The 57,671-nt window shown below is 65.1% G+C and carries 45 protein-coding genes (1 of these 45 running past the window's edge); 18 read left to right on the top strand and 27 right to left on the bottom strand.

The features are described from left to right. Positions 1-1,230, top strand: the 3' portion of a protein-coding gene (locus IAG41_RS13635) for a spinster family MFS transporter (protein WP_187729215.1). 339 nt of this gene lie to the left of the window's left edge; the window shows 1,230 of its 1,569 coding nt (coding positions 340-1,569); its start codon lies beyond the left edge, outside the window; it ends in the stop codon at positions 1,228-1,230. Position 1,231: 1 nt separating this feature from the next. Here the strand turns inward: IAG41_RS13635 and IAG41_RS13630 are convergent, their stop codons facing one another. From IAG41_RS13630 to IAG41_RS13620, 3 genes are read right to left on the bottom strand one after another with little or no spacing between them, the layout of a single operon-like run. Next, complete coding sequence (locus IAG41_RS13630) at positions 1,232-1,768, bottom strand: superoxide dismutase family protein (RefSeq protein WP_187729214.1); 537 nt, start codon at positions 1,766-1,768, stop codon at positions 1,232-1,234. Positions 1,769-1,791: 23 nt separating this feature from the next. Further along, the gene (locus IAG41_RS13625; protein WP_187729213.1) at positions 1,792-2,883 is read right to left on the bottom strand and encodes a hypothetical protein; all 1,092 of its coding nucleotides are present in this window, start codon (positions 2,881-2,883) and stop codon (positions 1,792-1,794) included. A 2-nt stretch (positions 2,884-2,885) separates the two neighbouring features. Further along, positions 2,886-3,203 (bottom strand): 2Fe-2S iron-sulfur cluster-binding protein, encoded by a 318-nt coding sequence (locus IAG41_RS13620; RefSeq protein ID WP_187729212.1) that lies wholly within the window; start codon positions 3,201-3,203, stop codon positions 2,886-2,888. 63 nt (positions 3,204-3,266) lie between these two features. On the opposite strand from IAG41_RS13620, the gene IAG41_RS13615 reads away from it, so the two are divergent. Both IAG41_RS13615 and IAG41_RS13610 read left to right on the top strand, forming a co-directional pair. Continuing rightward, positions 3,267-3,890, top strand: coding sequence for a DNA-3-methyladenine glycosylase family protein (locus IAG41_RS13615; protein WP_187729211.1), 624 nt, complete (start codon positions 3,267-3,269; stop codon positions 3,888-3,890). A gap of 26 nt (positions 3,891-3,916) precedes the next feature. Continuing rightward, positions 3,917-4,285, top strand: coding sequence for a pentapeptide repeat-containing protein (locus IAG41_RS13610; protein ID WP_187729210.1), 369 nt, complete (start codon positions 3,917-3,919; stop codon positions 4,283-4,285). A 28-nt stretch (positions 4,286-4,313) separates the two neighbouring features. Here the strand turns inward: IAG41_RS13610 and IAG41_RS13605 are convergent, their stop codons facing one another. Continuing rightward, positions 4,314-5,207, bottom strand: a complete 894-nt coding sequence (locus tag IAG41_RS13605) for an ROK family protein (protein ID WP_187729209.1) — start codon at positions 5,205-5,207, stop codon at positions 4,314-4,316. A 197-nt stretch (positions 5,208-5,404) separates the two neighbouring features. Continuing rightward, entirely contained in the window at positions 5,405-6,493 is a 1,089-nt protein-coding gene (locus IAG41_RS13600; RefSeq protein ID WP_222950707.1) for an alpha/beta hydrolase fold domain-containing protein, read from the bottom strand. 433 nt (positions 6,494-6,926) lie between these two features. Between IAG41_RS13600 and IAG41_RS13595 the strand changes: the two genes are divergently transcribed. Then, on the top strand, positions 6,927-7,517 hold the full coding sequence (locus tag IAG41_RS13595; protein ID WP_187729208.1) for a TetR/AcrR family transcriptional regulator: 591 nt from the start codon (positions 6,927-6,929) through the stop codon (positions 7,515-7,517). A gap of 144 nt (positions 7,518-7,661) precedes the next feature. Here IAG41_RS13595 and IAG41_RS13590 read toward each other — a convergent pair whose 3' ends face one another. Further along, positions 7,662-10,856: a TonB-dependent receptor gene (locus IAG41_RS13590; RefSeq protein WP_187729207.1), complete on the bottom strand. Its 3,195-nt coding sequence runs from the start codon at positions 10,854-10,856 to the stop codon at positions 7,662-7,664. A gap of 348 nt (positions 10,857-11,204) precedes the next feature. Between IAG41_RS13590 and IAG41_RS13585 the strand changes: the two genes are divergently transcribed. Continuing rightward, on the top strand, positions 11,205-12,236 hold the full coding sequence (locus IAG41_RS13585; RefSeq protein WP_187729206.1) for an aldo/keto reductase: 1,032 nt from the start codon (positions 11,205-11,207) through the stop codon (positions 12,234-12,236). Between the two features lie 180 nt (positions 12,237-12,416). Here IAG41_RS13585 and IAG41_RS13580 read toward each other — a convergent pair whose 3' ends face one another. The 13 genes from IAG41_RS13580 to IAG41_RS13520 all read right to left on the bottom strand — a co-directional run bounded on the left by IAG41_RS13580 (position 12,417) and on the right by IAG41_RS13520 (position 28,399). Further along, on the bottom strand, positions 12,417-13,652 hold the full coding sequence (locus IAG41_RS13580) for a cytochrome P450 (RefSeq protein WP_187729205.1): 1,236 nt from the start codon (positions 13,650-13,652) through the stop codon (positions 12,417-12,419). Then, positions 13,649-15,226 carry a Dyp-type peroxidase gene (locus tag IAG41_RS13575; RefSeq protein ID WP_187729204.1) on the bottom strand — a complete coding sequence of 526 codons (1,578 nt, stop codon included), beginning with the start codon at positions 15,224-15,226 and terminating at the stop codon, positions 13,649-13,651. The genes IAG41_RS13580 and IAG41_RS13575 overlap by 4 nt, the downstream gene beginning before the upstream one ends. Continuing rightward, a complete protein-coding gene (locus tag IAG41_RS13570) occupies positions 15,208-16,833 on the bottom strand; it encodes a hypothetical protein (protein WP_187729203.1) in 1,626 nt (541 codons plus the stop codon). The genes IAG41_RS13575 and IAG41_RS13570 overlap by 19 nt, the downstream gene beginning before the upstream one ends. A 125-nt stretch (positions 16,834-16,958) precedes the next feature. Further along, a complete protein-coding gene (locus IAG41_RS13565) occupies positions 16,959-18,440 on the bottom strand; it encodes a tryptophan halogenase family protein (RefSeq protein ID WP_187729202.1) in 1,482 nt (493 codons plus the stop codon). Between the two features lie 9 nt (positions 18,441-18,449). Further along, the gene (locus IAG41_RS13560) at positions 18,450-19,490 is read right to left on the bottom strand and encodes a cupin-like domain-containing protein (protein WP_187729201.1); all 1,041 of its coding nucleotides are present in this window, start codon (positions 19,488-19,490) and stop codon (positions 18,450-18,452) included. After that, entirely contained in the window at positions 19,487-20,212 is a 726-nt protein-coding gene (locus tag IAG41_RS13555) for a SapC family protein (protein WP_187729200.1), read from the bottom strand. Before IAG41_RS13555 ends, IAG41_RS13560 begins: the two co-directional genes overlap by 4 nt. A gap of 159 nt (positions 20,213-20,371) precedes the next feature. Beyond that, positions 20,372-23,527 carry a TonB-dependent receptor gene (locus IAG41_RS13550; protein ID WP_187729199.1) on the bottom strand — a complete coding sequence of 1,052 codons (3,156 nt, stop codon included), beginning with the start codon at positions 23,525-23,527 and terminating at the stop codon, positions 20,372-20,374. Between the two features lie 284 nt (positions 23,528-23,811). Further along, positions 23,812-24,123, bottom strand: coding sequence for a hypothetical protein (locus tag IAG41_RS13545; RefSeq protein WP_187729198.1), 312 nt, complete (start codon positions 24,121-24,123; stop codon positions 23,812-23,814). Between the two features lie 12 nt (positions 24,124-24,135). After that, positions 24,136-24,948: an alpha/beta hydrolase gene (locus IAG41_RS13540; RefSeq protein ID WP_187729197.1), complete on the bottom strand. Its 813-nt coding sequence runs from the start codon at positions 24,946-24,948 to the stop codon at positions 24,136-24,138. A gap of 81 nt (positions 24,949-25,029) precedes the next feature. Continuing rightward, the gene (locus IAG41_RS13535) at positions 25,030-26,613 is read right to left on the bottom strand and encodes an ATP-binding protein (protein WP_187729196.1); all 1,584 of its coding nucleotides are present in this window, start codon (positions 26,611-26,613) and stop codon (positions 25,030-25,032) included. Between the two features lie 24 nt (positions 26,614-26,637). After that, on the bottom strand, positions 26,638-26,997 hold the full coding sequence (locus tag IAG41_RS13530) for a response regulator transcription factor (RefSeq protein ID WP_316251156.1): 360 nt from the start codon (positions 26,995-26,997) through the stop codon (positions 26,638-26,640). 102 nt (positions 26,998-27,099) lie between these two features. Beyond that, on the bottom strand, positions 27,100-27,717 hold the full coding sequence (locus tag IAG41_RS13525; RefSeq protein WP_187729194.1) for a response regulator transcription factor: 618 nt from the start codon (positions 27,715-27,717) through the stop codon (positions 27,100-27,102). Positions 27,718-27,793: 76 nt separating this feature from the next. Then, positions 27,794-28,399, bottom strand: coding sequence for an alpha/beta hydrolase (locus IAG41_RS13520; RefSeq protein ID WP_187729193.1), 606 nt, complete (start codon positions 28,397-28,399; stop codon positions 27,794-27,796). Positions 28,400-28,799: 400 nt separating this feature from the next. Here IAG41_RS13520 and IAG41_RS13515 point away from each other — a divergent pair, with 400 nt between their 5' ends. Continuing rightward, a complete protein-coding gene (locus IAG41_RS13515; protein ID WP_187729192.1) occupies positions 28,800-31,280 on the top strand; it encodes a TonB-dependent receptor in 2,481 nt (826 codons plus the stop codon). 69 nt (positions 31,281-31,349) lie between these two features. On the opposite strand, the gene IAG41_RS13510 is transcribed toward IAG41_RS13515, so the two are convergent. From IAG41_RS13510 to IAG41_RS13500, 3 genes are all read right to left on the bottom strand, one after another. Further along, the gene (locus tag IAG41_RS13510; protein ID WP_187729191.1) at positions 31,350-32,690 is read right to left on the bottom strand and encodes an ATP-binding protein; all 1,341 of its coding nucleotides are present in this window, start codon (positions 32,688-32,690) and stop codon (positions 31,350-31,352) included. 1 nt (position 32,691) lies between these two features. Then, entirely contained in the window at positions 32,692-33,369 is a 678-nt protein-coding gene (locus tag IAG41_RS13505; RefSeq protein ID WP_187729190.1) for a response regulator transcription factor, read from the bottom strand. A 167-nt stretch (positions 33,370-33,536) separates the two neighbouring features. Further along, the gene (locus IAG41_RS13500; protein ID WP_187729189.1) at positions 33,537-34,244 is read right to left on the bottom strand and encodes a potassium channel family protein; all 708 of its coding nucleotides are present in this window, start codon (positions 34,242-34,244) and stop codon (positions 33,537-33,539) included. A gap of 80 nt (positions 34,245-34,324) precedes the next feature. Between IAG41_RS13500 and IAG41_RS13495 the strand changes: the two genes are divergently transcribed. Beyond that, a complete protein-coding gene (locus tag IAG41_RS13495; RefSeq protein WP_316251155.1) occupies positions 34,325-35,422 on the top strand; it encodes a cupin-like domain-containing protein in 1,098 nt (365 codons plus the stop codon). Here the strand turns inward: IAG41_RS13495 and IAG41_RS13490 are convergent. The 4 genes from IAG41_RS13490 to IAG41_RS13475 are packed head-to-tail and all read right to left on the bottom strand — an operon-like array spanning position 35,397 to position 41,333. Beyond that, positions 35,397-36,899, bottom strand: coding sequence for a tryptophan halogenase family protein (locus IAG41_RS13490; RefSeq protein WP_187729188.1), 1,503 nt, complete (start codon positions 36,897-36,899; stop codon positions 35,397-35,399). The genes IAG41_RS13495 and IAG41_RS13490 overlap by 26 nt on opposite strands. Then, positions 36,896-38,416, bottom strand: coding sequence for a tryptophan halogenase family protein (locus IAG41_RS13485; protein WP_187729187.1), 1,521 nt, complete (start codon positions 38,414-38,416; stop codon positions 36,896-36,898). Before IAG41_RS13485 ends, IAG41_RS13490 begins: the two co-directional genes overlap by 4 nt. Beyond that, positions 38,413-39,810: a tryptophan 7-halogenase gene (locus IAG41_RS13480; protein WP_187729186.1), complete on the bottom strand. Its 1,398-nt coding sequence runs from the start codon at positions 39,808-39,810 to the stop codon at positions 38,413-38,415. The genes IAG41_RS13485 and IAG41_RS13480 overlap by 4 nt, the downstream gene beginning before the upstream one ends. After that, positions 39,807-41,333: a tryptophan halogenase family protein gene (locus tag IAG41_RS13475; RefSeq protein WP_187729185.1), complete on the bottom strand. Its 1,527-nt coding sequence runs from the start codon at positions 41,331-41,333 to the stop codon at positions 39,807-39,809. Before IAG41_RS13475 ends, IAG41_RS13480 begins: the two co-directional genes overlap by 4 nt. A 215-nt stretch (positions 41,334-41,548) precedes the next feature. Between IAG41_RS13475 and IAG41_RS13470 the strand changes: the two genes are divergently transcribed. From IAG41_RS13470 to IAG41_RS13430, 9 genes are all read left to right on the top strand, one after another. Beyond that, positions 41,549-44,785 carry a TonB-dependent receptor gene (locus IAG41_RS13470; protein ID WP_187729184.1) on the top strand — a complete coding sequence of 1,079 codons (3,237 nt, stop codon included), beginning with the start codon at positions 41,549-41,551 and terminating at the stop codon, positions 44,783-44,785. A gap of 174 nt (positions 44,786-44,959) precedes the next feature. Next, positions 44,960-45,694 (top strand): DUF6445 family protein, encoded by a 735-nt coding sequence (locus tag IAG41_RS13465; RefSeq protein WP_187729183.1) that lies wholly within the window; start codon positions 44,960-44,962, stop codon positions 45,692-45,694. Beyond that, the gene (locus tag IAG41_RS13460; RefSeq protein ID WP_187729182.1) at positions 45,691-47,154 is read left to right on the top strand and encodes a tryptophan 7-halogenase; all 1,464 of its coding nucleotides are present in this window, start codon (positions 45,691-45,693) and stop codon (positions 47,152-47,154) included. Before IAG41_RS13465 ends, IAG41_RS13460 begins: the two co-directional genes overlap by 4 nt. 156 nt (positions 47,155-47,310) lie before the next feature. Next, positions 47,311-48,843 carry a putative bifunctional diguanylate cyclase/phosphodiesterase gene (locus tag IAG41_RS13455; protein ID WP_187729181.1) on the top strand — a complete coding sequence of 511 codons (1,533 nt, stop codon included), beginning with the start codon at positions 47,311-47,313 and terminating at the stop codon, positions 48,841-48,843. Between the two features lie 155 nt (positions 48,844-48,998). After that, positions 48,999-49,577, top strand: a complete 579-nt coding sequence (locus IAG41_RS13450) for a LysM peptidoglycan-binding domain-containing protein (RefSeq protein WP_262408698.1) — start codon at positions 48,999-49,001, stop codon at positions 49,575-49,577. 72 nt (positions 49,578-49,649) lie between these two features. Then, on the top strand, positions 49,650-51,326 hold the full coding sequence (locus tag IAG41_RS13445) for a protein kinase domain-containing protein (protein ID WP_187729179.1): 1,677 nt from the start codon (positions 49,650-49,652) through the stop codon (positions 51,324-51,326). A 12-nt stretch (positions 51,327-51,338) separates the two neighbouring features. Continuing rightward, entirely contained in the window at positions 51,339-52,343 is a 1,005-nt protein-coding gene (locus IAG41_RS13440) for a type VI secretion system-associated FHA domain protein (protein WP_187729178.1), read from the top strand. A 2-nt stretch (positions 52,344-52,345) separates the two neighbouring features. Next, complete coding sequence (locus tag IAG41_RS13435; RefSeq protein ID WP_187729668.1) at positions 52,346-53,134, top strand: PP2C family protein-serine/threonine phosphatase; 789 nt, start codon at positions 52,346-52,348, stop codon at positions 53,132-53,134. A 3-nt stretch (positions 53,135-53,137) separates the two neighbouring features. Next, positions 53,138-53,467 carry a hypothetical protein gene (locus tag IAG41_RS13430; RefSeq protein ID WP_187729177.1) on the top strand — a complete coding sequence of 110 codons (330 nt, stop codon included), beginning with the start codon at positions 53,138-53,140 and terminating at the stop codon, positions 53,465-53,467. Between the two features lie 30 nt (positions 53,468-53,497). Here the strand turns inward: IAG41_RS13430 and IAG41_RS13425 are convergent, their stop codons facing one another. Continuing rightward, on the bottom strand, positions 53,498-54,424 hold the full coding sequence (locus tag IAG41_RS13425) for a Gfo/Idh/MocA family protein (RefSeq protein WP_187729176.1): 927 nt from the start codon (positions 54,422-54,424) through the stop codon (positions 53,498-53,500). Between the two features lie 118 nt (positions 54,425-54,542). On the opposite strand from IAG41_RS13425, the gene IAG41_RS13420 reads away from it, so the two are divergent. Both IAG41_RS13420 and IAG41_RS13415 read left to right on the top strand, forming a co-directional pair. Further along, the gene (locus IAG41_RS13420) at positions 54,543-56,339 is read left to right on the top strand and encodes an IlvD/Edd family dehydratase (protein WP_187729175.1); all 1,797 of its coding nucleotides are present in this window, start codon (positions 54,543-54,545) and stop codon (positions 56,337-56,339) included. A 19-nt stretch (positions 56,340-56,358) separates the two neighbouring features. Continuing rightward, positions 56,359-57,507 (top strand): aldose epimerase family protein, encoded by a 1,149-nt coding sequence (locus IAG41_RS13415; protein WP_187729174.1) that lies wholly within the window; start codon positions 56,359-56,361, stop codon positions 57,505-57,507. Positions 57,508-57,671: the final 164 nt, after the last annotated feature.

Raw genomic sequence — 57,671 nt, 5'->3', positions numbered from 1 at the left:
GCCCGGATCGGCGTCGGCGTGGGCGAGGCGACCGCGAGCCCCGCCGCCTATTCGCTGATCTCGGACTGGTTCCCCAAAAGGCTGCGTGCCACCGCGCTCGCGATCTATTCGTCGGGCATCTATATCGGCGGCGGCTTCTCGATCTTCATCGGCGCGCTGATCGTGCAGAAATGGAACCTTGCCTATCCCGGCGGCGGCCCGCTGGGGCTGGTCGGCTGGCAGGCGGCGTTCATGGCAGTGGGTCTGCCTGGTCTGATCGTCGCGGCGTGGATCTTCACGCTGCGCGAGCCGGTCCGCGGCCATTCCGAAGGCATCGCGACCCCGCCCCATCCCGCGCCGTTCCGCGCCTTTTTCCAGGAACTGCTTACCATCGTTCCGCCCTTCACGCTGATCGGCGCGGCGCAGGGCGGCGCAGCGGTGTTCGCCCGCAACGTCGCGGTGCTGCTGCTGGTCGCCGGCCTCGTCGCCGGGCTGGTCTGGCTGGGCGAGCCGATCCCGCAATGGGTGGCGATCGGCATCGGCGTCTATGCGGTCTATAGCTGGGCGGTGGCGCTCAAGCGCCGCGATCCGCCGACCTATGCGCTGATCGTCGGCAGCCCGGCCTTTCTCTGCGTGGTCGTCGCCTATGGCCTCAATGCCTTCCTTGCGTATTCGGTCGCCGGCTTTGCGCCCAGCTTCGCCCGCCGCGCCTTCGCCATCCCGCCCGAACAACTCAGCGCGATGGGCTTCTGGATCGGTGCTCCGGCGGCGCTGGCGGGATTCCTGGGCATCACCCTCGGCGGCCGCATTGCCGACGCGCTGCGCGAACGGAGCCCGGTCGGCCGCGTCCATGTCATCCTGTTCGGCTGCCTCGCGCCGATTGTGCCGGTTGTCCTCACCTTCACCGCACGCAGCGAAACGATGTTCTACGTCATGCTGCCGCTCGCACAGTTCCTCACCTGCGGCGCGCTCGGCGCGTCGGCGGCGACGACGCAGGACCTGGTACTGCCCCGGATGCGCGGCACCGCCACCGCGGCCTTCTTCATCGGCACGACGCTGCTGGGGCTGGCGATGGGCCCCTATCTGGCCGGACGGATCTCGACGCTCACCGGCGATCTGGCGACCGGCGTGCTGTCGCTGCTGATCACGCTGCCGATCGCGCTCGCCGCGATCCTGGGCGCCTATCGCTGGCTGCCCGAGGCCGAGGCGACGCGCGAGGCGCGCGCCCGGGCGGCAGGAGAGCCGATCTGACCTACATTGCGTGGAAGACGCCGCAGGCGATCCGCCCGCCGCTGTTGCCCGAGGGATCGGTCTTGTAGTCGTCGGCATTGGCGTGGATCACCAGCGCCGCGCCGTCCTCGTCCATAAGCCCCTGGAAGGTACCGCCGGGCAGCGTGAAGATCGTGCGGTCGGCGCGACTCTCGCCGACCTGGAGGTTGGGCATGTCGCCGGCGTGCGGACCCATCGGGTTTTCCTTGCCGTGCTGATGCTGCGTGGGATTCCAGTGCCCGCCTGCGCTGGCGAAATCGGGCGCGTCGCACTTACCGACGGTATGGACATGCGTGCCGTGCGCGCCCTTGGGCAGGCCATGGGCCTCCACCATTACGCGGATCGCGCCGTCGACTTCCTCGGCGATCGCCTTGCCGACATCCTGCCCGTCGGCGGTACGCAGGTCCGCCTGGGCGCGGAAATGGCCGGCCATGTAGCGCGCATTCTTCTCGGGGCTGGTGCAACCGCCGACCAGCAGCACCGCGACAATCGCCGCCGCACCCATTCGCAAACCCGTCATCGCGCCAAACTCCCGTGAATTAACTATGGGGTCGTAATGGCCGGATTGGCGGCCGGTTCCAAGGGGCTTGGGCCAGCAGGTGCCGGACATTCGCCATCCTGCTTGCCGCTAACGCTGCCGACGCCGAGAATGATCTTGGCCCGACGCTCGAAGGTGAGCGCCTGCCACCGCCCGCTGTTGCCGATCGCGGTGCGGCTGCGCAGGAACGTCAGGTGCAGCATCTCATACTGCTCGGGATCGACCAGCCCGGCGTCGATCATGCAGGTCCAGCGCTGGACGTTCCAGGCATAGTCGCGCTTGATACCGTCCTGGTCGATCGTCTCCGACAACGCATTGTACCAGGCGATGATCGCCCGCAGCCGCGGCCAGCGCTCCTCCGCCGGCATCGCCGCCAGCTTGGTGCGCAGCCGGGCGATGTCCTCATCCGCGGGAAGCCCGCCCTGTTGGACGCGGGTGTCGATCGCCCAGCGGACCTTGCGCATCGTCATCGGCCCCGCCGGAAACACACGCTGGAGATCGAGCCGCACTGCATCGAGCAACGCGACATAGAAGTCGGTCTGCACCTGGAGCATCGCGTCGCTCTCGAACAAGGCGGTCAGTTCGGCCTCGATCACCGGACTCAGCTTGCCCGCCGCATCCTCGGCGGCGAGGATCTTGTCGCGGCATTTGGTGCGTACCGGCACCGCCAGGCAATCCTTAGAGAAGAGCAGCTTGCCATAGGTCGGTGCCAGCGCCTTCAGCGCCCGCTTGAACTTGCGCCGGGAGTGGAAGCCGTCGCGCCACGCCTTGAGCACCGGCTGCAAACTCCCGGTGCCGTAGTTCCATTGCGACATTCCGACAGAGATGAGCTGGCTGTCAAAATTGCCCGCGGGCATCGCCCAGCAGCCCATCGTCTCGGGGATCGAGGTCTCGGCCATCCGCGCGAAGATCGCGGCGCGGTCGAGCCCGATCTCGCCCAGCCGTGCCGCTGCCTCAGGATCGATCCGGATGAACTGCGCCTCGCCGCTGCGGCTCGGGCTGTCGCCGACCGGCCGACACTGCGCCATTGCGGCAGCCGGCACGAACGAAACAAGGGCGCCGGCGAGCGCTATCGCCAGCCGCGCCCCCCGCCGCACGCTCAGTCCTCGGCCGCGATCGTCACGCGCAGCCCGTCGAGCGCATCGGTAAACGGGATCTGGCAGGAAAGCCGCGAACGCGCGTCGCGGTCGCTCGAGCTGTCGAGCAGGTCGTTCTCGTCCTCGCTCATCGGCGGGAGTTTGGCAGCAAATTCCGGATCGACATGCACATGGCAGGTGGCGCAACTGCAGCAGCCGCCGCACAATGCGAGCAGCTCGTCGAACCCATTGTCGCGGATCACTTCCATCACGCTCAGGCCCGCATCGCCCGCGACTTCGCGTTCTTCCCCTTCCCTGGTGACGACGATAAGCTTGGGCATGCGGATCTCCTTGTTCGGCGCCGTCCATGCCGCCGATCCACCCCAAGTTCAAGGACAGCGGAAATGGGCCTGAGCGCCGCGCAGCTAAAGGCGTCGATCGACGCGCTGACCAGGATCGAGCCCGCCTTCGGTCGCGCGCTGGAGCGCGCCGGCTATCCCGCGCCGCGCATCCGCGACCGGGGCTATGAGACTTTGCTCCGCACGATCATCGGCCAGCAGGTCAGCGTCGCCGCGGCGCAATCGATCTGGAACAAGCTCGCCGCCGCGCTGGGCGATCTGACCGATCCGGGAACCGTCGCCAGGGCAACCGACGAGACGCTGCGCACCGCCGGGCTGTCGCGGCAGAAGGCGGCCTATGCGCGCAGTCTTGCCGAGGAAGTGACCAGCGGGCGCCTCGATCTCGAGCATCTGCCGCCGGACGACGAGGAAGCGATCGCCGCGCTCACCCATATCAAGGGGATCGGCCGCTGGTCGGCGGAAATCTACCTGCTCTTCGCCGAAGGCCGGCCCGACATCTGGCCCGCGGGCGATCTCGCGGTGCAGATCGAGATCGGGCGGATCATGGGTGACGCCGAGCGCCCGACCGAAAAACGCGTCCGCGAACTCGCCGAAGCCTGGCGCCCGCACCGCGGCGCCGCGGCGATCTTCGCCTGGCACCACTACAAGGTCGACATGGCGGTGATCTGAAGCCGGCGATCGGCTATCCAGCGATCATGTACATCATGGGGAACATCTCTTCGGTCGAGCTGCTGGACCACTATCGCCGCGGCGTCCGCGAAGTCCGCAATCTCGATATCGCGGATGCGGGCGAGACACCGCTCGCGGGCGCGGACCTGCGCGGGATCGTGATCAAGGACTGCTTCGTCGTGGCAGACTTCACCGGCGCCGATCTTCGCGACGCCCGCATCGACGCCAATGTCAAAACCTGCATCTTCGCGAACGCCGATTTGCGGAATGCCGATTTTCGCAACTCGGCGCTCTGCAGCACGACGTTCGTTGGTGCGAAGATGGAGGGCGCGATGTTCGAGGGCGCCTATTATCACGGCATCGATTTCGAAGCGGGCTATTTGCCCGAATGGTGACAGGCAGGCTTCCCCGCCAGACGTGTCGCTAGGCCCCCAGCGCCTCCAGCCCCATTGCGATCGCGCCGAGCGGGCCTGCCATGGTGCCGAGCCCCGGCGGCCCCAGCCGGCGGTCGAGCTCGTCGGCATAGGCGATCAGCGAGCCATAGCCGCCCAGGCTCTCGGCGAGGCGCGTGCGCAGCTTCGGAAACAGATAGTCGCGCGCGGCGATCACGCCGCCGCCGATCGCAATCCGCTCGGGCGCCGCCGTCGCCACCAGATTGTGGAGCAGCCCGCCCAGATCATGGACGAACAAATCCCATTGCGGGCCATCATCAGGCAGCTCCTGCCCCGGATACCCGAAGCGCTCGGCGAGCGCCGGTCCGGAGATCAGCCCCTCGACGCAATCGCCATGAAAGCGGCACCAGCCGGGATAAGTGTCCCCCGCCAGCCGCGGCACGCGCATATGACCCGCCTCGCCATGCGCGACGCCCTGCACTGGGCGCCCGCCCGCGACCAGCCCGACGCCGACGCCGGTGCCGATGGTGATATAGGCGTGCGTCGTCATGCCCTGCGCCGCGCCCCAGCGCCCCTCGGCGATCGCCGCGCCGTTGACGTCGGTCTGGAACGCGAGCGGCCGGGCGAAGCGCGCTTTGAGCCGGTTGACGAGATCGGTGCCGGTCCAGCCGGGCTTAGTGGTCGCGGTGATCGATCCGAAATCGAGCATCGCCGGATTGAGCTCGAGCGGACCGAAGCTGGCGATGCCGATCGCATCGAACTGCCAGCCACCAAGCACCGCCTCGATCGCGGCGAGCGTCGTAACGGGATCGGTGGTGTGGACCGTCTCGCGGGCGCGGACGTCGTCGGGTCCGGTGGCGAGAATCGCGACGCATTTGGTGCCGCCGAGCTCGAGCCCGGCGATCAGCGGAGGAGCGGTTACCATGGTTCCGAGCTAGCGCAGTCGCGCGGGTCGCAAAAGGGCGATTGGATCGGGTACAGGCACAATCCCGGTGCGGCCATATTGGCCGCAAGCTGACCGGCCGCTTTCAGGGGGGAGAAAGACACAAATGCGGTCGCGGCGTGAATTCTACCGTTGCGCAAGGGCCGGCGCCGTGGTCGGCGCCAGCCCCCATATGAGCATCAGCGGGCGAGATGCTCGCGAATGCCTTCACTTGCCTGCCGGATCGCGGCCTCTGTCGAAGGCAGGTTGCGCAGCGCATTGAGCAGCACGAAATCGTGGATAGTGCCATTGAAGCGTATGGCGGCGACACTGACGCCAGCTTCCACGAGCTTGTGGGCATAGGCCTCGCCTTCATCGCGCAGCGGATCATTCTCCGCGGTAATGACGAGTGCAGGCGGTAGGCCCTTCAGTTCCTCAAGGCTGGCGCGCAGGGGCGAGACATAGGGATTGTCGCGCGTCTTGGCGTCGGGCGCATAGCGGTCCCAGCCATATTTCATGAAATCACGGGCGAGGAAGCGATCTTTGCCATAGGTGAGGTATGACTGGCTATCGACGCTGGCGTCGGTCGCCGGGATCAGCAGCACCTGATAGCTGATCTTCGGGCCCTTGCGGTCCTTTGCCATCAGCGTCAGCGCGGCGGTCATGTCGCCGCCGACCGAATTGCCGGCGACCGCGATGCGGGTGCCGTCCGCGCCGAACTCGCCGGCGTGCGCCGCGACCCATTTGAGCCCAGCATAGGATTCCTCCAGCTGCGTCGGGAATTTGGCGGCCGGCAGCGGCGTATATTCGACGAACACGCCGACCTGGCCCGAGCCCACCACCAGATCACGCAGCAGGCGCTTGTGGTTCTCGAAATTGCCGACAATCCACACGCCACCATGGATGAAGAGCAGAACGCCGGGCTTCTCGGCGCTGTGTTCCGGGGTCATGATGTAGAGCCTGACCTGGCGCCCGTCCTGGGTGATGGTCTTCTCCACCGTGCTGACACCCGACATGTCGACCGGCGTCTGGTTCTGGAGGCCGGTCAGGATTTCCTGCGGCTTGGGCTGGGGCAGTTCCCAGAAGGGGCTCGGGTCCTTGTTGATCTGGGTGAGGAACGAACGAACCTGAGGGTCGAGGTTCGGATCGTTGGCGACGTCCTGGGCGAAAGCGGTCTGGGTCATGGTCATTACTCCTGCGAAGAGGGTGGTGAGCTTCAAAAGGCGTGCGGTGGTGCGGCGGGTATTGTGCTGCGTGGGACCGTCGGTCCGGATATTTGCGTTCGTCACTGTTGGTCTCCTTCGTTGCAGTTGGTGTCCGGCATCCCCCGGCCGTTGGGCGCACCTCCCCGACGAGGGCGGCGGGACCGCCCCCAAGGGGTCGATGATTTCATGTGTTCAGGCGGGGCTCGCGCTCCCGATGCGATCAGCTGGTGCCGATGCGCCACTCATGCCGCGTGGACTCCCGCGTGAAGGGCGGCCGTATGTCGGTTGCCTTGGGCATCGTCGTCCTTTCTTCCGTCGTTGATCCGCTTCGTCGAACCGGGCCCGGACCCTTGGCCGGCGCCGCAGTCGCATGCCTCAGCGGCATGTCGACTTAATAGACAGACAGATCTGTCTATGTCAATCGCCCCTGACGCAAATTTTTCGCTTTCATACGAAGGTTGCATATCTGGCGGAGGCGCCTATCTTAGGCAGAACGTTCTGTATGTATGAGGGTATGATGGTAAGCGATCGCCGTGAGCATCTGATCGAGACCGCGCTGCGGCTGTTCTACACGCAGGGTTTCCATGCGACTGGGATCGACAAGATCCTCGCCGAGGCGGGTGTCGCGAAGATGACCCTCTACAAGCACTTCCGGTCCAAGGACGAATTGATCCTGGCGACGCTGCGGCGGCGCGACGAGGTATTCCGGAATTGGCTGATGGGGGCGATGGAGCAGGCTGCAAGCGATCCGCGCGAGCGGATGCTTGCCATGTTCGACGCCCTTCACGACTGGTTTCACGGGCGCGCGCTGAGCGTCCTAGGATTTCATGGCTGCGCCTTCATCAAGGCCGCGGGCGAATTCAATGATCCCGATCATCCGGTCCATCGCGCATGTGCCGAGCACAAGCGGATGATCATCGACTATCTGGCTGGCCTCGCCACCGCGGCGGGTGCCCATGATCCGCAGGCATTGGCCGAGCAACTCGCTCTCTTGAAGGAAGGCGCGATTGTCACGGCGCAAGTTCGGGGAATGACGAACGCCGCGCAGCAGGCCAAGCGCGTCGCGCGGACCATGATCGATGCCGCATATGAGGCCCCCCCGCATTGATATTGTGATGTTTGGCACTCGCTAGCGAGTCGCCAGCAAGCCGCGCTTGCCATCCACCGCAAAAAAGAGCCGCACGAATGCGGCTCAGATTCGGAAGGAAGGAGGCGGCGGCCGGTCCGGGTCCGGCCGCCGGGCTTTGTGGCGTCAGAAGCGTCCGCGCAGACCGAGCATCACCACGCGGCCGGGATTGAACAGCGTGTAGGTCGCATTCTCGTACTGGAAATAGGTCCGCTGGCTGGCCTTGGTCAGGTTTTGAACGTCGACGGTCAGCTCGGGCAGGTGCTTCGCGCCGAACATCTCGTTCAGATCGAAGGACGAGCTGAAATCCCATTGCTGATAGTCATCGCTGAACAAGGCGGCGGCAGTGATGCCGTTCTGGTTGGCACTGGAGATCTGGTTGCCCTGGTTGAACGTCGTCGACATGCGCAGCGAGATGCCGTGATTCTCGTAATAGGCCGAGATGTTGTAGGTCAGCGGCGAGACGCCCGTAGCGACGGCGGGTGCCGCCCCGGATCCGCTCTGGTTGATCAGCGTCATGTTGGCGTTGAAGCCGAAGCCCTTCACCCCGAGATAGCGATCGAGCAGGAAGTCGAGCGGCTGGACCCAGTTGAGCTCCAGGCCGTTCACCTTCAGCGTGCCGCTTGCGTTGACCTGCTGCGTCAGGACCACGGTCGCCGCGTTCGGGCCGCCGCGCGAGTCGATCGCGGCCTGTTGCGTCGGGTTCAGCGTGCTGTAGGTCACGCCATATTGCGCCAGGGCCGAGAAGGGCACGGTGACGTTGCCATTGACCGTGAAGCCGGTGACGGCCTTACGGAACGCGGCGAAGCCGATATAGCCTTCGGCGCCGGTATAATATTCGAAGCCGAGATCGATATTGTCGGAGATGTAAGGCTCGAGCGCCGAGTTGCCGACGGTGCCGACATCCGCCGACGGGCTGCCGAAGGACAGCCCTGGCAGCATGCTGCTCGGATTGGGGCGCGTCATCGTCCGCGAGACGGCAGCGCGGACAACCGCATGGTCACCGATATGGAAGGCCGCGGAGGCCGACGGCAGGAAGTTGGTATAGTCGTTGTCCGTGTAAACGAAGTTCACGACGTTCGGATATAGCCCGCCATCGAGCGGCGTCGGCGCGGGCAGCGGCCCTGCGCCGTCAGGATCGGCCGGCGTGTTGCGTGGGTCCGGCAGGGTCACGCGGCCGCCGATCGTCTGCAGCGTCTTCACCCAGCGCACGCCGGCATTGAGCTGCAGGCGGTTGTCGCCAATCGGAAGGTTGCCATTGACCTCGGCATAGCCGCCGATCGTCCGCTCGCGGACATAGCCGCCGCTGGCGCCGGTGTTGGCACCACCCGCTTCCGGCGCGGTATCGTGGAAGAAGTCGTAGTTCGACGCCGCCTTGAACTTGTTCCAGTCAACGGTGATGAAATTGTCCGGCCCCGGCAGCAACAGGCCCTGCAACGGCGCCCCGGTCGGGACCAGCGAGCCGCCATAGGTGACGGGTCCCGTCTGTCCGGCGGTGTAGTTGGTGCCGTACCCCGGATAAGTCGGGTAGCCCGCGCCGGGTGTAGCGGTGTTCAGGCCGTTGCACGGCGGTTGCGAGTTCGGGCTCGGCAGGAAGACGCTGGGCTTGTCACCGCAAACGGCATTCTGCCACGCTTGGCTGTTGTCGTAACCGCGGATGCTCCGCGACACGTCGTCATAGGCGCCGCCGACCTGCAGGTTGAGCTTCTCCCCGCCCCAAGTCAGATCGCCGCGAACGCCCTTGGTGTAGGTATTGCGTCGCTCGTCCTGGATGTTCACGCGGCCGCCCGGCCAGCCGAAATTGGCCGGGTTGTTCAGATCCACATTGCTGGTGATGCTAGGGAAATCACCGCCGGTATTGTCGTAATTGACGGTCAGCCCCGAATTGGCGAGCGTGATCGGCAACACGGTCGGCGATTCACGATGGAACTGGCTCTTCGTGTAATTGCCGTTCACCGCCAGCTTGAGCTTGTCGGTGATCTGCGCCTCGATCCCGGGATTGACGCCCCAATATTGCAGGCTCTCGAAATAGGGGCGATATTCCAGGAAGAACTGCGCGTTGTAGAATGTGCCTTTGGTGACGGTGCAGCCGCTGGTGCAGTCGCTGCGATCAAAGGTCGCATTGACCGGGATGATCGCGCCGTTGCGGCCAACCCAATTCATATCGATGCGCTGCATGGCGTTGCGCTTCCGCGCGAACATGCCGTCGATATAGGCGTGGATGGTTTCGCCCTTGTACTCGAGGCTGCCGATGAAGTTCAGCCGTTCCTTATAGCCATATTCATCGGTGGTACGGCCCAGGCGGGGAATGATGCCATTGTCGATCTGGGAGATGCTCGCGCCCGGGTTGAGCTGGAGGAGCAGGTCCTGGTTGATGATCGTGCCCGCGGCGACGCCCGGGATATTGGCGTTCGACGGCACCGTTCCGGGGATCGTCCAGTTGCCGCCGCCGGTGGCGTTGCACCCGGTTCCGGCGCGGCATTGGGCCGCCGCGATCTGCGCGGGGGTCGGGGTGTTGCCGGATCCGGCGATGCTCTGCGGCGTGTTCAGATTCGGGTTGGTCCAGCCGACACTCTCGAAGCCGGTGGTGCGGATTTCGTTATGCTGGCCCGCGACACCAAGCAGGACGCCGAAATCGCCCATCGTCGTGCTGGCGAGCAGCGAGCCGCGATAGCCGTATTTGTCGGAATTGGTGTTCTTGAGGACCTGGCCCGAATAGACGATGTGCGTCCCCGGATTGTCGAACGCGCGCGCGCTGCGCATGTTCACCGTACCGGCGGCGCCGCCCTCGAGCCGATCGGCGTTCGGACTCTTCTGCACTTCCAGCTTGGTGAAAAGCTCGGTCGGGAAGAGATCGAGATCGACTTCGCGATTGGTGCTCTGCTGGCCGTCGCCGCCGGTAGAGGCGACGGCGATCGGTGCATTGTTGAGCAGCACCCTGGTGAAATTGGTGCCCAGACCGCGAATGGTGACCTGCAGACCTTCGCCGGTGATGTCGCGGCTGATCGTGACGCCGGGGATGCGGTTGAACGATTCCGCGATATTGGTGTCGGGGAACTTGCCGATGTCCTCCGCGAAAATCGAGTCGGTGAAGCCGGTGGCTTCCCGCTTGGCGTTGGTCGAGCTCTGGAGCGACGCGCGATAGCCGGAGACGACGATATCCTGGTCGCTGGTCACCTGACCGTCATCGGCTGCGGGGGCCTGCGCGGTCGTATCGGGCGTGGTTTGCGCGAGCGCCGGCCAAGCCGTGCCGCCAAGCAGGACCGCGCCGAGCATCATGGCGCGCCGCGTGGTAATCGAACGTGCAATTCGAGCGTGCATTGTCCCCTCCTCCAAAGCCTCTAACGGGCCGTACGCTCCACCGCTGATTGCGATGTTAGCGGTCACAAGGGCTATGCCCGAGGCTCGAATCTGTCAACTCATACATTTGCGCACGTATAGTTCTGCGTCCGCTCAAACACTTACCGCTTTGCAGCAAAGTGAAGGGACGCCTGGGACAACTTGTCTGATTACTAATGACAACGTTGGCGTGCCGGACGAATCACCTTCTAGCACCGTCGGAATCGGAACTTTCCTGTTATCGCTATCAGCTCGAATTTTCCTTCGAAACGCCATTGCCGATGCGGTGCCGTAACCACATTTGCGGCGCTCCATCCCCGGAGGTTCCCCATGCGCTTCAACAAGCTCGGCCGCAGCGGCCTGATCGTTTCCGAACTCTGCCTCGGCACCATGACCTTTGGCGGCCAAGAGGGCATGTGGGGCCGGATCGGTCAGCTCCAGCAGGACGAGGCCGATGCACTGGTAAAAGCCGGGCTCGATGCCGGGATCAACTTCATCGACACCGCCAATGTCTATGCCGAGGGACGCTCCGAGACGATCCTGGGCCAGGCACTGAAGAATCTGGGCGTGCGCCGCGAGGAAGTGGTGATCGCCACCAAGGTGCTTGGGCGGATGCATGACGGTCCCAACGGCGCGGGTGCATCGCGCGGGCACATCCTGGATCAGGTCAAGGCTAGCCTCGACCGGCTCCAGCTTGACCATATCGACCTCTACCAAATCCATGGCTTCGACGAGACCACGCCGATCGAGGAGACGCTCTCCGCGCTCGACAACCTCGTGCGGCGCGGCGTGGTCCGCTATATCGGCCTGTCCAACTGGGCAGCCTGGCAAGTGGCGAAGGCGGTCGGCATCGCCGCCGCGCGCGACTATGCGCAGATCGCGTCGCTCCAGGCCTATTACACGATCGCCGGGCGCGATCTGGAGCGCGACGTTATCCCCATGCTCCAGTCCGAAGGCGTGGGGCTGATGGTGTGGAGCCCGCTCGCCGGCGGCTTCCTATCGGGCAAGTACACGCGCGAAGGCGAGGGCGAAGGCCGCCGCGCCGGCTTCGACTTCCCGCCGGTCGACAAGGCGCGCGGCTATGACGTGGTCGACGTGCTGCGCGAATTGTCCCCCGCCAAGGGCAAGTCGGTGGCGCAGCTCGCGCTTGGCTGGCTGCTGCACCAGCCGGCGGTCTCCAGCGTGATCCTGGGCGCCAAGCGCGCCGACCAGCTCGCCGACAATCTGGGTGCGGTCGATGTGGCGTTCACGCCCGACGAGCTCGCGCGGCTCGACGCGGTGAGCAAGCTGCCGCCCGAATATCCCGGCTGGATGATCGAGCGCCAAGGCGGCTATCGCGGGGCGCCGAGCCCTCGGCGGTGAGACGGCACATTCCTTCCATAAGGTGCGTCACCCCGGCCGAAGTGCCGGGGTTCATCCATCCGCACGCGAGCCCCTCAAAGCTCAAGCGGCTCTCCCAGCCGCACAGTGAACCCCGGCACTTCGGCCGGGGTGACGGATGAAAAAATGATCGTCACGCATTGGCCGCGATGACGAAAGGGATCAGCCCCACTCCACCGTCAGCGATTCCGCGAACGGGCCGTTCTTGGTCAAGCGTCCCGCCTTGCCCGGTGCACGGCGGAGATTGGGGCGCTGGAGCAGCGGCTTGAGCATCAGGTGCAGGGTCGCCTGGTTGATATGGATGCCAAAACACTGGTGGAGGCCATAGCCGAAATGGAGATAGTCCGACGCCGGCCGTGTCGGATCGAAGCGTCGGGGGTTCGTCACTCGGCGCGGGTCCATCATCGCCGAGGCAAAGGCGGCGAGCACGGTGTCGCCTTTGGATATCTTCGCCTCGTGATCGGTACCCCGCGCGATCACCGCGTCGGTCAGCGCCACCCGCGGCAGCCCGGGCGCGAGCGGATCGAAGCGCATCGCCTCCAGCACATGGGCGGCGAGCAGCGCATCGTCCCCCGCCCGCGCCGCGGTCTGCGCGCCGAGCAAAGCGTCAGGGCGACGCAGCAACTGCTCCATCGCCTGCGGCACGACCATCGGCGGCTGGGGCGGTCCGCCGACGATGAACCCCATCAGCGCGGTGCGGATCTGGTCGTCGCTGAACCCGCTCGTCCCCGCCTTCTGCTCGGCGAGGCAGCGCGAGAGAATGTCGTCCTTGCCCGGTGCGGTGCGGCGCTTGTCGATCTGGCCCTGGATATGCGCGCGGAGCGCGGGGGCGATCTCCTCGACCTCGGCCAGCAGCGCCGGATCATTACCTTGATCCGCGAACTGGAACTCGAACAGCCGCGTGCCCCAGACGCGCAGATCGCCGTTGCTCGGCTCGGGCACGCCGAAATAATCGCCGAGCACCGAGAAGGTCACGCGGCGCACCAGCGTATCGACCACGTCGATCCGATTGGGCGCGGCGCGGACGATGTCCTCGGCCATCATCTCGACCTGCTGCGCCAGCAGCGGCAGGTCCTCGCGCCGCACGACCTTGCGCATCGCCGCGGTATCGTCGCGATATTGTTGGGTATCGCCCATGCCCAGGAAGAAGGGCTGGCCACCCATGATCACGTCGAGCTTGGGCTCATAGACCACGCCAAAATCATGGTCGCTGGCGAACACTTCGCGCACATCGTCGTAGCGCGAGGTGAGCACCATGCCCTTCATCTTGACCACCGGCTTCCACCGGCGGAAAAAGGCGAAGGCATAGGGCATCGCCCCAAACACCATGCGCTGGAGGAAGCCCTTCAGCCCCTTGGGCGCGGGCCGCAGCACGTTGCGGGAGTCGAGTACGCTCATAGGCCCGCCAGATATCGGATCGCCGGCATGCTCGGCAGGAAGAAATACTCACCGCCCGCCATCTGGACGAACGTGTCGACCTGGATGATCCGGCGGAGCGGCTGCTCGTGGATCGTCATCATTCCGGCCGGGCCCAGCAACGGATCGGCCTCGTCATACAGCGTCGCGAAGTTGCGGTTGAGCATCCAGGTCTGCTGGACGAACTCGAACTGACGCGTGACATCGGTGTTGAGTGCAATGAACAGCAGCCCGCGATCGGTGCCGTCCTTCTCGTCGCGCTTGGCGATGGTCGGCCCATATTTGCGACCCCGCCGCAGGATGCGGTGGTTGTTGGCGGCGGCGAGCAGGGTCGGCTTGTCGGCCGCCGTGGGCGCCAGCCCGTCGCGCGGATTGCCGCGGCGGACATGCGAGCCGACCGGACAGCCCAGGCCGTGCTGGTCGCGATCGAAAAAGCCGAATTCATTCTCCGGCTGGTCGAAGCTGTCAGGAGGGAGAAACCCGGCAGGGCACAGCAGATTACCGTCGCGGTCGCGCCCCACGACGCGTTCGGCGAGCCAATCTGCAGTCACATGGCCGGAATGCTCGGGATCGGCGGCGCGCATCGCGGCAGCGGCCGCCTCCAGCGATTGCCAGAACTCGGCGACATTCTGCTTCAATTCGCGCACGACCATGTAGCTGCCGTCGAGCCCGAGATCGAGGAATCCCTCGGCCTGGGGATGCGGCGCAAGCCCCGCCTCGCGCCCTGCCGGCGTATCGGCCACGATCGGGCCCGAGGCGATCTCGTGATGGCCGTTGACGTGCCCCATCAATACTTCGCCGAGCGGGACGCCGTTCCATGGCTCGGATGCGGGATCGATCGGCGCGCCACCGCGTACGACGGCCCCCGCCTCATAGGGCACCGGCTGCGAGATGCCGTCGGCAAAGCCGAAATGTTCGCGCGCGATGCCGCGCTCGTCGAGCCGCAGGTCGAGATGCAGGCGGTGCACGACCTTCACCTTGTGCGGCTCGAGCGCCGCGCTCACTTCCTCGCACCAGGTCTCCGCCGTCGCCTCATCGGGCGCGTAGAGCAACAGCAGCGCGTGCACCGTTACCGGGGTGATCACCGGCGCCTCGCCCAGCTCGGGATCGGCGGGCGGCGTGTTGCCGCTCCACAAGGGGCCGCCGTCGATCACGGTCTTGAGCCAATCGGGGCCGCGTCGATCGCCCAGCCGGCGCAGTCGATCCTCCTGGAACATGCCTTCCTGGAAGGGCAGGTCGAAACTCTTCAGCGTCTCCCCGGACAACCCCATCTTGTGAAGGCCCGAGCATGTGACTCCGAACGCCGCCGCACGCGGGTCCTTGCCATCGGCGTCGGTGACCTGCGCCACGCCCGCCTCCAGTGCCTTCAGCCAGGCGCCGCCTCCGGTCGCGAGCGCGCCGTCCCAGCCGAATTCGAGGAACAGTGCGCGGCCCGTGGGCAAGGACGCGAAGCCACTCACCACCAGGCCCTGGGTCAATTTGTCGTGCGGCGCCTGGAGCTTCCAGTTCGGCGGCGCCTTCTTCGCGGGTGCGGCGCTCACAGGTCGTTTACCCATGTCGCGGCCTCCTTGTCGCCGAGCGTTCGTTTCCTGAGGCCGCAGGCAATGCGGTAGTTGCGCTCGATCTGATCGGCGGTCAGGTCGCTATAGGCCGAGTACCAGAAGCGGCTGACCGTCATCGAATGCCGTGCCCATTGCTTGAACTGCAGCCCGTTGCTGGCGCCGTCCTTGACCAGGAACCGCGTCGGCGGAAAGCCGATGCCGCAGCTCCAGGCGAGGGTGAGCCCGCCATGCGCCTTTTCGATGAAGTCATCGAGATAGCTCTCCCAGGTCTGGTCGAAATTGCTGAAGAACAGCAATCGGCTGCCATTGTTGACTCGTGCCCAGTGCGCGAAATGGATCGTGCGCATCGATCCGAGATAGCCGTTGGTGGCGATCACCCTGAGCGCCCGCTTGAGGGCGAAATGGCCGGCGCGGATGATGATCGTGCGCAGCACGCCCGGCTTGATCAGCACGATCGATCCCATGTGGTTCTGCGGGATCCAGTCCTCGCGCTGAGCCATCTGGCGCAGCATCTTGGGATCGATCGGCGGCGCGTCCTGCGCTGCATCGCGGCGCTCCAGAATACGCAGCCAGACGAGCAGCCCCGCGACGGTTGCCGGCAGGCTCAGCAGGCCCCAGCTGAGCCAGATCAGCATCCCTTCCCACGCCTCCCCCAGCGTGCGCCCGGTGAGGAGCATCGAGAAGGGCGTCCCCGCCGCGCCGAACACCAGGATGTAGAGCGCCACGAAAACCGCGAGGGGGCCGCACCATTGGAGGAACAGCTTGAGGAAGCTGAACGCTGTCTTGATCTCGGTCCCCGGCAAGGCCGCACCGATCCGCTTGAGCATCAGCGCGAATATGACGAACGCGGCGCCCACCAGGAGGACGAAGCGCAGCCACGGCATCTCGAACTTGAGGATGAGCCCCGGCAGCGAGAGCACGAAGACCGCGCACAGCACGAACGCGGCGAGCCGGGCGTAGTCGAGGATTTTCTCGCCGGTGGTAATCCGCTGCGGCGCCGGCGAGTCCAGCCAGGCGAACTTGCCGAGCAGCGCGGCGCGCAGCGTGTCGTGGATTCCGGCGGGCGTCAGCCGCCGATAGGGGCTGGGACCGCCATTGCCGGCCGTCGCCAGTTCCTCGCGGATCGCGACGAACAGGTCGCGCTCGGCCAGGATGCGGTCGCGCGTCATGCCGCGATTGCCGTGGTGATATACGGTCGGGGTGCCCGTGCGGGCCTCGAGATAGGGCGCGATCGGGGCGCGCGAGCCCGGCGCGGTAATCGATGCGAACAGCGGCCCGTCATCGTCGAGCGGCTGTTTGCAGCAGCGCAGCATCGCCCGCAGATCCTCGCCCGCCGCCGCTTCGAGCTGGCCCCAGAACGGCCCGGGCGCACCGTCGAAATTGGCCTCGATCACGAACAGCGGATCATAGTCGAAGCCCGGGAATACGCTGAGAGACATGAAGTGTAGCGCCGGCACGCGCGTCAGGAATTCGGCATAAGGTCCCTTGCCGCCGTTAGGATCGGTGCTGCGCCGATCGCGCAGCGCGTCGAGCAGGCCCGACAGGTGATCGTAGCTGCTGGGCTTTACCTCGAGCGCTACCGACAAAGTGGTTTGCCGCATCCTATTCCCCTGGAACGCGGGCGCCGGCCCTCGGACAATCCGCGCGATTCGGTGCAGAATGTCTCACAGCATTTCCTACATTGATAGGACGCGTGCGACCTCGCCTCGAATCCCGAACAATCGGGTCACGCAGGCGCGCAATATTGATCGAGGAATTGCTGGTGCGGCGGCATCTGCGCAACTGCGCTGGCGATATTGGCCTTGAGATCGCCCAGCGCCTCGCGAAGTTGGCCCGGGTTCATCATGTCGCCCATCCGGTGATAGCCGCGCGGGGCCAGCCGCTGGCCGAGCATCACCTGCACCCAGCTATCGACGCGAAACAGATCGTCGGACGCTTGCCAGGCGATCGCATTCTCGCGGAACACGTCGATCCGCTGCTGCAGCGTGTCGGGGATGTCCATCGTCCGGCACTGCTCCCAGAAGGGCGAATCGGTGCGCTCGTTCAGATGATAATGGAGAATGATGAAGTCGCGGACGCGCTCGATCTCGGTGCGGCCGAGATCGTTGAAGCGCGCGGCGATCGCGTCGTTGGCCCCGTCGAACGGGAAGAGTTGCACCAGCCGCGTCACCGCGATCATGATCAGGTGGATGCTGGTCGATTCGAGCGGCTCGACGAACCCGCTAGACAGCCCCATCGCGATGACGTTCTTGTCCCACACCTTGCGCCGGCGCCCGGACTTGTAGCGGATCACGCGGGGCTCGATCAGCTTCTCGCCCTCGATCCGCGATTCCAGTACCTCGCGGGCGCGATCGTCGCTCATGTGCGCGCTCGAATAGACCAGCCCGTTGCCCACCCGGTGCTGGAGCGGGATACGCCATTGCCAGCCGGCCTCGTGCGCGGCGGCGCGGGTATAGGGGATGGCGGGGCCGACCGAGCGCGTCTGCACCGCCAGTGCGCTGTCGGTGATCAGCCAATGGGTCCAATCCTCATAGCCGGCCTGCAGCGTCTGCTCGATCAGCAGCCCTCGAAAGCCCGTGCAGTCGATGAACAGGTCGCCCTCGATCCGTTCGCCCGAGGCGAGCACCAGCGCAGTGACGAACCCGCTCTCGGGATGCTGCTCGACGCTCGCGATCTTGCCTTCGACGCGGTTGACGCCGAGCGGCTCGCTGAAGGTGCGCAGGAAACGCGCGTACAGGCTCGCGTCGAGATGATAGGCATAGTTGATATGCCCGTTCTGCGGGATAGCGAACTTGCCCGCATCCGCGGCGCTCAATTCGAAGCAATAGTCGCCCAGCGGACCCGCGAACCCCTCGTCGCGGGCCTGCAGCCAGAAATGGTGAAAGTCGCCCATCCAGGTCGATTTGCCGATCTGGCCGAAGCTGTGGATGTAGCGATCACCGATCCGTGCCCAGTCCTCGAACGCGATGCCCAGCTTGAAGCTCGATCCGGTGTCGCGCATGAACTGGCGCTCGTCGATGCCGAGCAGGTTGTGGAAGGTGCGAGCGGTCGGGATCGTGCTTTCGCCTACGCCCACGGTGCCGATCTCGTCGGATTCGACCAGGGTGATGTCGAGCAGCGGCCCGAGCAGGCGTGCGAGCGCCGCGGCGGCGATCCAGCCGGCGGTGCCGCCCCCGGCAATGACGACGCGCTTGACGGCCCTCTCCACGGCTTTCCCCTATCTGTTCAGGCGATTGAGCAGTTGCGCGCGGAGGCGCCGTGCGGCGGTCTCGTCGAGCGGGCCGAGCGGGCCCCGAGCATGCTCGGGCAGATGCGCGCGGGCCTGTTCGCCGGGGCCGAAGATGTAATAGTCGAACAATGCCTTCCACGCGGCCTTTTCGGGCTCGGGGCGATCGCGCAGGCTGAGCATGGCGTGAAGCAACGTGTTCTGCGGCGTGTCCATGAAGGCCGGCGAGGTGTTCCACCAGTAGTTGACGAGCACGTTGAAGGCATCGAGCGCCTCGACATGGTGCCACCAGAGCGCCGGGTAAAAGAGCACATCGCCGGGCTCTAGTTCCGCCACCTGCGCGGCGCCGAGCGCCTCGCGAAAGCGCGGATGGGTGGCGTAATCCGGATCGCGGAAATCGACCATGCTGACCACCTGCCCGCCCGGCGTCGGCTCGAGCGGGCCGGGATAGAGGTTGGCGACCTGATCGGGCGGGAAGAGCGTGAAGCGGCGGCGCCCTACCGTGCAGACGGCGAGATTGTGCGACATGTCGTAATGTGCGGTCGCGGTGGTGCGGTTGCCGATCCAGATGCTCGCCAGCGGCGGATGCGACGCGAACATCGGATGGTTGAGGACCAAATCGTTCTCGATGCGAAAGGCCGGCAGATAGATGTCGAGATCGGTCGAGCCGATATAGAAGCTTGGCGTATCCGGCGCGTCCAGCTGCGGCCGCATCCGTTCGAGCAGGTCGGTCAGACCGGTGCGCCCACCCTCGAAATTGAACCCCGTGACGTCCGAATTGTAAAAGAAGCGCCCGCCGATCTCAGGCGCGCCGGTGAAGGCGACCACGGGCTTGCCCGCGTCGAAGCCCTCGAGATAGGCGATCGCCGCCTCCGCCGATTCCAGGCCCTTGGCGACGAGCGGCCAGTCGCGCGCCACGCCCCGCAGGATCACCGGCTGCTGCGCTTCCATCAGCGCGTCATAGGGCATGGCATCGGGCGCAACGCCCCCGATCACGCGAACCTTGCGTCCGACCGAGGCCACGGCGTTCATGCCGATGCCCGCCGCGCGTTCTTGCGATCGATCAGCCGGCTGATATTGCCGAGCGACGCCGCCAGCAGGAACGCCGCCGAGAGATAGCCCGCCCGGTGCAGCTGCTCGAGCCCGCCGCTCGACAGTGCCGCCAGTCGTTCGCGGGCGACCATCTCGAACCCGTCGATGGTATAGCGCTCCTCATCGTTCAGCATCACTTCGAGGGCGACCGGCTGGAGCAGCTCCAGCGCGTCGAACGCCGCATACATTGGCGGCGCCGCCTCCATCCCGGCATAGATCAGTGCCAGGATCTGGGTGACATGATCCAGATAGCGCGCGTTCCCGCCATGCGGCAGGAACAGCGGCTCGCCATCGGCGGCGCCGACGCGTGGATCGTCCAAGTCGACATGGATGGTCGGTTCCGGCCCTCCTGGCGCGGTGGCAGTGGCAGCAAGGCCGATCAGGAACGGGCCGCGCTGCTGGAGCACGGGGATGTGGCGGCCCGTCCAGCGATCGCCCTCGAGAAACAGATTCTCGTCGCGATCGAGCCCAAGCAGCGCGACCGCCTGCAACCCTTCGGCCGGGTCCCTGCGGAACAGGATCGGGAATTCGCGCTGTGCTTCCTCGAACTCGGTCGGGAAGATCAGTACCTGGTTTACGCCGTCGCCATATGCCGCACCGTGACGCAGCGCCACTTTGAGATCGTGATGGGCGACGTTGTCGAGTGCGACCCTATTGGTCATCGGGAATCATCCAAGCTCGCGTGCCTGCCGCCGGTCGGCCCGCAGGCGGACATCATGGCGCAAAGCGGCCAAGCCCTCAATCAATGCCCCGCAATCGGCCGAGAAAAAGGCCGCTGCTGACGCAGCGGCCCCTCTCCCCCTTTATTTTCGTTCCCGCGCTCAGAACTTGAAGCGCGCGCCGAGCAGGAAGCGGCGATCGAGTTCTTGGGCGTACCACAGCTCCTTCGTATCGCGGGCATAGGTCCGGACACTTTCCTCGGTGAGGTTGATCCCCTCGAGTGTGACGGCGATCTGCGGCGTGATCTCGTAGCTGAGCGTCGCGTCGAGCTGGCCGAAGGGCGCGGTGAACTCGGGGTTGCGCGAGTCCTGACGGTTGATGCCCGACAGGAACTTGTCGCGCCAGTTATAGGCCACGCGGGCCGAGATGCCGTGCTTTTCGTAGATCAAGGTGCCGCTGAACGTGTCGCTCAGCCCGATCAGCGCGAACTGGTCCACCGACGGACTCCCGCCGATATTGAAGCCGACATCGCCGCGCACCAGCGTATAGGCCGCAGCGACACCGAAGCCGGTATTGCCGAGGAAATACTGACCCGCGATCTCGGCGCCGTAAATCTCGGCATCCTTGTTGTTGATCGGCTGGGCGACCAGGAACTGGTAGAGCGGATCCTGGGCATTGGCGTTGACATCGAGCGTGTTGTTGATCGACTGGACATAGGCGTCGTCCAACGAATGCGTCGCGGTGTTGAAGTGCGCATTGAACTGGCTCGTGGCGGCCGCCACCGATCCCGTCTGCTGGATCAATGCCGTCATCACGAACAGGTTCACGTCGCTGATGTCCGCACCCAGACCGGTCAGCGCGGTCTTGGCGTCGCCGGAGCGGCTACCTGGCGCGCCCGAGCTCGGATCTCGCAGCCCGAACAGGCTCTGCGTGACCTGGCCGCGGCCGATGAAGTTGTGCACGCGCTTGTCGAAGAAGGCGATCGAGATGTAGCTGTCCGGCTTGAAATACCATTCCAGCGACGCATCGAAATTGTCCGAGACCAGCGGCAGCAACCGGGCGTTGCCGCTATTGCCGCTGGCGACGCCGCCATTGTTGATCGGGCGCGGTGGACCGCCGACCGTCGTCGCGGTGAACAGATCACCATAGTTCGGGCGGGCGATCGTCCTGCTGTACGACAGACGGGCGATCACGTTCTTGATCGGTTCGACTTGGAAATCGACCGCCGGCAGGATGTTGTCGTAGCTCCCTTCATCGTCAAGGAAGCTGTTCTGGTTCGAGATCACGACGGTGAAGTCGTTGTCCGACACCCATTTGATCTCGCCGGGCACCGCGACCAGCGAAGTCGAACGCGACTTGGTATGCTCATAGCGGACGCCCGCCACGAGCCGCGCCGGAGCGCCACCCAGATCGCCCTTCCAGGTCACCTGGCCATAGGCGGCCCAGATGTCTTCCTTGACGCGGTTGTCCTGGTTGCTGGTGATGCCCACAGCGTGAGGCTTGGCCGCACCCAGATCGAGCCCCGCATAATAAGGCGAGACGATCGAGTAGATCTGGGCCGCATTGCCGCGAAACGCGGTCTGCGATTCCGGATCGCCGCCCGGATTATACTGGTTGAACTTGCACTCGAGGCAGAAGGCCTGGAGCGCGCCCGGCGCCAGACGCTCGACATCGCCCGGGCTGGTGATGCCCCAATCGCCCAGCGTCTGCTGGGTGGCGACAAAGGTCTGATGCATGTCGGTCTTGCGATAATTGCCGCCGAACTCGAACTTGCTGTCCCCGCCCAGATCCCAGGCAAAATCGGCGCGCAGTTCCTTGACGTCCTGGTCCTGGTTCGAACGGAAGGTGCGGCCGACCTGCGTACCGACGTCGTTAATGTCGAGCGGGCCGCTCGCGCCCAGCGTGATATCCTGTTGCGGGATACCCTTGGTGTAGTCGACCGAGTGCGCCGCGACGACATTCGCGCCCATGCCGACCAGGGTCGAGCTGTTGCCATTGGCATTATCCGGCCGGCTCGAGGCCTTGCTGTAATGGCCATCTAGCACGAGCGAGAAATTGCTCGCAAAGTCCCATTTGGCGTTCAGGCCGTAATCCTGGATCTGGCCTTTCTGCCCGCGCGACTGCGCCTCGAAGCCCTCGTCCTTCTGACCGTTGACCGTCTCGTGGAGATACTGGGCGGTCGCGACGACGGGATTGCCGTCGAACGTCACAACGTCGAACGGACGGCTGAACCAGTTGGACAGATCCGACCGCGTCTCCTCCTGCTTGTTCTGCGCGTAAAGGGCGTCGGCGGTCAGTGTCAGCGAGTCGGTGGGTCTGAACTGGATGACGGCCTGGCCGTTGATGCGCTCGCGGCTGCCCTCGGCATAGTGATAGCGGCTGTCGTTGGGGATCGCGACGAGCTGGTCGGGGTTTGTCGGCGCGTTGTTGACGACGGTGCAGGTCGGCGTCGGAATGTTCCCCGCGCATGCCCCGCCGCTACGGGCGAAACCGCCGGTCAGGAAGGTGCTGTAGGGGATGATGTTCCAGTTGTTCGACGTCGCGCTGATCGAGGTGTAGTTGCGCTTCTGATAGCTGCCGAACAGCGAGACGCCGAAGCGCTTCTCCGGATCGCTCCAGCTCAACACGCCCGAGACTTCCGGCGTCACCTTCGATCCACAATCGAGGCAGTCGTTGACGCTGGTGTCATAGACCGCCTTGGCGCCGATGCTGCCGCTGAAGCCAGACTGGCCGTTGTCGTCGAGCGGACGGCGTGTCACGACATTGATCGTCGCGCCGATACCGCCCGAGGGGATGCCAGCGCGGCCGGTCTTGTAGACTTCGAGCGTCCGCACGCCTTCGGTCGCGAGGTTCGAGAAGTCGAACGAACGGCTGGTGCCCTGGGCGCCGTCGCTATTCTCGTCGCCGCCAACCACGGCCACGTTCGCCGTCGCGAGTTGGCGGCCGTTGAGGGTGACCAGATTATAGGTTGGGCCGAAACCGCGGACCGTGACCAGCGAACCTTCGCCGTTGGTGCGGTTGATCGACACGCCCGGAATGCGCTGCAGCGATTCGGCCAGGTTAGTGTCGGGGAACTTGCCGATATCCTCGGCAGAGATCGCATCGACGACGCCTGACTGCTCGCGCTTGATCGCGATCGAGCGCTCAAGGCTGGCGCGGATGCCGGTGACGACGATGTCGTCCGCGTTTTGGTCCTCTTGGGCGGCGGGGGCGGTTTCGGTCTGCGCGAACGCGATTCCGGGAACCAGCATGCATGCCGCGACGGCGATAACGGAAGCCGAACGCGCAAGCGCCGGCGAACGCCCAAAGCTCTTCATAATCCCCTCCTAGACAGCCGGCTCTGGCGGCCGCTGCCATTTGTTATATTTGCGCAAGCTTGATGCCTACGTGATGTTAACGCTATCAACTCCGATAGCGTTGTCAACACGCATCCGTCGACCTGTTGGACAGATCGGTAAAATAATCGCGGCGCTGTGATTAGAATGTAACAGCCAACGCCATGAAACCGCTTACATACTGTCGCCGTTGCGCTATAATGTATGAGTAATCGGTCCAACAGGCTAGGCTGTTAGCGGTAGCGGCAGAAACGACTCAGAAATATCTAGAGTCGACCGATCCAGGCGAATGTCGTGGCCGCCGGATCCTCCCAGCCGGGCTCGCCGAGCAGGAAATGCGAGCGGCCCGGAAAGTCCATATAGTCGGTCCGTGCCGGCGAGCCCGACTGGATCCGGAACGCTGCGCGCGACAGATTGGGCGTCACCAGACGGTCGCTGCCGGTGCGGCGCCCGGGGCGGATGACGGTGCCGATCGACGTCGCCGCCTGGAAGAAGAACGGCCCCGGCGCGGGGATGACGAAGCTGTCGTAGGGGGCCCGGGCGGTCGTTGGGGGGGGCTGGACCGCCCGGGCAGGCAAGGCGCCGGGGGATCAGGCGGCCTTGGCTTCGCGGATCTGGACTATCTTGGGTGCGCGCGCATGGCGCACCGCCCAGTTGAGCGCATAGTCGGCCACCTGCTCCCAGCCAGCATCGATGCCGGTCCAGTGCGAGCGGCCCGTGAATTCCTTATATTCGGTGGTCGAGGGCGCCTGGCTCTGCTTCCTGAAGATCGCGCGCGTCATCGCCGCGTCGGCGATCAGATCGACTTCGCCGCCGATCAGCAGCAACGGCGCGCGATTGGGGTTCTTCCAGTCGATCTTGATGCTGTTGACGACACCGTTCCAATAGACCCGGCCCGGCGTCGGCACGATGTAGCGGTCGTACAGCGCGTCAGCCCTGTCCCGGGGCGCGGTCTGCGCGAAGCGGTTCTTGAAATAGCCGCGCGACATCACCTTCGCCTTCCGCCAACTCAGCGGATCGATGAAGATAGGCAGCGCCGACCAGATCGCATGCCAGCCGAGCGGTACGCCCGGCGTCGGCGCCGGATCGATCGCGACGCCGGCGACACCCATTCCGCGATCGAGCAGGTGCTGGATGAACACGCCGCCCAGCGAATGGCCGATCAGGATCGGCTCTTCGGGAAGCGCGCGGATGACGGTTTCGAGATGATCGAGGATCTCGCGCTGACCTAGGGTGGCGAGTTCCTTGCGCGGAGCAGCGCGCAGTTGCTCGGGACTGCGATCGTCATAGGGCCAGTCCGGCGTGACCACGGTATAGCCCAGCGCCTCGTAGCGGGCCTTGAAGCCTTCCCAGCTGCGTGAATTGAGCCAGGCGCCGTGGATCAGGACGATGGTGTTGGACATTGGGTTCCTCCGCCGGACTGCTGGCCCCAGTGCCGTGCGTCCACGCCACTCGAATGCGCCCGCGGACCCCGCCGCGAAACTCTACGCGCGGCTCGACGAGTAAGACGTTGGTATAGTCTGGATGGCCGGGAGGGTGACCGTGAAGCGCGCGCCTCCCGACGGGCTGCTGCCCGCCTCGATCCGGCCGCCATGCGCGGCGGCGATGCTGCGACAGATCGGCAGGCCCATCCCCATCCCACCCTGCTTGGTGGTGTAGAAGCTGTCGAACAGCCGCTCCGCGTCGGGACCAAGGCCAGGGCCGCTATCCTCGACTGCAAGCTCGATTTCGTCCCCCCGCGAAACGGTCGACACGCGCAGCCTCCGGAACGGTGCTTCCGCCATCGCCTGCGCCGCATTGACCGCGAGATTGACCAGGATCTGCTGGACCTGGGTGCGGTCGGCCATCACCTGGGGCAGGTAGGCATCGAGCTGCAGCTCGGTCTCGACATGCTGCGCGCGCAGCTCGGGGCCGAGAAAGGCGAGCGACTCTTCGATCAGCGCGTTGAGCGACAGCAGCATGCGCTCGGGCTCGCGGTGCTCGGCCATCGCGCGGACGCGGGTGATGATATCAGCAGCCCGCCCCGCATCCGCGACGATGCGCGAGGCCAGCGCGCGAACTTCGTCGAGATCCGGCGTGGCGGCCGCGAGCCAGCGCAGGGTCGCCGAACCGCTGGTCGCGATCGCCGCAAGCGGCTGGTTGACCTCATGCGCGATCGAGGCCGTCAGTTCGCCCAGCATCGACACCCGAGCGGCGTGCGCGAATTCGGCCTGGACCTTCGCCAGCGCCGCCTCCGCGGCCTTCTGCGCGGACACGTCGATCACGCCGATCAGCATCACCCCGCGCTTGCGCGCTTCCTGCGAGAGCGAGACCGTGAAGATGACGTCGATCGCCCGTCCGTCGAGCCGGACGAGCTGCGTGTCGGCGACCAGGAACGGCCGCCGCTCCATCGTCGCGACCAGCGCCTCAAGATAGACCGCCTCGCTCGACCGCGTCCAATAGCGCGCGGTGCTCTTGCCGATGAGCTCGCTGCGATCGGTGGCACCGAACAGCTCGAGCGCCTTCTCGTTGACATCGAGGACGATGGTCTTGTCCAGCGCCTCTTCGAAAAAGGCGCGATGGGCGAGCAGATAGGCGCGAAGATCGGTGACGCCCTGGTCGCGCAAGGGGATCAGCATCGCGCCGACCGCGGTGAAATCGACTTCCCAGAAGGCGACCGCCATCGCCTGGAACATGTTGCGGTAGCGATATTCGCTGAGCCGCAGCGCATCCTCGGCGGCCTTTCGCCGGGTGATGTCGCGCGCAGTCTCGATGATGCGCACCAGATTGCCGACGGCGTCGCGCTCGACGGTCCAGTGGATGTCGAGGATCAGCGGCTCCCCGCCTGCGGTACGGCGCGTCAGCTCGCCCGACCAGCGGCCTTCGGCGAGCAATTGCGCTTCGAGCTGCTCGATGGGCCCCTCATGCTCGGTGGCGAGCAGCACATGGAGGTCGCGGCCGAGCGCCTGGCTACGGGGCACACCGTACAGCGTCTCGGACGCCTTGTTCCACGACAGGATCAGTCCCTGGGCGTCGCGCGTGACGACGCTCTCCTGGACCAGATCGAGAATATCGGCAGCTTTCCCCACGAGAGCCTTGTCGGCAAAGCGGGATCAGGAGTCCAGCGCGCGCCGGATGCAGCCCGCCAGTGCGTCGATCTCGAAGGGCTTGCGCAGCAGGCAAAGAACGCCGCTTTCCTTTGCGCGATCCTCGATGCTCTTCTCGGTCCGCGCGGTCACCAGGATTATCGGCAGGCCTACACCGAGCCGGTCGGCCAGATCGAGCCCGCTGATGCCGGGAAGCTGGAAATCGGAGACCAGGCAATTCGCGCGGCTGGCCGCATCGCCCTCCAGGAACGCTTCGGCGGACGCGAACCCCTCGCCGTCATAGCCCATCGACCGCACCAGCCCCACCAGGGCAGGACGCAGCGATTCGTCGTCCTCGACGATGGCGATCAGAGGCTTGGGCAACACGGTAAGACTTCCTTCCACTGGGGAAGGTCAACAAGCCGTCCCAAGCCGCCGTTGTTGCAGAAGCAACGGCGGGGAGGAATTATCCCATGGTATTACGGGCGATTACGGAGCCCTTGCGCCGAGCTTTTCAGCCATTCTCACCAGATCCGGCAGCGTGCGTGCGCCCATTTTGCGCATCGCCGCGCCGCGATGGATCTTGACCGTCACTTCGCTCAGATCGAGCTCATACGCCGCCTGCTTGTTCATCCGGCCCGCCGTCACCAGCGCCATCACCTGCTGTTCGCGCGGTGAAAGCGTCCCATAGCGCTGATGGAGGCCCGCATCGTCGTTCGCCTCGGCACGACGCCGGCGGTCGCGTTCGATCGCGGCGGCAGTTGCATCGAGCATGTCCTGATCGCGGAACGGCTTTTCAAGGAAGTCGATCGCCCCGGCCTTCATTGCGCGCACCGACATAGGCACATCGCCATGCCCGCTCATCATCACGGTCGGCAGTCCGATGCCGAGCTCGTCGAGCCGATCCTGGAAATCGAGCCCGCTTACACCGGGCAGGCGGACATCGAGCACCAGGCAGCCGGGAGCGTCCTCGCGAGGGGCAGCAAGGAAATCGGCGACCGCGGGATGCCCGCGCGCATCAAGCCCGACCGAGCGGAACAGGCTCATCAGCGCCGAGCGCAGCGACTCGTCGTCGTCGATGATATGGATGACCGCTGCTTCCGTCATAGCCAGCAGATTATTGCACCATATTGCAGCCTTCAACACCCTCTCGGGTGATAGGCAGCCTACCAGAAATGGCGAGTCAACGCACCCGGAAGGGAAAAACCGGCGGCCCGAGCAGGGCATCGGCGACGCGCATGTCGCGCTCGACCATGGCACTGGTGAAGCGTTCGATCGCGCGCCGCGTGCGGCTGATCGGGCTGTCGATCTCGACATGGCCGCCGATTACGACTCGGCTGCCCCAGCTCTGCGCCAGCGCGCGGATCTGTGGCCTCAGGTCTTTCGGAGCGGTTTCCCCGCCGAGCACGATCGAGGGGAAAGGAAGCGCCGAACGCGGCGAGGCGAAGGTATCGAGCAGGTTGCCGACGCTTGTCTCATCGCCTTCGATCGGTTCGAAGAACAGCGCGCCGGCAACGCGCGAGACATAGGAAGCGGGAGAAAGCCGCGCCCACCAGGCGGTGGCGAAGCAGCTCGCGCCATGCGCCACCAGAAGCACCGCGCGGTCTGCCTGAATCACTGCGGCGTCCAGCCTGGCAGCTAGCACGTTCCGCTCAGCGGCGGTTCGCGCCTTGAAGGGGATACGGGCGCTCCCAGCCCCTTCGAACAGCGCGCCCAATCCGGCGAGCTGGCGATCGGCGATCGCCACGATCGAGAAATCATTCGGCAGAGCAAGCGCAAGCTGTCCCATCGCGCACCTCGTTCCAGGGCCGGCGAATCCATATCCAGCCACTCGGATATTAACGCAATTTAAGCGCCAGTCGATCCGTCAAATCGCACGAGAGCGGCAGCTGGGCGTGCTCGCACATGACCACGAACATCAAATGTGGCCCGTTATAGAGTCGAAATTTCTGTGTAAAATTACGAATAGATCACATTTGATTGCCATCTCGTCGTATAAGCTTGCGAAAGCGCTTCAAGACGATGAATATCATCGATGAATAGTTTCGCACATACATCGATATTTTGGGTAAGATGATACGAATATGACATGGTAGTATTGGTTGTGTTACACCTATTGTAATATAACTGACCAGCTTCGTCTGTAGCGCCCCGGGGACAGAACATCTCTCCTAAAGGGACTAATACCTATGCGCTATCAAGCCGGCTTGCGGCTGCAACTCCTGCTGGGCACTGCGCTGCTCACCTCGACGATCACCCCTGCCCTTGCGCAGACCAGTCCGGCGGAACTGTCGACGGGTACCCCGGCCGCCCAGACAGCCGATTCGGGCCAGGAGGTCGTCGGCCTCGAGGACATCGTGGTCACCGCCACCAAGCGCGAGACCAATCTCCAGAAGACGCCGATCGCCATCTCGGTGGTCGACACCGCGATGATCGCCGACCGGCACGTGCAAAGCCTCGGCGACCTCGCCGATGGCGGCGTACCGTCGTTGCGCGTCGCGACCTTCGAGGCGCGCCAGTCGGCGCTGACCATCGGCATCCGCGGCATCGTTCCGTTCGACCAGAACCAGACCGCCCGCGAGCCCGGCGTCGGTGTCTATATCGACGGCGTCTATCTCGGCCGCTCGCAAGGCCTCAACGCCTCGCTGTTCGACGTCGAACGGATCGAAGTGCTGAAGGGACCGCAAGGCACGCTGTTCGGCCGCAACACCGAAGGCGGCGCGTTGAGCATCGTCACCAAGGCGCCGACCGGCGAGTTCGACGGCCGCGCCAGCGGCGGCGTCGGCAATTTCGGCAGCTATAACGGCCAGGTGCATCTCGATCTGCCCGCTATCGCCAATTTCGCGATCAAGCTCGACGGCGTGATCCAGCACCAGGACCCTACCACCAAGGACCCGCTGGCCGGCCAGATCGGCTGGAACGCCTATAACCGCGTCGGCGGCCGCGTCGCCGCGCGCTGGACTCCGTTCGACGGCTTCACCGCCGATTTCGCATTCGACAAGGCGAAAGACGAGAACACGCCGTTCTACAGCCAGCTGGTGAACTATAACCCGACGGGCCTGCCGGTCGGAACCTATGTGGGCACGCAGCTGACGGTCAACGGCGCGAATTGCACGGCCGGGACCAATTGCATCGCGCCGCTGCCGCCGATCGTTAAGGTCCACCCCGACCGCCAGGACGTGGCGGATGTCGGCGTGCCACAGCAATGGTCGGTCGACAGGACCCAGGGTATCAGCGCCAACCTCAAATATCATATCTCGCCGGCGATCGAGCTCCGTTCGATCACGGCATGGCGCAAGGTTTCGACCAACCAGTATGACAATTCGGGCGGGCCGGAGCGCACTCCGGCGTTCACGCCGAACCAGAAGTTCAGCCGCTATAGCCTGTCGGATCTGTACCAGAGCCAGTTCAGTCAGGAATTCCAGGCGGTCGGCAGCATCCCGCAGCTCGATTACGTCGCCGGCCTCTATTATTTCGAAGAGCAGGCTCGCGAAACCGCGGCGACCCCGTCGTCGAACCAGTGGAATGCCGATGGCACCGGCTACACGATCCTGCCCTCGCAGGTGTTCGGCCCGATCACTTCGGGCAACCAGGGCTGGGACGAGAATTCGCGGTTCCTGGCACGCGGCAGCGTCGCCAAGGCGCACAGCTACGCGGTGTTCGGCCAGGCCACCTATACGCCGGACTGGGCGTCCGCCTTCCACCTGACGGCCGGCGGCCGCTACACCAAGGACAAGCGCAACGGTACGCTGTATGTCGTGACCGGCACGCCGACCAACTACAAGCTCGACTATGACAAGGGCCGGTTCGACCCGATGGTCACGCTGGCGTTCGATGCGACGCAGGGGATCAACCTCTACGCCAAATATTCGACCGGCTACCGCGCCGGCGGCGCCAATGACCGCTCGTCCAACTTCGCGGCCTTCGGCCCGGAAACGGTGAAGTCGTATGAAGTCGGTTCGAAGATGGACCTGTTCGATCACCGGGTTCGCCTGAACCTGGCCGGCTACATCATGGATCGCACCGGCACCCAGATCGACTTCGACTATATCGACAGCAACACCTTCATTCCGGGCACCAACATCCCGAACCCGAACCTGAACATCCATACCCAGAACACGGCCAATGCGGCGGGCCTCACCAAGATCCGCGGTTTCGAGGCCGACCTGACCGTCCGTCCGGTCGAGCACCTGACGCTCGGGGCTTCCTATGCGTATACCTATACGCATGTGCCGCCCACGCCGAACCCGAATCCGGACCCCGTCGGCGCCGCGCCGGGCACCATCCATGGCAAGCTGACCCAAGTGTACATCGTCTATACGCCGGAGAATGCGGCGTCGGGCTTTATCGACTATGAAATCCCAGTCGGCGGCGGCGGCGATACCAAGGTGCGCTTCCACCTCGACGCCAATTATGGCGACGCGGATCACAGCTTCGACTCCGAGAACCTGCTGACCGACTCGAGCTTCATCGTAAACGGCCGCATCGCGCTTGCCGACATCCCGATGAGCGATCGCGGGCAGAAGCTCACCGTTTCGGCCTGGGCGCGCAACCTGCTCGACGAGCAGCATATCTATCGCATCGACAACGCGAACGCCAAGACGCTGGGCTATTATGCCAACTTCAATGCGCCGCGCACCTTCGGCGGCGAAGTGGCCGTAAGCTTCTGATCCCACCTCCTGCGGGATCCAAACTCGACAGCCGGCCGGGGCCTATGCCCCGGCCGGCTTTTTTCATTCTCAGGGATGCAGCGGAAGCTCGACCACGGCGCGCAGGCCCGGGCCCGCATCCTCCAGCGTCAGCCTGCCGTGATGCAGGCGCGCGATCGCATCAACCAAAGTCAGCCCAAGCCCCTGCCCCGGCGCCTCGATCGCCGACTCCAGCCGGCCGAACTTGCGGACGACCACCGCATGCTCCGCCGCCGGAATGCCGGGCCCGTCATCCGCCACGACAAGCGCGACCGAGTGCGCACGTCTCTCGACCCGCAGCGCGATCCGCGTGCCCGGCGGCGTGTGCCGAATGGCGTTCTCGATCAGATTGACAAGCAATTGCCGCAGCAGGTGGAGATCGCCCCGTACCCGGAGCGGAGCGCTATCGGCGATCGTGAGGGGCCGCTCGGCCTCCTCCGCGACGATCTGCAACGCCTCGCCAACGTCGCTCGCCAATGCGGCGATGTCGATTGAAGCGAAACGATCGCGGCGATGGCCTCCTTCGATCTCCCATAGCCGCATCAGGCTCGCGAAGAGCTCGAGCATCTGATCGGTCTGCTCTCGCAGCTCGGCGATCTCGGGCTCCAGCGGATCGCCCTGCGAATGGCGTTCGAGCGCGGCGATCCGGCTGCGCAGCCGCGCAAGCGGGCTCTTCAGCTCGTGCGCGACATCCTTGGCGGCATGCTTGATGTTCACCATCAGCTCGTCGATCCGGTCGAGCATCCGGTTGAACGCCGCCGCCTGGCGGTCGAACTCGCTCCGCGTGCCGTCCAGCGGGATGCGGCTGTGCAGGTCACCCGCGATCACGGCGTCGACGGTCCGCTGCATCGCGCGCATCCGCCCGCGGATCGCCAGGGTGATGCCTACCGCGCCGCCGATCAGGATGAGCGCCGTGATCGCGGTCCCGAACAGTTGCACGCGCGACAGCATCGCATCGAAGCTGTCGACCTCGTCATTGTCGGCGACCACGACCAGCGTGCCGCCACCGGGCAGCCGCCGCGTCAGCGCACGCCCATGATCGACCCCGCCGACATTCGCCTCGGGCCCTAGATCCGAATAGCCGATCGCCGGAAGCGTGCGCAGCGACAGGTTCCCCGCGAGCTTCCGCCCCGCTTTGTCCACCAGCAGCAGATAGAGATCGGCGCTGTCATGCTCGCCCAGTTCGGTCGCGATCCACGCCGCCATTGCGCGTTCGTCGCTCCCTCGTCCGGCATCGACGATCTCGGTCGCTTCGCTGGCGATCCGAAGATCGACTTCGTGCTCCAGCGCGTCATGGGTGATCCGATAGTTGACTGTGCGCAGCAGGATCAGCGCGATGATGACCGCCGTGACATAGATCGCCATGATCGCGCGAAGGGAGCGCGGGCGCATGTCACTCCTTGTCGGTGAACATATAGCCGACGCCGCGAATCGTCTTGATAGGATCGCGCTCGCCCGGCTGGTTGATCTGCAAGCGGATGCGGCGGATGTGCGCGTCGACGACGTTGGTCGCCGGCTCGAAATCGAAGTTCCAGATCGTCTGGTAAAGCATCTGGCGCGTGACGACGCTGTTGGCGTTGCGGACGAGCTCGCACAGGATGCGGAATTCGAGATTCTGGAGCGCGAGCGGCCGGCCCGCGCGCATCGCGCGATACTTGATCTCGTTCACCTCGATGTCGCCCGCCCGCATCACGCCGGATTCGTTGGTCCGCGCCGCGCGGCGGATGATCGCGCGCAACCGCGCGTCGATCTCCGCGGGGGCCGCCGGCTTGACCAGATAATCATCGGCGCCGGCATCGAGCCCGTCGAGCCGCTGGTCGAGGTCGCCCAGCGCGGTCAGCATGATGATCGGTACGTCGATGCCGCGCTCGCGGAGCAATTTAGCCACGCCGACGCCATCGACATAGGGCAGCATCACGTCGAGCAGCACCGCGTCGAACTTGCTGTCGGTCGCCAGCGACAGCGCTGCGCGCCCGTCCTGCGCCACCATGGTTCCATGGCCGAGCTCGGCCAGGTCGGCGACGAGTTGCTTCGCCGCCATCGCATCGTCTTCTACTACCAGAAGTTGCATTGCTTTCGGCCCTTGAGGATCGCCTTGGGATGCGATCCGGGTTGCGGGACTCATTGGCGGGCGCAGGCCCATCCTTTGGGTGCAAGATCGTCGACCGTGGTTATCGGGAACCCGCGCCGGACGGAAGTGGCTAAGCTCACGGAAACGGCCATTTCAAATGGTCGAATTCAGGATTCTTCGTGCTTGCTGTGCACCAGATGAAGCCCGACCAGCCGGGCCAGCAACGTAGCGGGGAACAGCTGCCCGAACACCGCTTCGAAATTGGCGAGGCTGCGCGCGATCGGATGAGCCGGTTGGAGATCCCCGAAGCCGGTGGTGGTGATCGTCGATAGGCTGAAATAGGTCAGCGCCGCAGTGCGGGCGCCGAGCGCACCACCGAGTACGCCGCCACTCTCGGGCACGATAGCGCCGATGAAGTGGCTCTCCAGCAGGCCATAGGCGATGGCGAACAACGCGGCGACGTTCAGGTAGAGCAGAACCGCGCCCTGGATGTGATACCCGGTCACGCGCCCGGCGCCAAAGACCTGGCGCGCGACAAGTGCGGTGACGATGCCGTTGAAAATGAATGCATTGATCGCGATCGTTTCATGGACGGCCTGCGCACTGAGCCCAAGGCGTCCCGCGAACGCGTCGCCGGCGACAGGTCCCACCCCAAGTAGCGCCAATCCCGCCAGCAGCGCGATCTGCACCGCCCGGTGCCGGGTCAGCACGCCGACGCAGATCGCGGCAAAGGCGAGGTGGCATAGGTCAAGCAGAAGATGGGACGACGAATGGTGCGCGCCCAGCGGGATCGCGACGAAGAGGGTCAGCACCTGCACCGCGAGCAGCACGGTGAGGCTGGCATCGGCCCAACGACCGTCTCTGAGATCGCGCATCCTCGGAACTCCGCTTCCGATCCGGCTTGGCCACGGGAAGGGCCAGGCGCCATCAACGCGAAGACGTCGCGAATGACAAGGTGGCGATAGTTGGCGTGGCGGCAGCGGTGCGCTACCGCTGGACCATGCACAGCGCCAATCCCGCGGCTCTCCGGCGCGTCAAGGAACGTGAAGCCGTCACGCCAGAGGTCTTCGCGGGGGAAATCGCGTCCGGCTATGAGCCGGTCGTGCTGCGCGGACAGGTTGCCGGTTGGCCGGCGGTCCAGGCCGGGCGCGAGGGCAGTCAGGCGATGCTTGAATATCTCGCCAGGTTCCGCGGCGGGGCGGCGCTGGAGGTGCTGGTCAGTACGCCGGAGATCGACGGCCGTTTCTTCTATAGCGAAGACATGCAGGGCTTCAATTTCACGCGGCAGCGCGTGCCGCTTGAGGCCCTGCTGGGCGAGCTGGCACGCTTCGCCGGAGCCGAGGGCACCCCGCCCGCGCTCTATGCCAATGCAGCCACCGCTGCCGAGCATTTCCCAGGATGGGCCGAGGCCAACCGGCTCGACCTCGCAGCGAGCGGCGCCACGCCGCGGCTGTGGATCGGCAATGCAGTCCGGATCGCGACGCATTTCGATGCCTCAGCCAATGTCGCCGCGGTGGTGGCGGGGCGCCGGCGTTTCACCCTGTTCCCGCCCACCCAGGCGGCGAACATGTATGTCGGCCCGCTCGATCGCACGCTCGCCGGCCCGCCCGTCAGCATGCCCGATCCCGAGTCGCCCGATCTGACACGCTATCCCCGCTATGCCGAGGCACTGCGCCACGCGCTGGTTGCCGATCTCGAGCCCGGTGACGCGCTCTTCATTCCGGCGATCTGGTGGCACCATGTCCGCGCACTCGATCCCGTGAACGTGCTGGTGAACTATTGGTGGGCCTATGACGCCTCCGCCACGCCGTTCATCGCGATGATCCACGCGCTGATGAGCATCCGCGACCTGCCGCCGGAGCAGAAACAGGCCTGGCGCGCCTGGTTTGATTATCTCGTGTTCGACGAAGATGCCGCGAGTGCGGGCGATCATCTGCCGCCGCACGTCCGCAGCGTGCTCGGCCCCGCCAGCGAGGAGCGCACCGAGCGCCTCCGCGCCTTCCTGCTCGGTTCGCTGTCGGGCGGCGCTAAGCCGCGCAATTCGCCGCGATGAACTCTGCGTGGCTCGGCATATAGTCGAGCGAATTGACGATCGTCTGGCGGATCTGCGCCAGCCGCGCGATTGTCTCTTCCAGACTCATCGTTTCGGCCACCGGGTCATAGGTGCGCGCGTTCAGCCGCTGGCCGTTCATCACCGCGAACCAGCTCGTTTCATTGAACAGCTCGTCATCGTCGCGGAAGGTGCGGCCATAATCGGCGAAGCAGCGCATCTTCTCCTTTAACCGTTCCGGCACTTCCATGGTTCGGCAATAGTTCCAGAACGGCGAATCATCGCGCTCGGTGGCGTGGTAGTGCAAGATGATGAAGTCGCGGATCTGCTCATATTCGTGAACCATCACCCGGTTGTACCGGTCGATCGTCCCCTGGGCGAAGCCGCGATCTGGGAACATGTTCATCAGCCGCGCCAGCCCGCTCTGGACCAACCAGATGCTAGTCGATTCGAGCGGCTCCATGAAGCCCGATGCGAGCCCGAGCGCCACGACGTTCCCGTCCCAGAACTTACGGCGATGGCCGGCGGTGAACGGCACAACGCGCGGCTCGGCGAGCGGCTCGCCGTCGAGATTGGCGAGCAGGATCGCGGTCGCCTCATCCTCGCTCATATACTTCGTCGAAAATACATGGCCGTTGCCGGTCCGGTGCTGGAGTGGAATGCGCCATTGCCAGCCGGCGGTGCGCGCCGTGGCGCGAGTGAACGGCGTGATCCCGGACACACTCGCGCACGGCACCGCAATTGCGCGATCGCAGGGCAGCCACTGCGACCAATCCTCATAGCCCGCGCCCAAGCTCTGCTCGATCAGCAGTCCCCGGAATCCCGAGCAATCGATGAACAGGTCGCCTTCGATCCGTTCCCCGTTTTCGAGCGTCACCGCCTCGATGAATCCGTCGGTACCGCGCCGGGCGACCTCGATGATCCGCCCCTCCTGCCGCACCACGCCGCGCGCCTCGGCATAGCCGCGCAAATAGCGGGCATAGAGCCCGGCATCGAAGTGAAAGGCATAGACGATCTGTGACAACGGCGAATTGCCATTGTCGATCGGGCGGAGGAACTTCTGCCGGTCGCCGGCGAGCGCGTTGAGCGAATAATCGTCGAGCCGCTCGGGCGCACCGGCCTGATGCGCGCGCAGCCAGTGCGCGTGGAACGACACGCCCTTCATGTCGACGCCGAACTTGCCGAAGGGGTGGTAATAGCGGTCGCCGATCCGCCCCCAGTCGACGAATTCGATGCCGAGCTTGAAGCTGCCCTTGGTCTCGCGGATGAACTGGTTTTCGTCGATGCCGAGCATGCGGTTGAAGATCGCCATTTGCGGGATCGTCGCCTCGCCGACGCCAACGATGCCGATCGCATCGGATTCGACCAAGGTGATCCGGGCGTAGTCGGGGCCGAGCAGCTTGGCGAAGGTGGCCGCTGCCATCCATCCCGCGGTGCCGCCGCCAACGATGACGATGTCGCGGATGCGCGCGTCGCTCATGCGGGGATCCTCATGCCGCCCGGGCGGATACGGGCGATGAAATCGGCATGATCGGGCATGTGCTGGGCCGTCGCCGCGAAGACCTCAGCTATGCGACGCAGGCGCGCATCGATCGCCGTCGCGTCCACCGTGTCGGCCAGCCGGTCCCAGCCCTCGGGGATCACGCCCTGTCCCAGCAACACCGCGACCCAGCTCGCCTCGGCGAACAGCTCGTCCTCGTAGCGGAACAGCCGACCCTTGTCGCGAAACAGCGCGAGCTTGCGCGCCAGGCTCTCGGGCACCGCCATCGTCCGGCACTGGCGCCAGAAAGGCGAATCATCGCGCTCGGTGGCGTTGTAGTGGAGGATCAGGAAGTCGCGGATCTGCTCGACCTGGATCTGCCCGAGCCGGTTATATTCGTCCGCCGCCACCGGATTGAAGCCGCGATCGGGGAACAGCGCGAACAGCTTGGAGATGCCCGACTGGATCAAATGAATGCTGGTCGATTCGAGCGGCTCCATGAACCCCGAAGCGAGCCCCAGCGCGACGCAGTTGCGCACCCATAATTTCTTGCGCCGCCCAGTGACGAAGCGCAGCGGCCGCGGATCCGCCAGCGGTTCGCCGTCCAGATTGGCCATCAGCGTCGCGACCGCCTGTTCGTCGTCGATATGCGCGCTCGAATAGACATAGCCGTTGCCGGTGCGGTGCTGGAGCGGGATCCGCCATTGCCAGCCCGCCGGCCGCGCGGTGGCGCGGGTGAACGGCGCGATCCGCCGATCGATATTGGCGGTGGGCACCGCGACCGCGCGGTCGCAGGGCAGCCACTGCGTCCATTCCTCATAGCCCGCGCCCAGCGCCTGTTCGATCAGCAGGCCGCGAAAGCCCGAGCAATCGATGAACAGGTCGCCTTCGACGCGGAGTCCGCCGTCGAGCGTCACCGCCTCGATGAACCCGTCCTCGCTACGGAGCGCGACATCCACCACCTTGCCCTCGACGCGGACCACGCCCTGCGCCTCGGCATGCCGCCGCAGATAGCCGGCATAGAGCGACGCATCGAAATGATAGGCATAGTTGAGCTGTGACAGCGGCGATGCCGGATCGGGATCGGGCCGCGCGAACCGCCCGTTCAGCGCGGCGACGGCGGAGAGATTATACGCCTCCAGCGGCCCCGCGCGCCCGGCGGCGCGCATCTTCAGCCAGTAATGGTGGAACTTCACCCCTTCGATATCGAAGCCGAACGCGCCGAACGGGTGGAGATAACGATGGCCGGAGCGCCACCAATCGACGAACTCGATCCCCAGCTTGAAGCTGCCGCCGGTCGCCGCGATGAAATCATCCTCGTCCACGCCGAGCATCGCATTGAACGACCGGATCGGCGGGATCGTCGCCTCGCCCACGCCAACCGTGCCGATCTCGTCCGATTCGATCAGCGTAACCCGCACCCCGATTGGTACCATCCGCGCAACGGCCGCCCCCGCCATCCAGCCCGCAGTGCCACCGCCGACGATCACGACGCTGCGGATCGGGCCTGACGTCATGCCGCCGCCACGGGCAGCGGCGAAGCATAGGGCGGAATTGCGCGCACTGTTTCGATCACGTCCTGGCGCACGCGCGCAAAATGCCGCTCGATCTCGTCCAGCGAAAAGCCGTCGGCCAGCGCGTCGTGCCGCCGGGGCCTTATGCCGTGAGCGTCGAACAGGGTGACCCAATCCTCGGCATCGAACATCTCTTCGTCATACATCACGATGCGCCCCGTCGCCTCGAACAGGGTGCGCTTGTACGCCGCGCGCTCGGGCAGCGGAGCGGCGCGCACCGTATCCCAGAAGGGCCCGGCGCGCGTGCTGGTGGCATAGTGCATCGTCAGGAAGTCGCGCACGCTGTCGAGCTCGTTGGCCGAGATGCGATTATATTCGGCCGCCTCCACCGCCGCCTCGGGCGTGGCGGGGAGCAAAGTAATCAATCGCGCCAACGCGCTTTGGGTCAGCTGCAGCCCGATCGGATGCAGTGGCTCGGCGACGGCCGCAGCGGTGCCGAGGGCGATGCAATTGCCGATCCAGGGCGCGTCCAGCCGGCCATTCTCGAATGCTTCGCCGCCGTCCGACCCAGCAAAGGCCGTGCTGTAGCAGGCGAGCTCCGCCGTGCCGCCCGCCAACGGCGTCAGGCACGACCAGCCGGCATCTTCCGCGAACATCTGGCCATAAAGCGGCGCGACGGGTTCGGTGGAAAAGCCGCTCACCATCCGATCGCACGGCAGCCACGCCTTCCAGCTCTGGAATCGTGCCTCGAGCGCGCCGATCGCGAGCCGCGCGGGGCCAGTGCAATCGAGCACCAGATGCGGGCTTATCGTGCCGCTCGGAAGCGCAAGGCCGGCGATGCGTCCGTCCTCCACCGTGACGGCGACAAGCGGGCCATCGGCTGCGGTTGCGCCATGCGCCAGCGCGACGGAACGCATCGCCTTCCGATAGGCGGCAAGCTCGAGATGCAGGCCGTGCGGCTGGCCCGCTGCGAAGCGCCCGCTCTGCGCGGCAAGCGCCGCGACCGAATAATTGGCCGGTCGCACCGCGCGCCCGGCGGCCACCAGCCGCGCGGCGAGCTGGTGAAACGCGACCGACGCCATCGGCGCCCCGACCGCGCCGAACGGAAAGAAGCTCGCGCCGCCATCGGCGCTCCAGCCCGAATAGGCCACGCCCAGCGCCGCTGTGCCCCGCGCTTCGCGAAGGATCATCTCTTCCGTGATCCCCAGCATCGCATGGAAGCCGACAAGCGACGGCAGCGCGGTCAGGCTCGAGCCCAGGCATTCGGGCGTCGGGCGGCCCGGCTCGATCACGTGTATCGCGTAGCGATCGCGCGGCAGGCGCCGCGCCAGCGTTGCGGCCGTCATCCACGCGGCGACGCCGTCTCCGACAATCGCGATGACCGGCACTGCGGTCATGCCGCGCGTTCCGGCGCGGTTCCACCCAGCTGCCAGATATAGGCTGCATGATCCGGCATCGCAGCCACCGCGCCCGCCAGTTCCTCGGCCAGCAGGTGGGTGCGCTTCTCGACCTCGGCGATCGGCAGCGCCTCGGCCAGCGGATTGCCCAGCCGGGGCTCGATCCGCTGCCCGTAATAGACCGCCAGCCAACTCGGCTCGAGGAACATACCCTCGCGATATTTGACCACCAGCCCGCGTTCTCGAAATGCGGCGATCGCATAGGTCAGCGAGTCCGGTACTTCCATGGTGCGGACATACCGCCAGAACTCGGTATCGTCGCGCTCGGTGGCGCAATAGTGCAGGATCAGGAAGTCGCGGACCCGCTCATATTCCAGGTCCATCGCGCGATTGAACTCGTGTGCGGCGACCGGATCCATGCCGGCGAGCGGGAACAGCTCGATCAGCTTGCCGATCGCGAGCTGGATCAGGTGGATGCTGGTCGATTCGAGCGGTTCGAGGAATCCGGCCGCCAGCCCGATCGCCACGACGTTGCGGTCCCATTGGCGCCGGCGCTTGCCCGTGGTGAAGCGCAGCAGCCGAGGTTCGGCAAGCGGCTCGGCCTCGAGATTGCCCATCAGCCGATCGCGCGCCGTGTCGCTGTCGGTGAACCGGCTCGAGAAGACATGCCCGTTGCCGACGCGATGCTGGAGCGGAATGCGCCATTGCCAGCCCGCCTCCAGTGCCGTCGCCCGCGTATAGGGCGTCAGCGGCCCGCCATGCGCGGTGGGCACGGCAAACGCCGAATCGCAGGGGAGCCAGTGCGACCAATTGTCGTACCCGGCCTTCAGCGTGTCCTCGATCAGCAGGCCGCGGAAACCCGAGCAATCGACGAACAGATCGGCTTCGATCTCCGCGCCGCCTTCAAGCGTGACCGAGGTCACCGCGCCGCTCTCGGGATGCTGCCCGACCTCGACGATCCGGCCTTCCAGCCGCCGCACGCCGCGCTGCTCGGCATAGTCGCGCAGATAGGCCGCGTAGAGGCCGGCATCGAACTGATAGGCGTAGGAGAAGGTCGATCCGATGGATCGCGGATCCTCTGCCGGCGGCGCGAAGCGGTTCGCCCGTGCGGCAAGGATCGGCAGCGAAAATTGCTGGAGGTCGGGCATCTGCCGCTCGCGGGCTAGCCGCAGCCAGAGATGGTGGAACGGCATGCCGCCCATGTCGCGGCCGAAATCGCCGAACGGATGGATGTAGGAATCGCCGATCCGTGCCCAGTCGCGGAATTCGATCCCCAGCTTGAACGTCGCGTTGGTCCGCCGGACGAAATCGGCCTCGTCGATACCGAGTCGCGCATTGAAGAAGCGGATGTGCGGCACAGTCGCCTCGCCGACGCCGACTGTCCCAATTTGGTCCGATTCGACGACGAGGATCTCGACCGGCAGCTTCGCCAACGCCCAGGCGAGCGACGCCGCCGTCATCCATCCCGCGGTACCGCCACCGACGATAAGAACACGGCCGACCCTTGTCGTGGCGTCCTCCATTACTCCCCCCAAATTCTCGCCGTGGTGTTAGCGCTCCCACGTGCGACTGTTTGGACACATATCGCCAACAAAAGCGGCAAGCGACAGAATTGTTACTAGCGCAGCGTGAAGAGGCTCGTTAAGCAATGATGAGAAACAAGATAGCGCATCTAAAAATGTTAGCGCTACCATAAACTAGGAGGGGATCGAGGATGTTTCCATCGATATGCGGTGCTATGGCTGAAGCACCGGTAAAGGACCGTCTTTTGAAGGGCAGCACGTCGCTGCTCGCAATTTGTACCGTCGCACTGGCATCTCCGGCTTTCGCCCAGACAGCATCGCCCGCGCCGAACGGCAGTTCTTCCGACAAGGGTACGCCGCAGGATAGCGCCCAGACTTCGGACACGCCCGAGACCGAGATCATCGTCACGGGCATCCGCCAGAGCCTTTCGAGTGCCCAGGCGATCAAGAAGAATTCTGAAGTCGTCGTCGACTCAATTTCCGCCGAGGATATCGGCGCGCTTCCCGATCGCTCCGTGACCGAGGCGCTGCAGCGCATTCCCGGCGTCGCGATCGGCCATTTCGATGCCGGCGTCGATCCCGATCACTTCCAGCCCGAAGGCTCGGGCGTGGTTGTCCGCGGCCTCACCTATACCCGGTCCGAGCTCAACGGCCGCGACACCTTCACCGCCAATAATGGCCGCGGCATCAGCTTCGCAGACGTGCCTTCCGAACTGCTCGGCGGTGTCGACGTCTTCAAGAGCCCCAGCGCGGACATGATCGAAGGCGGTATCGCCGGCATCGTCAACCTGCGCACCCGGCTTCCGTTCGACCAGAACGGTTTCATCATCACCGGCGCGCTCGAGAACAATTACGGCGATCTCGCGCACAAATCCGCACCGACGGTGTCGATACTGGTGAGCAATCGCTGGCATACCGGTATCGGCCAGATCGGCCTGCTTGCCAGCTTCGTCCGCTCGGAAATCGTGTCGCGCGCCGATGGCCTGCAGATCTCGAACTATGGCAAGCGGGTGCTCAATGCAAACGGGTCGCTCGGCCAGGCGCCGGCGGATGGCTCGCTGCCGGCGGGCGGCAAGTTCGTCTATGTGCCGCGCGGCGCGGCGATGCGCAGCCAGGATTTCGATCGCGTGCGCTACGGCTATTCCGCCGCGGCGCAGTGGCGCAGCAACGACGATTCGATGTCCGCTACCTTCCAGTTCCTGCGTTCGGATTCGCGGGAAGCCTGGACCGAGCACGCCGTCGAAATCGCCACCGACAACGTCACCAGCAACGGCGATTCACAGCCCTATCCCGGCACCACCTTCGCGTTCGACGATGAGGGCATCTTCACCGGGGGCGTGATCACCGCGCCCAACGGGTACCGCGCCGATCAATGGGGCGCCGCCGACAATGTCCGCACGCCGATCAACGGCCTTCAGAGCAACAACATTGTCCGCGCGGTCGACCAGCGCTTCCTCACCGATGATTATGGCGCCCATTTCGAATGGAACGCCACCGATCGGCTGACGGTCAAGCTCGACTATCAGCACGTCAATTCGCACGTGAACAACACCGATTTCGGGATCTGGACTTCGAGCTTCCAGAATGTCGACATTCGCATGAACGGCAACGATCCGGCCTATGTGAATTTCCTGCCGCCGGACAATAAGGGCGCGGTTCTCTACCAGAACGCCGCCCATCCTAGCTATCTCGATCCCTACAACAGCTATTACCGCTCGGCGATGGATCACATCGAGGACAGCGACGGCAACGAGGACGCTGCCCGCATCGATCTCGATTATTCCTTCCCCGAGGATAGCTGGTTGACCTCGATCCGCGCCGGCTATCGCTATGCGGACCGCGACAACGTCGCGCGGTTCACCAGCTATAACTGGGGCGTGCTGAGCGAGATCTGGGGCGGCGGCAGCGACGCGGCCGGTGCCAGCGTCGGCCGCGGCGGGCCAGTATGGCTCGATACGCCGGTCAACGGCAATCCCGCCACGGCAGGCGGTTCACCCGGACCAGGGGAAGCCTTCTCCTTCCCCAATTTCTTCCGCGGCGACGTCAATCTGCCGACCCATGAAGGCCGGATGTTCCTTCCCGCCTCTCTGATCCAGGATTATGCGGCCGCATCGAACGCCGCACTTCAGATCGGCGATGAGTGGCGGGCGCGCGCGTTGACAGGGCAGTGCCCACAAAACTGGGTGCCGCTTGCCCAGCGCTGTGGCGTGGTGGCGGGAACGCCGTTCCGCCCGGGCGAAATCAACCCAGTCAACGAGCGCACCAACGCCGCCTATGGCGTCATCCGCTTCGGCAATCCGATCGGCAAGATCAACCTGAGCGGCAATGTCGGCGTGCGCTACGTCAACACGCAGCGTAGCTCGAGCGGATATTTCACTTTCCCGCAGACGACCTACACCTGCACTCCGCCACAGAACAATCAGCCGCCGACACCGTTCTGCGCGCTGGGACCGGCCGTCGTCGCCAATGCGAACGCCTTCCAGAACGGCGCGCTGACACCGATCGATGCCAAGCTCAAATATGATTATTTCCTGCCGTCGGCGAACGTGAAGCTCGAAGTCGGCGGAGGGCTCCAGTTCCGCGCCGCCTATAATAAATCGATCGCACCACCCGATTTCGGCCTGACCCGATCCTTCTACAATATCCAGCTGAACACCCAGGATCAGACCATCAACACCAATGGTGGGCCGGTCGCGATCTTCAACGTCGGCAACCCCTATCTGAAGCCGATCGAGGGAGACAATTTCGATCTGACCGCGGAATGGTATTTCTCGTCGGTGGGCCAGCTGACCATCTCGGGCTTCGTGAAGGAACTGCACGGCGTCCTCACCAACGGAACGCAGCGCCTGTCCTTCACCAACAACGGGGTCACGTTCCCGGCGATCGTCACCACACCGCTGAATGCGACCGACACCGGGCACGTGAAGGGCTTCGAAGTCGGCTACCAGCAGACTTTCGGCTTCCTGCCCGGAATCCTGAAGGGCTTGGGCTTTTCGGGCAACTTCACCTATGTCGACTCGAAGGGCGTCAAGCAGAGCACGCTTTCCGCCACCGATCCCGACGTGGCGGCCGGCAACATCGCCAGCGTCGACACCAGCAAGCTGCCGCTCCAGGGCCTGTCCAAATACACGTTCAACCTAACGCCCTTCTATCAGAATGGCGGGCTCGAGCTTCGGGCGGCCTATACGTGGCGGTCGCGATACCTGCTCACGCCGCGCGACGTGATCGTGCCCTTTGCACCGGTGTTCAACGAAGCGACCGGGCAGCTCGACGCGTCGATCTTCTACCAGGTCACGCCGAACATCCGGTTGGGCCTCCAGGGGGTCAATTTGCTCAACGAGGTTCTGGAGACCACCCAGGTGATCAACAATGATCTCGTGCGAAGGCCGCGCTCCTGGTTCAGCAACGATCGCCGCCTGACCTTTTCGGTCCGTGCGAGGTTTGGAAACTGATCCGGCCCTGACCCTATTGCGAACCCTGTACTGGGGCGCTTCCTCCGATACCCCTCGGAAGCGCCCCAATTTTTTGGGGAAAAGAATCTCCAGATTTGCCACGCCTTCCCAAATCCGGGATAGATTCGCGGCGACGCATCCCGGCGCTCGCGGGGAAAGGCTGAAGGATCTTCCGTGTCCACAGGTGCCGCCGCCACCTATGATCTGACGCTCAATCCGCGCCCGACGATCGTGTCCCGGCCGATCGGCCGGGAGCGCGAACCGATATTGCTCGTCGACGATCTCGTCGCCCACCCCGCCGCGCTGATCGAATATGCCAGCTGGGAAGTCGCCTTCACGCCCGCGGGCAATCCCGATGGCGGCTATCCCGGCATCCGCGCGCCGGCGCCGCTCAACTATGTCGAGGCCGTGGCGCGGGGCCTGATGCCCGTCATCAGGCAGGTATTCGGGCTGGGCGACATGACGCTGGCCAATGCCGAGTGCAGCTTCTCGCTCACCACGATGCCCCCGGCCCAGCTCACGCTGCAGCAGCGCACTCCACACATCGACACGGTCTATCCGCTGCAATTCGCGTTGCTGCACTATCTGTGTGCCCCGGAATTCGGCGGCACCTCCTTCTATCGTCACCGTGCGACCGGTTTCGAGACGATCGGTGCGGACCGCGAGGCGGCCTATGACGCGGCGCGTGCGACCGAGCTGGCGCGGCGCGAGCCGCCGACCGGCTATGTCGGCGACAGCGATGCCTATTACGAACTGCTCGGCGGCTGCGATGCCAGGTTCAATCGAATGGCGATCTACCGAAGCTGCCTGCTGCATTCGGCGCATGTCACGCCGGGCGTTGAACTGCCCGCCGATCCCCGTCGCGGACGGCTTACTGCGAACATCTTCCTGAACTTCAGGGCGCAATGAGCCCGGCTGTCTCGCCCTCCTCACCGCCCGGCCTCAGCCATATCACGATCCTCGGCGGCGGCTGCGCCGGCTGGATGGCGGCGGCGATGCTCGCCCCGCTTGTGGCTGCCGGGACGCGCGTTACGCTGATCGATCTCCCGGCGGACCGGGACCTCCCCAGCGCAGCGGCGCTGTCGCCCGGCGCCAAGGCCTGGCACGCGCTGCTCGGGCTGGACGAGCATGCCCTGCTGGCCGCCGCTCGGGGCGGCTATCGCCTCGGCACGCACTTTACGGACTGGCCCGCGCCTGGAGCCGAATGGCTCCTCCCGTTCGGGGACTATGGTTCGCCGGTCGATGGTGTGCCGTTCGCCGATCTTTGGTTTCGCGCACGGGCCCACGGATGGCCGCGCCCTTTGGACGACTATAACCTCGCCGCGCTTGCCGTGCGTACCGGCAGGTTCGTCCGCCCCACCCCCGATCGCATCGCGATGCTCGACTATGGCTATCATGTCGATCGCATCGGCTATGCTGATCATTTGCGCCAACACGCGATGCGCATCGGCGTCGAGGTGCTATCCGGCGCGGTCGCACATGCCGAGCGGCGCGACGACGGCACGATCGTCGCGCTCAACTTCCAGGCCGGCGACCGCGTTGAAGCTGATTTCTTCGTCGATGCCAGCGACGGCGGCGAACTGATCGGCGGCTTTGGCGGGGGCGACTTCGACGACTGGTCCCGCGACTTCGGGAACGACCGTATCGCCAGCGTCACCGGCGCGGCTGATTCCCTGCTTCCGCCCGTCACCAGCGTCTATGGCGCGCGCGCCGGCTGGATCCAGCGCATCGCGTTGCAGAGCCATACCGGCTGGACAGCCTGCTTCGACGCCAAAGACGAAGCGGTCGCGCTCGATGAACTGGCCGCGATTGCGGGGGGCGCGGCGGATATTTCGGTCGCCCCCCTGTTCCCAGGCCGGCGCGCAGGGCCCTGGCGGGGCAATTGCGTCGCGATCGGCCGCGCCGCCGGTATGATCGAGCCGTATTTCGCCGATCCCGTCGACCTTGCACGGATCGGTCTTTCGGCCTTGCGCGATCTCCTGCCGCGCGGAAGCGACATGGCTGTCCTCGCCGATGCCTATAACGAGGCGATGGCGGGCGGGTGGGAAGCGCTACGTGACCTTTCCGCGTTGCTGACACCCCTTCCCGCGTCCCAGTCCGAGGCTGTATCGCGTGCAATCTCACGATTCAGCGAAGCCGGAAGGCTGCCTTCGACGGGCCCCGCGTCCCAGGCGACATGGCTGGCGCTGTTGATGGGCCGCAGCATCTTGCCCAAATCCTGGAGCCCGCTCGCCGACACGATTGCCACGGATCGGCTCGAGCAGAACCTGATCCGTCTCGCCAGCCTGTTTGCCCAATCGGCGGAATCAATGCCCAGCCACGCCGACTATGTTGCACGCTTCTGCGCCGCGGAGCCGCAGAGCGTTTAACTCCTTTGTATTCATTCCACTTTACGCGCGGTGCGTATGAAGGGTGGATTCTTGCCGTCGAGCTCGCGTCCGGAGCGACATCGCCTCTTGAAGGTTGGCGGGACGGATTCGCTGTTCCTTGTCCTGGGAGGCCTTGGCATAACGGCGCTGATCTGGTTGGAAACTTTGTTCGCCGGCTTCTCAAACCTGGCGCTGCCGACATTGGCGCTTGGCGCTGCCCTCGCTGCGTACCATGTGCACCGCCGTTCAAGAGCTGTTGCGGATCGTCTTGCAAAACTCGCGGATGATAGTGGCACCGGGACGCTGGAGCAGCGCGTCGCGCGTTGTCTGAAGACTCTGGAGGAACGGTCCCACGGGCTCGACCAGCGTTGGGGGCAGACGCATCGGGTCACGGGCCTAGCCACTCGGGAGCCTCTTCTCGCGCAGGTCGAAAGCGATGGCCATGGGGCGCTCGGAGTCATCGCCTTTGCCGATTTCGACAGAGTATGCGCTTTCGATCCGGCACTGGGCGACCGGATGCTGCGCGAACTCGCCGCGCGCGTGCGCCGCATGGTTGGGCAAGGACGATTGCTCGCCCATGTCGATCGTGCCCATTTCGCGATCTGGTTCGGGCCCGATGTCGCCGAAGGCGATGCTCAAGGCGAACTGTCGGCGATCAGCTACGCGCTCGGTGCTCCGATCCGCGAGGGCGGGCGCGATTTTGTGCCCGACACGCGCTTTCATCACGGCATTTATACGAAGGGCCACCAGTCGCCCCAGGCGCTGCTTGCGCAGTTGATTGCCGCCTGCTCCTCCAGCAGCGCCGCGTCCCCGCATTCGGGAATAGATGACACGACGGCCGCGGTCGTGCGCGATCACTATACGATCGAACAGGATCTTCGCGGCGCCATCCAGTCAGGCGAACTCGAGATGCGCTATCAGCCGCAAATCGATGCCGGAGCGGGCCGGCTGTCCGGCGCGGAAGCCCTGCTGCGATGGAACCATCCCGCGCGCGGAATGGTATCGCCGAGCCTTTTCATTCCGATCATCGAAGCCGCCGGCATGGCGGACGAGTTCGGCATGTGGGCGTTAAACGCGGCATGCCGTGAGGCGAGCCGCTGGCGTTCCGGCGGCCTGGGGGACCTGCGGGTTGCCGTCAATGTATCGAGCTATCAGCTCGACCGGCCGGATATGCTGAAGCTGATCCAGCGCACGCTCGTCCGGCATGCACTTCCTCCCCAGATGCTCGACATCGAATTGACCGAAAGCGCCGCGACACAAGATATCGCCCGCGCGGGCGACCTGTTCGACGCGCTGCGATCGCGCGGGATCGAGATTGCGATCGACGATTTCGGAACCGGCTTCTCCAGCCTGACAGCTTTGCGCTCGCTGTCGTTCGACAAGATAAAGATCGATCGCGAATTCGTGACCGCGGTCGATAAGCGCCGCGACAGCCAGGCGATCTGCCAGAGCGTCATCGCGCTGGGCCGCGGACTGGGCATTCGCGTCCTGGCCGAAGGGGTCGAGCAGTTCGAGGAATATGCCTGGCTTCGGCAGCATGGCTGCACCGAGTTTCAGGGCTTCTATTTCTCTCAGCCACTGACCGGGGAGGAATTTCAGGCTTTCTCGCGCAACCCGGCGCATATCGAAGCGTTGCTCGATCTTGGCCCCCGGGCTGCCCAGAATATAATTTCCCAAAGGATCGCATGATGTTGGCCTCTCCGAAGCGATTCCTGCAGCTCGCTTCCCTGTGCGCGCTGCTTGCGGTGGCGGCTTGTTCAAAGGGGCCGACACACCCCGCGATCGGTGCCCCGCCGGCGGCACCGGTCACGGCGAGCGATGTCGACGCCGTCCAGGCCCTGTTGATGCGTGGCGACAGGAAGGGCGCCGAGACTCTTCTCAAGCCACTACTGAAGCGGGACCCGATGAATTCGCGCCTGCTTCTGTTGCGCGATTCGATGCAGCGCGATCCGAAAGAGCTGCTCGGTCCGGACAGTTACGCATACACGGTTCGCACAGGCGAGACCTTCGAGGAAATCGCGGAGAGGCTGCTCGGAAACCGGCTGAAAGCCTATCAGCTGGCGCGATACAATGGCGTCGACAACCCCTCGGCCTTGGCTGCGGGGCAGACGATCCGCGTGCCGGGCGCGCCTCCGCAGCCCAAGCCCTCCCCCGCCCCGGAGCGACCCAGCAGACCCGCCGCCGCTGCGGTTCAGCCGCGCCCGAAACCCGCGACGCCTGCGCCTGCAGCGAAGCCGGTCGCAAACACAGCGGCCGCGCAAAAGGCACGTGCCGCCGGGCTCGCCGCGCTGAACCGCGGTGCCGTCGGCGAGGCGCTCGTCCAACTCCGTCGAGCAAAGGCACTGGATCCTGCGAATCCGGTCATCGCGCGCGACCTGCAGCGCGCCGAACGGATTGCGGCAACCGTCCGGGCGCGCAAGTAAGCGCTCCCACACAAATACTTAAGCTTCCGCGTGATACCCGGACCGTTCCGTTGAACGCGAGGGGATCCGGCGGTGGAAAGACTCGGCCGCTACTTGATTGATGGCCATATCGGCGAAGGCGCAATGGCGGACGTATTCCGCGCGCATGACCCCGAAATCGGCCGCACGGTCGCAATGAAAGTGCTCAAGGCCGACTATCGTCGCGATCCGTCGATCGGCGCGCGCTTTCTTCGCGAGGCCCGGGCAGCGGGTGCGTTGAGCCATCCCAACATCGCGACAATCTATGACGTCGGCGAGGCCGATGGCGTGCCGTACATTGCCATGGAATTGATCGAAGGACGTCCATTGGATCTCGTCCTGCAAGCCGAGGGGCGGATGCCGTTCGAACGGGTGTTGGCGCTCGGCGCGCAGCTCGGCGAGGCGCTAGCCTATGCGCATGAGCGCGGCGTCGTGCACCGCGATGTCAAACCTTCGAACATCCTGCTGTCGAGGGACGGCAAGACCGCCAAGCTGCTCGATTTCGGCGTCGCACGGATCGGCGAAGCAGCTGAGGGCCAGCTGGAGCGCACGCAGGCCGGCCAGATGATCGGTACGCCGCGCTACATGAGCCCCGAACAGGCGCTGGGAATGCCGGTCGATCACCGCTCCGACCTGTTCTCGCTGGGAGCGGTGCTCTACGAAATGCTGACAGGCAGGATTGCCTTCGGCGCGTCCGGCCTTGCCACGCTCGCACTGCAGATAGCGCAGGAGAAGGTGGCACCTATCGAGCGCTCGGCTGCGGACTGTCCTCCCGGCCTTCGCCAGACGATCGAGAAGTTGCTCGCGAAGAAGCCGGAGCAGCGCTTCGCCAGCGGCACACTGCTTTCCCAGGCGCTGCATCGCGAGCTTGGCGCGCTGAGCGCGGACGACACCATCGCTCGTCGCGGCCTTTCGTTGCGCATCAAGCTGCCGCTGGTTCTGGTCGGAATCACGCTGATCGCGCTGGTCCTGAGCATCACGATGATATTGTCCCGCCAGCAGCGCGCGCTCGAGCATATGGCGATCACCTCGGGAGAGACGATCGCGACGTTTGTGACCAAGAACGCAGCGGTGCTCGTCGCCGACAATGCCGGCCTCCCCACGCCCGAACAGGATTGGGCACCGCTCCAGGCATTCGTGGCGACCGCCGCGCAGGATGGCGGCATCCGCAGCATGGCTGTGATCGACGAACATGGGATCGTGCGCGCCGCAAGCGACGGCAAGGGCGTCGGCCAGCCCTACCGCACCCATGCCGGCGAAAAGCCGATGGCAGGACGCGCCGGGGCATCGGTGACCAATGTCGCCGCGGGTGACGACGGGAGCGGTGGCATGCGGTTTGTCCGCCCGATCCGTTACGCCGGCGCGGATTTCGGCTCGATCGATCTGGTTCTGCGCAGGACTGCGCTCGATTCGGCGATAGCGAATGCGCGCGCGCTCCTGCTGGGACTCGCGGCGCTGGTGATGCTGGTGGTGCTGGTAATCGGATATCTGAGCGGCGCGATGGTCGCACGGCCACTCCACCGCCTGGCGCGCTCGATGGACGAAGCAGCGGAAAAAGGCTTTGCCCTGCGGATATCGCATCGCCGGCGCGATGAGATCGGCGCATTGTTCGACGCGTTCAACCGCGCCGCTGCAACGATCGAACCCCAATTGGCAGGCAAGACCGCCGCTCAGCAGCCTGCGCTAGATGCCACTTGCGTGCTGCCGGCGGCGAGCCGGGCCGCAGCTTAGGATCGCGCCCGAATGTACATGCTCCAGCTTTTCGACAGCGCCGACGCCGTGCATCCCATTGATGCGCGTCTGCTCCGGGAGGGGATGATCAGCATCGGCCGCGACAGCAATTGCGACTGGTCGATCGCCGATCCCGATCTGGCGATCTCGCGTGCACACTGCGAAGTCGCCGCGGTGGCGGATGGCCTGGTTGTGCGGGCGATCGGCACCAATGGCGTATTCGACGCAGCGACCGGCGATCGCCTGCCCGATCTAACGGACGTGCCGGTATCGCCGCCGTTCACGATGCGACTCGGGCGCTTCCGGATCGCGCTGACCCGCGCTCCTCTTGATGACGATGCACGCGATGTCGGCAGGACGATGATCCTGACGCCGCCGCTCGGCGCCTCTTCCTACGTGCCGACCGACTGGAGCGATGCCCAGCCGATTGCCGACGCGACCGGGGAATCGCTGCTCGAGGCTTTCTGCCGAGGCGCGGGGCTGGAGGCTTCCCTGCTGTCGTCGGAGGATCCAGCGGAGATCATGGAGCGCGCCGGTGCCGTCTATCGCCAGCTCGTGCTCGGCCTGGCCGATCTGATGGTCGAGCGTGACGCTGCCCGCGCCCGCTACAATCTGGCGCGCACGACGATCGGCGGGTCGGGGAACAACCCGTTCAAATGGGCGCCCACCCAGCGGCTGGCGATCGACATGCTGCTCGCAGGTTCGGGCGGATTCCTCTCCGGGCCCTCGGCGATCAGTTCGTCGCTTCAGGATATCAAACGCCATTTGATCGCGACATTTGCCGGCTTACAGGCGTCGCTTCGCCGCGCCGTAAAAACCTTCGACGCAAATGACCTGGATGCCGCGATTGCCGATCGCGCATCACTGCTCAAGAACCGCGCGGCCCTGCGCGCCCAGGAAGCCGAAGCCCGCCACGCAGATCTGATGCGCCAGCTCAATGGAGAACCTGGCTCGCTGGACGAGGCATTCGTCCATGCCTATGCGCTTGCCGAGCAGGACATCGGAGCTCGCCCGTGAATATGCCCCGCCGAGTATCGCCGGGCTTTGACTGCCGGCCGCCTCGATCGGGCGATCGAGACGGCCTTGCCTATGCTTCGGTCGCACGCACGCATGTGGGCCATAAGCGCCAGATCAACGAGGACCGCTTGCTCGACTGTCCGGAACGCGGGGTCTGGGCGATAGCGGATGGAATGGGTGGGCATCGGGGTGGCGACGTCGCCGCTGAAATCGTCATCGGCGCGCTGCGCGAAGTCACTGACGCGGCGAGCCCCCTCCCGTGCGCGCAGAGCATCGAGGCAGCGCTTTACCGCGCCAACCAGCGCATCCGCGACCACGCTCTATCTGCCGGGGGCGTGATCGGCTCCACCGTGGTCGTGCTCCATATCGCGGACGATCGGGCGTGTCTGTTCTGGGTCGGCGACAGCCGAGGATATCGCATTCGCGCGCACCATCTCGAGCAGCTGACGCGGGATCACAGCCTGGTGCAGGAACTGGTCGATGCCGGCGTCATATCGAATGAGGCAGCCGCGACGCATCCCCAGGCGAACGTCGTCACGCGAGCGCTGGGCGTCGAGGCCGAGCTCGCGATTGAGAAGCTGGCTTTCCTGGTATCGCCGGATGACATCCTGCTTCTCTGTTCGGACGGTCTCAGCCGGTCACTGGAGAATGATGCGGCCGAATCCACGAATGAGCCTGGCGAGGCGCTGGCCGACCGGTTGCTGAGCACCGCCCTGCACAGGGATGGAAGCGACAATATCAGCTTTGTGGTGATCCGCACGGAGAAGGCGACATCGACAATTGGGGTATAGACGATGCTGTATCGCGATCCGCGGCGACCGCTTGCCATCTCGCCGCCCGATGCCCGGAAAGAACTTCGCATCCCGATCGCACTGGAAGGTGTGATGGGGAGCACGCTGACCGGCAAGCGCAGGGTCGAGCTCCAGGATATCTCATGCATGGGTTGTCGCGTAACCACGGTGCTCGAACTTGCGGTAGATAGCTATGTCGTCATCACCATCCCAGGTCTTGCGCCAATGGGAGCCAAGGTGCGCTGGCAAACGATTCACGGCGCGGGACTTCGTTTCAACTCGGCGCTTCATCCCATGGTCGTGAGCAGGGTGCTCGCATTGAGCGGGCAATAGTCTTCGGCGGTCGCGACCGGGGACTGCATGTCAGAATGCAAAAACGCTCGTTGTGCGTCGGTCCGCGAGCAAAAAGGCATCGGCGACGAGCTGAAGCGGCCGGATATCGACATCGCTGCCCCCCGACGCGACCAGTTCGGCGAAACGCGCGTAGAGCCGCGGATACTCCCGGTCCGGTGCCTTGCGCTCGGGTTCGCCGGGAAGGTGCAGGATGCTGCCGCCCATCGAGAGCCTGAGCGTGCCGGCATCGGTGTCGATTTCAATGTCCCAGGTCTGCGGGCCGGTCTGGAGAAAATCGAACTCCGCGGTCACTGCCGCTTCGCCGCTCCGCATTTCCAGCTGCGCGGCAAGCGGCGAGGCGCGGCCTTGCGGCACCTCCATCCACGCGGAATCGAGCAATAGCGGCTGAGGCAGGATGCGCGTCGCAATCGACAGCGCGTTGATGCCGGGATCGAAAACGCCGAAGCCGCCGGCCGCCAGAATCCATTCCTGGCCGGGATGCCAGCGTCGGATATCCTCCTTCCAGGTGATCCGCACCGCATCGATTCTTTTGTCTGCCAGCCATAGCCGTGCTGGCTCAACCGCGGCGGCCTCGCGCGAATGCCAAGTGGTGAACAGAGTGACGCCCTTGCCGCGGGCGCGTTCGGCGAGATCGACGATCTCGGACAGCGTCGCTGCTGGGGGCTTTTCGAGCATGACGTGCAAGCCTGCCTCGATCGCGACTAGCGCCTGCTCGTAACGACCATCGGGCGGGGTGCAGAGCGAGACCGCTTCCAAGCCGTGCCCGCCGGCGATCATCGATTCGACATCGGAGTGAGCAGGAATGCCCTCGAGCTGGGCATGGCGGCTGGCCGTCGCGACCAATTCGAACCCCGCATCGGCTTCGATCGCAGGCAGATGCTGGTCGCGTGCGATCTTGCCGATTCCCACCAATCCCAGCCGAATTGCGCTTGTCATGCCTCGCCTCGCCTTTTTATAAGATATATATGCTCTTCCTATTGCCGCACTCTGCCGGTATCAAGCCCGCGCAGTGCCGCTTCCAGGCCGGTGCCTGCCAATAACCCGGAGGATATAATTGAGGGACGAAGCTGGATCGAGCGGCAAGGGTCTCAGATCCCGCGCCTGGTTCGACAATCCCGCCAATCCGGACATGACCGCGCTCTATGTAGAGCGTTATCTGAACTATGGCATCAGCCTGGAGGAGATGCAGTCCGGCCGACCGATCATCGGCATCGCCCAGACCGGCAGTGACCTGGTGCCATGCAACCGGCATCACATCGAACTGGCGAAGCGGGTCCGCGAGGGGATTCGCGATGCCGGCGGCATCGCCATCGAATTCCCGACGCATCCGATTCAGGAAACCGGCAAACGCCCAACCGCGGGGCTCGATCGCAACCTCGCCTATCTGAGCCTGGTCGAGACGATCTACGGCTATCCGATCGACGGCGTCGTGCTGACGATCGGCTGCGACAAGACCACACCGGCCTGTCTGATGGCCGCGGCGACGGTGAACATTCCCGCGATCGCGCTATCGGTCGGGCCGATGCTCAACGGCTGGTTCAAGGGCGAGCGGACCGGATCGGGCACGATCGTCTGGAAAGCACGCGAGATGCTCGCGGCGGGCGAGATCGACTATAAGGGCTTTATCGAGCTGGTGGCGTCGTCGGCACCGTCGACCGGCTGGTGCAACACGATGGGCACCGCGACGACGATGAATTCGCTGACCGAGGCGCTGGGCATGTCGCTGCCCGGATCGGCGGCGATCCCGGCGCCCTATCGCGACCGGCAGGAGTGCGCCTACCGCACCGGTCTCCAGATCGTCGAGATGACGCTGGCCGATCGCAAGCCCAGCGACATCCTGACCCGCACGGCGTTCCTCAATGCGATCCGCGTCAATTCGGCGATCGGCGGATCGACCAATGCGCCGATCCATCTGAACGCGATCGCGCGGCATATGGGGGTCGAGCTGAGCCTCGCCGATTGGGAAGCGCATGGCGCCGACGTACCGCTGGTCGTCAACCTCCAGCCTGCGGGCAAATATCTGGGCGAGGATTTCTACCGCGCCGGCGGCGTACCTGCGGTGATGGGACAGTTGCTGCGCGCCGGATTGATCGACGGCAGCGCACTCACCGCCAACGGCAAGACAATCGCGGACAATATCGGCAATGCCGAGAGCGAGGACGCCGACGTGATCTTCCCGCTCGGTACTCCGATGATGGCGGGCGCCGGGCTGAGCGTGCTTTCGGGCAATCTGTTCGACAATGCGGTGATGAAGCTGAGCGTCATCTCCCCTGAGTTCCGCGCGCGCTATCTGAGCAACCCGGAAGATCCCGAGGCGTTCGAAGGCGTCGCGGTCGTGTTCGACGGGCCGGAGGATTATCATCGCCGGATCGACGATCCCGCGCTCGGCATCGACGCCAACAGCATCCTCATCATGCGCGGCGCCGGGCCGGTGGGCTATCCGGGCGGCGCCGAGGTGGTGAACATGCGGCCGCCCGCCGCACTGATCCAAGCGGGCGTGCATGCGCTGCCCTGCGTGGGTGACGGACGGCAATCCGGCACGAGCGGATCACCCTCCATCCTCAACGCCGCTCCCGAGGCGGCCGTGGGCGGCGGGCTCGCGCTGGTGCGGACCGGCGACCGGATCCGCATCGACCTGAACACGCGTACCGCGGACATGCTGGTGGACGAGGCGGAACTGACCCGTAGGCGGGAAGCGCTGGCGATCGGCTATGTGCCCGAATCGCAGACGCCGTGGCAGGAAATCCACCGCGACCTGGTCGGACAGTTCGATACCGGCGCGGTGCTCGAAAGCGCGGTCAAATATCAGCGCATCGCCCAGACCAAAGGCCTGCCGCGCGACAGCCATTAGTACATAGAGGGAGAGGACAATGAAGAATTTCGCAGCGATCGGCGCGCTTGCCGCCGCGATCGTGATCTCCGCCCCCGCCGATGCGGCCACCGCCAAGCGCGGAAGCTTCGGCAAGTTGCCCGATGGCCGGGTCGTCGCATCGGTGACGCTCGCCAATGCGCGCGGCGTGTCTGCGACCGTGATCACCTATGGTGCCACGCTGCAATCAGTGGTCCTGCCCGACCGCGTCGGCCGCAGGGCCGATGTCGCGCTGGGCTATGACAATATCGGCGACTATCTCGCCAAGCCGCAATATTTCGGCGGGACCGTCGGCCGCTTCGCCAATCGCATCGCCGTCGGCCGCTTCCGCCTGGATGGCCAGAGCTACCAGACACCCGTCAACAACGGGAAGAATTCGCTCCACGGCGGAACGATCGGCTTCGATAAGGTGCTGTGGGAAGTCGTTTCGGTGAAGAACGGGCCGGTCGCGTCGGTGACCTTGCGCTATGTGAGTCCCGACGGCGACCAGGGCTATCCTGGCACGATGACGGTCGACGCGACCTATTCGCTCGACGAGAAGAACAACCTCTCGATCGAATATGTCGCGACCACCGACCGCACGACGATCGCGAACATCACCAACCACGCTTATTGGAACCTGTCGGGCGAAGGCTCGAGCAACGGCGCGATGGGGCATGTCGTCACCATCCCCGCACAATCCTATCTGCCGACCGACGATGGCGCGATCCCGACCGGCGACTACAAGCCCGTTGCCGGCACGGTGTTCGATTTCCGCCGTGCCCGCGCGGTGGGCGATCGGGTGCGCGATGCCCGCGACCAGCAGATCGTCTGGGGCCGTGGCTATGACCATAACTGGATCATCGGCACCAAGGTGACGCCGACGGAGCATCTGATGGCGCGGGTCAGCGATCCCGTCTCGGGCCGCGGATTCGAGCTCTGGTCGAATCAGCCAGGCCTGCAATTCTATTCGGGCAACTTTCTCGACGGCACGTCGAGCGGCAAGGCTGGCAAGATCTACCGCGAGGGCGACGCCATCGTAATGGAGCCGCAGATCTTTCCAGACACGCCCAACCAGCCGAAATTCGGATCAGCCCGGCTCGAGCCGGGCCAGACCTATCGCAACATCATGACCTATCGACTGACCACCGGTCAGCCGGCCAAGCGCTGAGGAGCTCGATGCCCATGAAACGCATATTCCTGATCCTCGCGGCGCTGCTGGTGGCAATGCCGGCCCAGGCCCGCGAGCAATGGACCAAGGCCCAGGCGAATGTCTGGCAGGACAAGCAGCCCTGGCTGGTCGGATCGAACTACACGCCGGCCAGCGCGATCAAC

Source organism: Sphingomonas sp. JC676 (assembly GCF_014489075.1).
Classification (GTDB): Bacteria; Pseudomonadota; Alphaproteobacteria; order Sphingomonadales; family Sphingomonadaceae; genus Sphingomonas.
Note: the sequence above shows the minus strand (reverse complement) of the source record. Positions and strands in the feature narration are given on the sequence as shown.

What these genes read in the sequence shown, in the direction of transcription:
- IAG41_RS13555 (WP_187729200.1), bottom strand. Translation starts at nt 20,212, where the DNA reads ATGACCAATAGGGTCGCACTCGACAACGTCGCCCATCACGATCTCAAA.
- IAG41_RS13540 (WP_187729197.1), bottom strand. Translation starts at nt 24,948, where the DNA reads ATGTCCAACACCATCGTCCTGATCCACGGCGCCTGGCTCAATTCACGC.
- IAG41_RS13605 (WP_187729209.1), bottom strand. Translation starts at nt 5,207, where the DNA reads ATGGTAACCGCTCCTCCGCTGATCGCCGGGCTCGAGCTCGGCGGCACC.
- IAG41_RS13550 (WP_187729199.1), bottom strand. Translation starts at nt 23,527, where the DNA reads ATGAAGAGCTTTGGGCGTTCGCCGGCGCTTGCGCGTTCGGCTTCCGTT.
- IAG41_RS13450 (WP_262408698.1), top strand. Translation starts at nt 48,999, where the DNA reads ATGCGTGGCGACAGGAAGGGCGCCGAGACTCTTCTCAAGCCACTACTG.
- IAG41_RS13630 (WP_187729214.1), bottom strand. Translation starts at nt 1,768, where the DNA reads ATGACGGGTTTGCGAATGGGTGCGGCGGCGATTGTCGCGGTGCTGCTG.
- IAG41_RS13560 (WP_187729201.1), bottom strand. Translation starts at nt 19,490, where the DNA reads ATGAACGCCGTGGCCTCGGTCGGACGCAAGGTTCGCGTGATCGGGGGC.
- IAG41_RS13430 (WP_187729177.1), top strand. Translation starts at nt 53,138, where the DNA reads ATGCTGTATCGCGATCCGCGGCGACCGCTTGCCATCTCGCCGCCCGAT.
- IAG41_RS13460 (WP_187729182.1), top strand. Translation starts at nt 45,691, where the DNA reads ATGAGCCCGGCTGTCTCGCCCTCCTCACCGCCCGGCCTCAGCCATATC.
- IAG41_RS13435 (WP_187729668.1), top strand. Translation starts at nt 52,346, where the DNA reads ATGCCCCGCCGAGTATCGCCGGGCTTTGACTGCCGGCCGCCTCGATCG.
- IAG41_RS13615 (WP_187729211.1), top strand. Translation starts at nt 3,267, where the DNA reads ATGGGCCTGAGCGCCGCGCAGCTAAAGGCGTCGATCGACGCGCTGACC.
- IAG41_RS13510 (WP_187729191.1), bottom strand. Translation starts at nt 32,690, where the DNA reads ATGCGCCCGCGCTCCCTTCGCGCGATCATGGCGATCTATGTCACGGCG.
- IAG41_RS13595 (WP_187729208.1), top strand. Translation starts at nt 6,927, where the DNA reads ATGGTAAGCGATCGCCGTGAGCATCTGATCGAGACCGCGCTGCGGCTG.
- IAG41_RS13490 (WP_187729188.1), bottom strand. Translation starts at nt 36,899, where the DNA reads ATGAGCGACGCGCGCATCCGCGACATCGTCATCGTTGGCGGCGGCACC.
- IAG41_RS13485 (WP_187729187.1), bottom strand. Translation starts at nt 38,416, where the DNA reads ATGACGTCAGGCCCGATCCGCAGCGTCGTGATCGTCGGCGGTGGCACT.
- IAG41_RS13570 (WP_187729203.1), bottom strand. Translation starts at nt 16,833, where the DNA reads ATGCGGCAAACCACTTTGTCGGTAGCGCTCGAGGTAAAGCCCAGCAGC.
- IAG41_RS13610 (WP_187729210.1), top strand. Translation starts at nt 3,917, where the DNA reads ATGTACATCATGGGGAACATCTCTTCGGTCGAGCTGCTGGACCACTAT.
- IAG41_RS13505 (WP_187729190.1), bottom strand. Translation starts at nt 33,369, where the DNA reads ATGCAACTTCTGGTAGTAGAAGACGATGCGATGGCGGCGAAGCAACTC.
- IAG41_RS13520 (WP_187729193.1), bottom strand. Translation starts at nt 28,399, where the DNA reads ATGGGACAGCTTGCGCTTGCTCTGCCGAATGATTTCTCGATCGTGGCG.
- IAG41_RS13415 (WP_187729174.1), top strand. Translation starts at nt 56,359, where the DNA reads ATGAAGAATTTCGCAGCGATCGGCGCGCTTGCCGCCGCGATCGTGATC.
- IAG41_RS13475 (WP_187729185.1), bottom strand. Translation starts at nt 41,333, where the DNA reads ATGGAGGACGCCACGACAAGGGTCGGCCGTGTTCTTATCGTCGGTGGC.
- IAG41_RS13425 (WP_187729176.1), bottom strand. Translation starts at nt 54,424, where the DNA reads ATGACAAGCGCAATTCGGCTGGGATTGGTGGGAATCGGCAAGATCGCA.
- IAG41_RS13525 (WP_187729194.1), bottom strand. Translation starts at nt 27,717, where the DNA reads ATGACGGAAGCAGCGGTCATCCATATCATCGACGACGACGAGTCGCTG.
- IAG41_RS13480 (WP_187729186.1), bottom strand. Translation starts at nt 39,810, where the DNA reads ATGACCGCAGTGCCGGTCATCGCGATTGTCGGAGACGGCGTCGCCGCG.
- IAG41_RS13585 (WP_187729206.1), top strand. Translation starts at nt 11,205, where the DNA reads ATGCGCTTCAACAAGCTCGGCCGCAGCGGCCTGATCGTTTCCGAACTC.
- IAG41_RS13590 (WP_187729207.1), bottom strand. Translation starts at nt 10,856, where the DNA reads ATGCACGCTCGAATTGCACGTTCGATTACCACGCGGCGCGCCATGATG.
- IAG41_RS13575 (WP_187729204.1), bottom strand. Translation starts at nt 15,226, where the DNA reads ATGGGTAAACGACCTGTGAGCGCCGCACCCGCGAAGAAGGCGCCGCCG.
- IAG41_RS13440 (WP_187729178.1), top strand. Translation starts at nt 51,339, where the DNA reads ATGTACATGCTCCAGCTTTTCGACAGCGCCGACGCCGTGCATCCCATT.
- IAG41_RS13515 (WP_187729192.1), top strand. Translation starts at nt 28,800, where the DNA reads ATGCGCTATCAAGCCGGCTTGCGGCTGCAACTCCTGCTGGGCACTGCG.
- IAG41_RS13470 (WP_187729184.1), top strand. Translation starts at nt 41,549, where the DNA reads ATGGCTGAAGCACCGGTAAAGGACCGTCTTTTGAAGGGCAGCACGTCG.
- IAG41_RS13620 (WP_187729212.1), bottom strand. Translation starts at nt 3,203, where the DNA reads ATGCCCAAGCTTATCGTCGTCACCAGGGAAGGGGAAGAACGCGAAGTC.
- IAG41_RS13500 (WP_187729189.1), bottom strand. Translation starts at nt 34,244, where the DNA reads ATGCGCGATCTCAGAGACGGTCGTTGGGCCGATGCCAGCCTCACCGTG.
- IAG41_RS13580 (WP_187729205.1), bottom strand. Translation starts at nt 13,652, where the DNA reads ATGAGCGTACTCGACTCCCGCAACGTGCTGCGGCCCGCGCCCAAGGGG.